Here is a 57,671-nt window from a genome sequence, read left to right on the forward strand (position 1 = left end):
CTTGAATTCGACGGTGCCGCCCGCGGCTGCGGGGTTGACCTTCGCGGTGACGTTGAGAGCCTTGCCGACCTTCGCGTCGGTGACCGGGTTGATTGTGATGGTGGAGTCGGTGACGTCGGGGCCGACCGTGGTGACGGTGACCTCCTGGGTGGTGACCGATCCGTTGACACCGTTACGGCCGGAGAAGGTGGCGGTGATGGTGTGCCTACCGTCGGTTTCGGGAGACCAGATCCAGGCGGCGGTGCCGTCGGCCTCGACATTTGTGGGACCGAGGACGGTGGTGCCGTCCTTGAATTCGACGGTGCCACCCGCTGCCGCGGGAGTGACCTTCGCCTTCAGCTCGTACTCATTGCTGTCGGGTGCCGCGGTGATGGGGTCGAGGGTGGTGGTGGAGGCGACGGTGCCGCTGTCGGCTTTGGCGACGGTGACCTCTTGGGTGGTGGTCGATCCGGTGACGCCGCCCCGGCCGGAGAAGGTGGCCTTGATGGTGACCTTGCCAGCGGTCTTGGGCAGCCACTGCGTGGTGGCGGTGCCGTCCGCCTTGACCGATACGCCGGAGGCGATCGGTTCGGGCTTGCCGCCGTTTGCCACCTGCTCGAACAGGACATCGCCGCCCGCTGCTGCGGGGTTGACCTTCACGGAAATGGTGACAGCCTTACCGGCCTTCGCGCCGGTGACCGGGTTGAGGGCAATGGTGGAGGCGGTGGGGTTGGTCGGTTCGGTCGGCTTGGTCGTCGGGCCGGACGAGCCGGACGAGCCGGACGAGCCGAGTCCCTGCGTTTTCAGCGGGCCGGTTGCCGGTCCCTTCGCCACACGTACGAACTTGAGGGAGTCGGGCAGTTGCAGGCCCTGTCCCTCGGCGGTGTCCTTGACCTCGAGTGCGATGTCGTTGTTGACCGTGTCGATCTTGGTGCCGTTGACGAGGCCGGCCAGCGGTGCGGGGAGCTGCTGGACCCAGCCGTCGAGCTGGCCGAGCATCTCGCGCAGGGCGTTCTCGCTGCGCGACTGGTCCTTGACCTGGTAGCCGGCGGCCTCCACCGCGGTTCGGGCGGCGGCCTTGTCCGGTCCCTCGGCCAGGCCGACCAGCGGGGTGCCGGACTGATCGAGCCAGGCACCGGCGAAGGCGGTGGGGAACTTGCCGCGCAGCGTGTTGGCGAACGCCGTCAGTTCCTGCCCGGTCTTGGCCCGCTCGAGGTACTGGGCGGGAGTGAGTCCGAGATCGCGTTGGATCGCGGCCACCATGTCCGCGGGAAGCGCGGGCGTTTGGGGGGTCGGTTCGGCCTGGGCCACGCATGGCGCGACCAACAGGACTGCCGCGGTGCCGATCATCGCGGCACGGCGGGCGCGAGTACTACGCATGGGGACCCTTCGGTTCGAGCGTTGCCGGCACAACCACAGGCGGCGGGCCGGATCTGTCGCGGGAACTGTAGGGGTGATATGCGCCGACCCGCATAGATAATTGATGGGATGAATATCGGCTCAGCGGCGCGCATCGGCGGCCCGGACCTTCGGGGCAGGGCGTCACCCGGAATGAAAGAAGGGCCTCCGAACGAAAATTCTTGTCCGAGGCCACTTTTCGGGAAACTCTTTAGCCCAGTGGCTCGTCACGGATCGTTCGCGGGTTGGCCCCGTCAAGGCCACACTCGCCTCTTCGGCAAAAGCCGAGGCCAAGTCCACGAGTACTGACGCCGCAGTGCATCTTCAGTTCAGTGTTGCGACGAGCCCTGAAATCCGCCACCTCGCCCGGGGCTCGGACTCGTTTCCGCCGACGCAGCAGTTAGGTTAGGCTCCCCTGCATGCGTTCACTCCTTCGTCTCGGCATCGCCGCCCTCGCCGCCACCACCCTGGTCGGCTGCACCTCCGACACCGCGAGCTCCGACAGCGCCGCGGACGGCGGCGGCGCCTACCCGGTCAGCATCGACAACACCTTCGGCACCACCACCCTCGAGGCGAGGCCGGATCGGCTCGTCACCATGGGCTGGAACGCCCAGGACGTGCTCTACGCGCTCGGCCTCACCCCCGTCGGCCAGCCCAAGTACGTGTACGGGGCCAACCCGAACGGCGTGATGCCCTGGGCCGAGAAGTACTACGACGCGGACAAGACCACGCTGTTCGACGATCCGCAGGCAGGCGAGCCGTCCATCGAGGCGCTGGCCGCGCTGGCCCCCGATGCGATCCTGGCGCCCTACGAGGGATTCGACCAGGCCTACTACGACAAGCTCAGCCGGCTCGCGCCCACCGTCGCGTACCCGGGCAAGGCCTGGCAGACCACCTGGCAGGACCAGACCAGCATCATCGGCGAGGCCGTCGGCAAGCCGGACGAGGCCAGGGGTCTGATCGACGGGCTGGGGAAGACCCTGGCCGACACCGGATCCCAGCACCCCGAATTCGCGGGAAAGACCCTCGCGGTGGTGAACTTCGACACCGGCGCGGGTGAGGCCAACGTCTACCTGCCGACGGATCCGCGGGTCCAGGTCCTCACCGAGCTCGGCTTCGTCAACGCCCCCGGCGTCGAGAAGCTCGCCGCGGCCAACCAGAGCGGCAAGTTCTACCAGGACATCTCGCTGGAGAACGTGCGCGATATCGATGCGGACGTCATCGTGGCCTTCACCGACGGCGCGACAGATCCGCTCGGCAACCCCGCGATCGCCTCGCTCGGGGCGGTTCAGCGCGGTTCGACCGTCCTCCTCAGCGACCAGCAGGTCATCGCCGGACTCAGCAACGTCAACGTGCTCAGCATCCCCTGGGTGCTCGACAAGATCGTCCCGCAGTTGTCGGAGGCCGCGAAGCGCGCGGGCTGACCGGCTCAGCGGCGACTCCCGGGACCGTGTTTATCGACCACACAGCAGTTGCATCGGCGTAGCGTCCACACTGTCCCGGGTGTTGCACGACGCAATGGGGCGTCGACCGCGGGACGCGCTAGGGGTCAGAGATGGCACAGAGCGACACCGCCTTCGGCGGCACCGGGTCTGGCGCGGCGAAGGCGGACGTCGCCCACGCCGTGATGTTCGCGGGGGCGGCCGCACTCGGCGGCTTCCTCTTCGGATACGACACCGCGGTCATCAACGGCGCCGTGGGTGCGATCCGCGACAAGTACGAGATCGGCGCGGCCGGAACGGGACTGTCCGTCTCCCTCACCCTGCTCGGGGCGGCCCTCGGCGCCTGGATCGCGGGAGAGGTCGCCGACCGCCTCGGCCGCATCAGGGTGATGCGGATCGCCGCCGTGCTGTTCATCGTCGGCGCCATCGGGTCCGCATTCCCGTTCAGCATCTACGACCTCACCGCGTGGCGCGTGGTCGGCGGTGTCGCGGTCGGTGTCGCATCGGTGATCGCGCCCGCCTACATCGCGGAGATCTCCCCCGCCGCCATCCGGGGCCGCCTCGGCTCGATGTACCAGCTCGCCATCGTCCTCGGCATCGCCGTCTCCCAACTCGTCAACTACGCGCTGTCCTCGTCGGCGGGCGGCGCGCGGGGCGAACTGGCAGGCATCGAGGCCTGGCAATGGATGCTGGCGCTCGAGGCGGTACCCGCTGCTCTCTACCTGATCATGACGTTCACCATCCCCGAGTCACCGCGGTTCCTGGTGGCCCGCTCGCGCGACGAGGACGCCAGGAAGATCATCTCCAGGCTGGAGGGTGGCGACCACGACGCGGTGACCAGGCGGATGAACGAGATCCGCGACTCGCTGAGCGAACACCGGACCAAGACCACTGTCCGCGAACTGTTCTCGAAACGGCTCGGGGTGGCCCCACTTGTCTGGGTCGGTATCGCGCTCGCCGCGCTGCAGCAGTTCGTCGGGATCAACGTGATCTTCTACTACTCCAGCACGCTGTGGCAGGCGGTCGGATACGGCGAGGACAGGTCCCTGTTCATCAGCGTCGTCAGCGCGCTCGTCAACATACTCGGCACCTTCGTCGCGATCGCGGTCATCGACAGGATCGGCCGAAGGCCGCTACTGCTGGTCGGCTCGGTCGGCATGGCCATCTCGCTGGCCATCACGGCGGCGTGCTTCCACACCGCCACCATCACCACCGACGCCGACGGCGACTCGGTCGCGACGCTCAGCGACACGAACGGCACGATCGCCCTGCTGGCCGCCAACGCCTTCGTGTTCTTCTTCGCGTTCTCCTGGGGGCCGGTGGTCTGGGTGCTGATCAGCGAACTCTTCCCGAACCGGGTCCGCGCGGCCGCGGTCGGCATCGCCACGGCAGCGAACTGGGTCGCGAATTTCCTTGTGTCGTCGACCTTCCCGGCGCTGGCGGACTGGAATCTCTCGTTCACCTACGCCGGGTACGCCGTCATGTCCGCGATCTCGTTCTTCGTGGTCCTGCGATTCGTCAAGGAGACCCGCGGCCGCACCCTCGAGGCAGCCGGCTGATCGCCCTCTCTTGAGGGGACGTCAGATCCGGTCGGTGGCAGTCGTGGCGACGATCCGGAACGCTGCGGGGGCGGCATCGGTGTTGGTCGGGTCGGGACCGGCACCGGGCGTACCGAGCGAGACCTGCGGGATCTGTCGGGGGGCACCGGACAGCGGCGCCATCTCCCGCCAGATCGGTTGCGCCTCCTGGAGTTCGAGGGCGATGGCGATCAGCCCGGCCTCATCCCATGGCCGCCCACCGAGCTGAACACCGAACGGGATGCCCGTCTCGGCCGACCGGCCCGCCGGAATGCAGAGCGCAGGCGCGCCACTGTAATTCGCCCACTCGACATCGCCGACCACATTCTCCGGACGCTTCACACCGTCCAGCTTGGTGCCGGGAAGCAGCACACAGTCGAGCCGGTTGTCCGCGAGCATCCGGTTGTATGCACGCTGATACTCGGCCCGCGAGCGCTGGAAGTCCCAGTACTCGGAGACCGGTGCGGCCAACATTGCGATGGCACCGCCCATCATCGCTGCGGACATCGGCTCGTAATCGGCTGTCCGGTCAGTGAACTGGCGGTGGTAGGCGCCGGCCTCGATGTAGTCCCCTGGGAGCATTCCCTCCGGCAGCGGCGGCATCTCGACGCCGACGATCTCCCCACCGAGCTCGCGCACGAGCCCGATGAATCCCTCGAAGACCGCGGCCAGTGCGCCGGGCAATGCCTCGCCTACTCCGTTCGGAAGACCGAAACGCTTACCCGCCAGAGGATTCCGCCCACCGCGAGCAATGAGAGGGTATCCGTTCTCGGACAGGGCGGGCGCGGTCGCGGTGACCGGGTCCTGCGGGTCGAATCCCGCCATGAAGCCGAGCAGCAGTGCCGCGTCGGCGATGCTGCGGCCGATCGAACCGACGTGATCGCGGCTCCAGATCCCTGGGATCACGCCATAGCTGCTACACAGGCCGTAGGTGGGCTTGATGGCGCTCACCCCACACACCGAAGCGGGCAGGCGAATCGATCCACCGGTATCCGTGCCTGTGGCGAGCGGCGCGAACCGCGCGGCCACCACGGCAGCGCTGCCACCCGAGGAACCACCGACAGATGCTGTTGTGTCCCAGGGATTTCCGACCTGCGGGGTGCACGATCCGATCGCGAACTCGTGGGTGTGCGCGTGACCCATCAGGACCATGCCTGCCTCGCTCAGGCGCTGCCACACGGTGGCGTTGCCCGCGGCGATGTTGCCCTCGAGCACCCGGCTCGACGCCGTCAGCGGCAGGCCCTCCACCGCGAAGAGATCCTTGAGCGCGATGGGCAGGCCACACACCGTGGGCGCCGCGCCGTGGCGCGCGACCTCGGCGGCGGAGAGACGCTGGGCCGCCCGTTCCGCCTGCGCATACGCCAGCTCCGGATAGATCCGAACCCAGGACGAAACCTCGCCGTCCAGAGCTGCACTGCGAGACAGGCACGCATCCAACAACTCTCGGGGATGCAGCTCGCGGGCCTGCAGCAGGCTCGCCGCCTCGACCGCGCTCAGCAGAGCCGGATCAGTCGTGGCGTTCGAACCCGACGTGCCGGTCCGTTCCCCCTTCGCCGACACGACTCCCAGTGTGCTCATCCGTACGTTCTCGCCGTCAGAACCCGGACGAGACAGAGCGGTACCCATGTAGATTTCCCCCCAATTGGTTAGCGAATTGCACCAATCTAACTGATTCGGGGGTCCCGCACTTCCAATTCAGACTTCTCGGGCGCGCCCGGACGCACACCGACGACCCAGCCGGTGATCTGGCGGGCCAGATCCTGAGCGGTGAGGCCGAGTTCCTTGAGGATTTGATCTCGCGAGGCGTGGTCCAGGAACCGTTGCGGCACACCGACATCCCTCGAGGGCGTGTCCACCCCGGCCGCACGAAGGGCGGCCGAGACGCTGGAGCCGATGCCACCGTGCAGTCCGCTGTCCTCGACCGTGACGACCATACGGAAATCCGCAGCGAGCGTGACCAATTCGTCGGAAACCGGCAGCACCCAGCGCGGGTCGACGACCGCGGCACTGATCCCCTGCTGCTCGAGCCGGACAGCCGTCTCGAGTGCCACCTCAGCGAAGGGGCCGACCGCGACGATCAGCACATCACCCGCGCCCGCCTCTGGCATGCGCAGCACGTCCACCGTGCCGCCGAGTCGCTCGATCGCCGGAATATCCTCGGCCACAGCACCCTTCGGGAATCGCAAGGCGGTCGGGCCATCGCTGACCGCGAGCGCCTCCGCGAGTTCCTCTCGCAACGAGGCCGCATCCCTCGGCGCGGCGACGCGAATACCCGGCACGATCCCGAGCAGCGAGAAGTCCCACATGCCGTTGTGGCTGGCGCCGTCAGGACCGGTGATCCCCGCCCGGTCGAGCACGATCGTCACGGGCTGGTCGAGCAGCGCCACATCCATCAGCAACTGGTCGAACGCGCGGTTGAGGAAGGTCGAGTACACCGCGACCACCGGGTGCAGCCCGCCGAGGGCGAGGCCTGCAGCAGAGGTGAGCGCGTGCTGTTCGGCGATACCGACGTCGAACATCCGGTCCGGGAACCGCTCGCCGAAGGCCGCGAGGCCGGTCGGGCCCGGCATGGCCGCGGTGATGGCGACGATGTCCTTACGGCTCTCGGCCTGGGCGACGAGCTCATCGGAGAACACCGAGGTCCAGTCAGCGGCGGGATCGGAGGTCGACCGCCCGGTGACCGGATCGATGACGCCGGTCGAGTGCATCTGATCGGCGACGTGGTTCTCGGCATGGGCATAACCCATGCCCTTGCGCGTCACCGCGTGCACGATCACGGGGCCACCGAAGGATTTCGCGCGTCGCATCGCCGACTCGAGCGCGGCCTCGTCGTGGCCGTCGACCGGGCCCAGGTACTTGATGCCGAGGTCGGTGAACATGACCTGCGGGCTCACCATGTCCTTGATCCCGGCCTTCATGCCGTGCAGGAGCTGGTACGCGGCGCGCCCCACCCACGGCATCTTCTTGACCATCCGCCGACCGTTGTCGAGGACCTTCTCGTAGCCCGGCTGCAGCCGAAGCGCCGCGAGGTGATCTGCGAGCCCACCGATGGTCGGCGCGTAGGAGCGGCCGTTGTCGTTGACGACGATGACGACCGAGCGATTGCGGCCCGCCGCGATGTTGTTGAGTGCCTCCCAACACATTCCGCCGGTCAACGCGCCGTCGCCGACCACGGCGACCACGTGCCGGTCCTGCCCGGTCAGCTCGAAGGCCTTCGCCAGACCGTCCGCGTAGGACAGCGCAGCGGAGGCATGGGAGGACTCGACCCAGTCGTGTTCGCTCTCGGCGCGGCACGGGTAACCGGACAGCCCACCCTGCTTGCGCAGTGAGTCGAACTGGTCCATCCGGCCGGTGACCATCTTGTGCACATAGGCCTGATGGCCGGTGTCGAAGATGATCGGGTCGGACGGCGAGTCGAAGACGCGGTGCAGCGCCAAGGTGAGCTCGACGACGCCCAGGTTCGGCCCGAGGTGGCCGCCGGTGGCGGAGACCTTGTGCACGAGGAATTCACGGATCTCCGTGGCGAGCTCCCGCATCTCGGCGGGGCTCAGCGCGCGCAGATCGGTGGGCGCCTGGATTCGAGAAAGGACACCCAACGAGATCGCTCCCTCCAGAGACACAGCAAGAACTGCGTGAACACGGCGTCGACACCGTGCCGACCGACCCAGTCTACGGAGTCCGCATACGACAACTGCCCGACGACCCGTCCACCCGCGCGGCGCGGCGGTCCTGCCTGCTCATTATGCCGAACTTCGGTGACCGAGGTCACCGCTGTGGTCCTAGGCTGAGCCCCATGCGCAACGTCGTGGACGGCCTCATCGGGGAAGTGTTCGCACGGTGCCGGGAGAACCGCACCGGCGAACTCGCCGACTACATCCCGGAACTCGCCGCCGTCGTGCCCGACTCGTTCTCCCTGTGTATCGCCACCTCCGACGGCTACGTCTACGAGTCCGGCGACTCGCACACCGAGTTCACCATCCAATCCATCTCGAAACCCCTGACCTACGGTCTCGCGCTGGCCGACCGAGGCCTGGGCGCCGTCGCCGAGAAGATCGATGTCGAGCCGTCCGGCGAGCCGTTCAACGAGATCAGCCTCGACCCCGTCACGGAGCGGCCCCGCAACCCCATGATCAACGCGGGCGCGATCGCGGCCGCCTCGCTGATCGACGGGGACGATCCCGAGCATCGATTCGAGCGGCTGCGCCGGTGCTACTCCCGCTACGCGGGCCGCGAGCTCGCACTCAACGAGTCGGTATACCGGTCCGAGGCGCGCACCGGTCACCGCAACCGCGCCATCGGCCACATGCTGCGCTCGTTCGGCATCATCGCGGACGATCCCGATGCGGCCGTCGACCTGTACTTCAGGCAGTGCTCGATCGACGTCACCTGCCGCGACCTCGCACTGATGGGTGCGACGCTGGCCAACAACGGGGTCAACCCGGTCACCCACGAGCGCGCCCTGGCGCCTGACCTCGTCGAACGGGTACTGAGCGTGATGACCACCTGCGGTATGTACGACGCCGCAGGCGACTGGGTGACGCAGGTCGGCCTGCCCGCGAAGAGCGGCGTCGGCGGCGGCGTGCTCGCGGTATTGCCCGGTCAGATCGGGATCGCGGTGTACTCGCCGCGCCTCGACGCCCACGGCAACAGCGTCCGCGGGGTGCAGGCCTGCCGGGAGCTCTCGAGGGAACTCGAACTTCATTTCCTGCACGTGACGCGCGCGGCCAGGTCCGCGGTCAGGTCCAGCTACTCGGTCGCGGAGGCACCGTCGAGGCAGCGGCGCGGGGCCGCCGAACGCGAGTCGCTCGAGAAGTTCGGGCGGCGTGCGCGGATCTACGAGTTGCACGGTGACCTGCTGTTCGCGGGCACGGAGACCGCGGTGCGCGAGATCACCGCGCAGAGCGACGAACTCGAGGCGGTCGTCGTCGACGTCCGGCGGGTGGACGACGTCAGCGGGGTCGCAGGCAGGATGCTGTCGGACCTGTACGACGACCTCGGCGTCAAGGGCTGCCGGCTCGCGCTGGTCGACCCCGAGGGCCGGCTGGGCCACACCACCTCCGGGCTGGTTCCCACCGCGGGCGGCAGGGTCTTCGTCGATCTCGACTCTGCCCTGGAGTGGTGCGAGGACACCCTCCTGGACCTGCACTGCGCGGGTGCCAGGCTGCCGGAGTCGATCACACTCGCCGAACACCCCCTGGTGTCGGCGCTCAGCGCCGAGCAGTTCGACAGGTTCGCGCGCGAGCTGGAGATGCGGACCGTCGCCCAGGGCGAGCTGATCGTGCACCGCGGCGATCCGGCCGAGGGCATCTTCCTGATCCTCGCCGGACGGGTGAGCAACACCCTGCAGGGGACGGACGGGGTCCCCCACCGGATCACCACGCTCGCGCCGGGGATGACGTTCGGGGAGATGCCGACGCTGATCGGGGAACGGTTCCTCGGCGACGTGCACGCCGACACCGATGTTCGATTGGCGGTGTTGCCGCCGGACCGTTTCGCCCGCCTCGGCGCGGAGGCGCCCGGCCTCAAGGTGGCGCTTCTCGAACGGCTGGCGGCGGGGGCATATGCCCAGATGGAGGCCGCGATCCGGTCGCTGGCACCGCGCGGCAGGCTGGGCTGAGCCGCCCGCCACCCGACGATCCAACCCACGCTGTCGCACCCCGCGCCTACGCTCGAAAACTACGTTGCCGTCGACCGCAGGATCGGAGAAGGTACTCACATGACCTTGAACGCAGGACTCGCGATCGAAACCACGGGACTGGTCAAACGGTTCGGATCCAACGTCGCGGTCGACGGTGTCGATCTCGCGGTTCCCTCCGGCGGCGTGTACGGCGTCCTCGGCCCCAACGGGGCGGGCAAGACCACCACCATCCGGATGCTCGCGACCCTCCTCGAGATCGACGGCGGCAGCGCAAGGGTGCTCGGGCACGACGTCGCCAAGGAAGCGGACACGGTCCGCAGCAAGGTCGCCCTGACCGGTCAGTTCGCCTCACTGGACGAGGATCTGTCGGGAACCGAGAACCTGGTGCTGCTGGCCCGGCTGTTCGGCTTCTCGAGGGCGGGCGCCAAGGCCAGGTCCGAACAGCTGCTGACGGCCTTCGACCTCGTCGAGGCGGGGCCGCGCCAGGTGAAGACGTTCTCCGGCGGGATGCGCAGGCGCCTGGACATCGCGGCCAGCATCATCGTCACACCGGAGCTGATCTTCCTCGACGAACCGACCACCGGACTCGATCCACGCAGTCGCAACCAGGTCTGGGAGATCGTCCGGGCCCTCGTCGCGGGCGGCACCACCGTGCTGCTCACCACCCAGTACCTCGACGAGGCCGATCAGCTCGCCGACCGGGTCGCGGTCATCGACCACGGCAAGGTCATCGCGGAGGGCACCACCGGCGAGCTCAAGGCCTCGGTCGGGTCCGGCGCCCTGCACGTGCGCGTCGCGGATCAGACGAAACGGGACGCCGCGGCCGTCCTGCTCGGCGGTGTCCTCGGCGTCGAGATCACGCGGGAATCCGATCCGGCGGCGCTGACCGCGCGGATCGAGGACCCGCAGCGGGTCGCCCGCGCCCTGCCGGCACTCGACGACGCGGGCATCTCGGTGACCACCTTCGCGCTCGGACAGCCCAGCCTCGACGAGGTGTTCCTCGCGCTCACCGGCCGGCCGGCCGAATCGGAAGACGACAAGGAATTCGTGAAGGAGACGGCATCATGACATCGACCTCCGTGCAATCCCCGTCGGTTGCGCCGGCGGTGAGCGACGTGCTGCAGCTCTCGGGGCCGCGGCCGGCACGGCCGAACGCGCTGTCGACGTCGCTGTCCTTCGGGTGGCGGGCGCTGCTGAAGATCAAGCACGTGCCCGAGCAGTTGTTCGACGTGACCATGTTCCCGATCATGTTCACGCTGATGTTCACCTACCTGTTCGGCGGCGCCCTCGCCGTGTCCACCGAGGCGTACGTGCAGTTCCTGATCCCGGGCATCCTGGTCCAGACGGTCGTCATGATCACCATGTACACCGGCCTGACGCTGAACAAGGACATCGAGAAGGGCGTCTTCGACCGCTTCCGGTCGCTGCCGATCTGGCGGCCCGCACCGCTGGTCGGCGCCCTGTTCGGCGATGTGGTCCGCTACACGATCGCCTCGGTGATCGTGATGGTCCTCGGACTGATCATCGGGTTCCGGCCGCAGGGCGGGTTCGTCGGCGTGGTGGCGTCCATCGCGCTGCTGCTGCTGTTCTCGTTCAGCATGTCGTGGGTCTGGACGATGTTCGCGATGCTGATGCGCACCGAGCAGGCGGTGATGGGCGTGTCGATGTTCATCCTGTTCCCGCTCACATTCGCGAGCAACATCTTCGTCGACCCGTCCACCATGCCGAGCTGGCTGCAGGCCTTTGTGAACGTCAATCCGATCAGCAAGCTGGTGACCGCGATCCGCGGGTTGATGGCCGGCACCGTCGAGCTCGGCGATCTCGCCATCGTGCTCGGCTGGTGTGCCGGTTTCATCCTGGTCTTCGGGCCCATCACGATGCGCCTGTACAACCGGAAGTCGTGACCTCGCAGATGAAATCCTCCGTCACCGTCCTCGGCCACGGCTCGGCAGCCGCCTCCCCCGACGTCATGCGGATCACGGTGTCCGTGGAGGCCCGCAGGCCCGAGGTGACCAGTGCATTCGAACGGGCCGGGCAGGCGGCCCATGCGGTGTCCGAGGCGCTCCGCGCGGCGGGGGTCTCCCCCACCGACGTCTCCACCACGGGGCTGTCCGTGCACGCGGACACCGTGTGGCAGGAGAACCAGGGTCAGCAGGTGGTCGGCTACATCGCCAGTACCGCGCTGTCGGTGACGCTGCGCGATCTGTCGGCTCCCGGACGGGTGATCGCCGACTGCGTCGGCGCGGGCGGGGACGACGTCCGGCTCGGCGGTCTCGAGCTGGGGATCGCCGACCAGGCCGGGCTGCTGAGTCAGGCCAGGGACGCGGCCTTCGCCGATGCCCTCGCGAAGGCGAAACAGTACGCGGGCCTGTCGGGGCGTGAGCTCGGCACGGTCGTCGAGGTCTCCGAGGATGTCGACTCGCCGCCGATGCCAAGGCCGATGGTGCGGGCGATGAAGGCGTCCGCCGATGCCATGCCGATCGAACGCGGCGAGACCGAGCTGTCGGCGACGGTGCGGGTGCGCTGGACCCTGATCTGACCCTCACACGCGCGAGCGTGCCGTCCTGCGCCGAAAAGTGCCCGTGACCTGCATCACCTGTGCCGAAGATCTCGTTCCCAGAGTTTGGGAAGGCACGGGTCGGTCGGCGACACTGGTGTCGTGATCCCCTACCTCGTTCTTTCCTCGGTACTGATCGCGCTCGTGGGCGTGGTCGTCATCGGCCGCCGGACCAACGGCGGGCAGGCCTTCAACCTCGAGCAGTTCCGCTCGCAGGCTCCGCTGGCCGGAGTCCTGCCCGCGGACCACCGCCCGCGACGCGAGTACCACGATCTGGTCGCGGCATACATCAATGCCGACGTGTTCCGGGCGGCCTGAGCAGGCCGTCACCTGAGCCACGACACAGTGCGGCCCACCCCTGTCGGGGTGGGCCGCACTGCTGTGTCGGTCCGGCCGATTCAGACCTTCTCGTACTCCAGGTCCGCCTCGGACGGCTTGAGGTCGATGGTGGTCCGCAGCGGCTTGTTCGGCAGGAAGATCACCGCGATGACGGTGACCACCGCGACGGCCGCCGCGATCAGGAAGATCCGACCGGTCGCGTCGCCGTAGGACATCCTGATCACGTCCTGCACGGGAGCGGGCAGCGCCTTCAGGTTCAGGTTGCCACCGCCACCGGGCGTGTGCGTGTCGATGCCGAGCCTGGCGAAGCCCTCCGCGGTGAGGTCGGTGACCCGGGTGGCCAGCACCGAGCCGAGCACCGAGACACCGATCGCGCCGCCGAAGGTCCGGAAGAAGGCGACCACACTGCTGGCGGCACCGATGTTGTGGACGCTCACCGTGTTCTGCACCGCAAGGACGACGTTCTGCATCAGCATGCCGGTGCCGAGGCCGAGCAGGGCGATCATCAGCCCGATCAGCCACATGTGCGTCTCGTGGTCGATCGTGCTCAGCAGCAGGAAGCCGATGAGCTGCAGGATGGAGCCCGCGACGACGAATCCCTTCCACTTGCCGAACTTGGTGATCAGCTGGCCCGAGCCGACGGTGCCGACCAGCATGCCGAACACCATCGGGATCGTCAGTAGGCCGGCCTCGGTCGGGGTGTGCCCGCGCGCGGTCTGGAAGTACTGGCCGAGGAAGGTGGTGGCGCCGAAGAGGCCGACACCGACCGCGACCGAGGAGATGATGGCGAGCGCGGTGGTCCGCTCGGTGACGATCTTGAGCGGGATGATCGGCGAGGTGGCCTTGCTCTCGACGAAGACGGTGGCGATCAGCAGCAGGACGCCGATGCCGACCAGCGCCGCGGACTCGGTGGAGATCCAGTCGTAGTAGGTCGCCTTGCCCGCGAAGGACACCCAGATCAGCAGCACCGAGACGCCCGCCGTCAGCAGGGTCGCGCCGAGCCAGTCGATGGTGACGCCCTCCTTGCGGTCGGTCTCGATGTGCAGCGTCTTCTGCAGCAGGACGAGCGCGATCACGGCGAGCGGGACGCAGACGAAGAAGCACCAGCGCCAGCCGAGCCCGTCGGCGATGACGCCGCCGAGGACCGGGCCGCCTGCCATCGACACCGCCATGACCCCACCCATGTATCCGGAGTACCGGCCGCGATCGCGTGGCGGGATGATGCTTCCGATGATGGCAACGACGAGCGCGGTCAGGCCGCCCATGCCGACACCCTGGATCACGCGGGCACCCAACAGGACCGGCACGTTCGGAGCGAAGCCGGCGATGATCGAGCCGATCACGAAGATCACGATCGCCGACTGGACCAGGACCTTCTTGTTGTAGAGATCGGAGAGCTTGCCCCAGATCGGCGTCGACGCCGCGGTGGCCAGCAGCGCCGTGGTGATGACCCAGGCGAACTGGGTCTGGCTGCCGTTGAGATCACCGATGATCGTGGGCAGGGCCGTCGAGACGATCGTCGAGCTGAGCAGCGCGGTGAACAGCGCCGCGAGCAGCCCCGCGAGAACCTCGAGGATCTCGCGGTGCGTCATGAGCACCTCATCCCCCGGCGGGGCGGCGTGGCGCGGCTTGTTTTCGGTTTCGGTCATAGGTGTGTTCTCCCCTGGTTCTGAGAATCGGCGTCGGACACGGCTCTCCGTACCGGCGGGGTCATGAAGGTGTGCTTGAGTCGACGGAGCGAGGTCACGGCTTCGTGGGCCTCTTCTTCACTCCATTCGCCCAACATGGTGCGTAGGCGTTCGGCCCGGCGTTCTCTGTTCGCCCTCAGCAGCTCTGTCCCGGACTCCGACAGACGAACGAGCGAGACCCGTCCGTCTTCCGGATCGGCGTGCCGCTCGACGAACCCGGCATCCACCAGGTCCGCGATCTGTCGACTCAACGACGACTGACTGACGCACAGGTTGGAGGCGAGCTCCATCTGTCTGCATTGGCCGACGGTGGCGAGCACGTGCAGCACCCCGAGAAGTGCGGGCGGAAGTCCGCTCGTATCGGCGCCGCCGAGAATATTGCGCAACGCCCTCCCGAAGAGAAAGACCTCTTCGACGAGGTCCTCCGCGGTGGCGGTCTGCACGGCCATGGGCTCCCCTGAACAGAGTGATTGATGCTTGCGGTACGCAACTATATATTGGTTGCATTACCCATGCAAGTTATTGGGGGCGGCGATCTCAGTAGAATCGGAAGCGCACACGGTCACGTGCGCGTGGATCACCATCACCTCGAGCGGAGGTGAGACAGACAATGTGGCAAGAAATGATGGACATGTTCATGGCCTGGATGTACCAGATGGGCTGGCAGATGCCCATGATGCCGATGATGCCCATGAAGTGACGCCATCCCCACCCAACGGGCCTCCGGGATGGACAGCGCCGTCCCCGCTACCGCGTCAGCAGTGCGAGGCACTCCACATGATGGGTGAGCGGGAAGGCGTCGAAGGCCCGCACCTCTTCGAGCCGGTACCCCTGCGCGAGGTACAGCCCGACGTCGCGCCCGAATGCGGCCGGATCGCAGCCGATATGGATCACCCGGCCCGGGCCGGCGTGTGCGAGCGCCTCGATGACCTCGCGGCCCGCCCCGGACCGCGGCGGGTCGAGCACCACCGCGCCGACCGGAACCGGCAACTCCCCCACCACCTTCTCCACCCGGGCCGCCCGCAGGTGCACCTGCCGGAGATCCGCCAGCGCGCGCTTGCCGTCGTCGACCGCGCCGCGACCTGACTCGACCGACACCACCTCGCCGTCCGGCCCCACCTGGCCGGCCAGCTCGGCGGCGAACACGCCGACCCCGCCGTACAGATCCCAGGCGATCGAGCCGGGAGCGGCCTCCGCCCACTCCCCGACCACCGTCGAATAGGTCTGTGCCGCACCACGATGCGCCTGCCAGAAGCCGGTCGCGGAAACTTCCCACGCACGCCCACCGACCCGCTCCACGGCGCGGCCGCTGCCCTCCACCAGGTGCTCGCGGCGCGGACCCGCCTGTGCGGCGCGGCGCGCTGTGGCACCGCGCCTGCCCGGACTGCGGCGGCCGGTGCTCGAGACCTTCGCGGGCTCGATCTCCACCACGTGCCTGACTCCGTCGGCGTCGACCGTCACCTGTATCTCGCCGCCCGGCCGCCAATCCCGCTCGGCCAGGCCCTGGTACGTGCCCAGTACCGGCTGCGGGCACAGCAGGTCGGTGATCACCTGGGAGCTGCGGTAGCCGTGGAAACCGGCCCTGCCCTCACGGTCGACCGCGAGCCGGAGCCTGGTTCGCCACCCGGTGCCGTCGCCGGTGCCGGGCAGTTCCTCGACCTCGACTTCCCGTTCGACGCCTGCGATCCTGCGCAGCTGCTCGGTGACCACTGACGACTTCATCTCGCGCTGGGCGTCCAAGGAGGCGTGCGAGAAGTCGCAACAGCCGGCCCCGCCTGGCCCCGAAATCGGGCAGCACGCCGTCACTCGCGCCGGTGAGGCCTCCACGATCTCCACGGCGTCCGCGCGGCAGAACGAGCCGCCGCGATCCTCGGTGATCTCGGCCATCACGAGCTCACCCGGCAACCCGTGCCGGACGAACACCACCCGGCCCTCGTGCCTGGCGACACAGAAACCGCCGTGGCCCGGATTCCCGAGCCTGACCTCGACCCTGCGGCCATACCAGCTCTCGCTCACCGACCGTTGTCCTCCGCGGCATCGAAACCACGCCTGGTGCCGCCTGGCACCGCCTGGATCCGTTCGCGCTTGGCGCGCTCCGAGGAACTGAGCTGCCACGGCACGCTCGTGACCATCACCCCCGGCTGGAACAGCAGGCGACTCTTCAGCCGCAACGCGCTCTGGTTGTGCAGGATCTGCTCCCACCAGTGCCCGACCACGTACTCCGGGATGAACACCGTCACCACCTCGCGAGGTGAATCGCGTCGCACCCGCCTGACGTAGTCGAGGACCGGCTTGGTGATCTCGCGGTAGGGCGATTCGATCACCTTGAGCGGCACGGTGATATCGCTGTTCTGCCATTCACGGACCAGCGTCCTGGTGTCGGCCTCGTCGACGTTCACCGTCACCGCCTCCAGGGTGTCCGGCCGGGTGGCGCGGGCGTAGGCGATGGCGCGCATCGTCGGCATGTGCAGCTTCGACACCAGCACGATCGAATGGGTCCTGCTCGGCAGCACCCCGTCCCATTCCTGCTCGTCCAGTTCCGCCGCGACGCTGTCGTAGTGCCTGCGGATCGACTTCATGACGACGAAGATCGCGACCATGGCCACGATCGCGATCCAGGCGCCTGCCGCGAACTTGGTGATCAACACGATGATCAGAACGGTGGCCGTCATGGCGAGACCGATGGAGTTGATGACGCGTGAGCGCTTCATGCGGCGCCGTGCCGCCGGATCGGTCTCGCTCTTCAGGTGCCGGGTCCAGTGCCTGATCATGCCCGTCTGGCTCAGCACGAACGAGACGAACACGCCGACGATGTAGAGCTGGATCAGCTTGGTGACCTCGGCCCCGAAGAAGACGACGAAGGCGATCGCTGCACCGGACAGGAACAGGATGCCGTTGCTGAAGGCCAACCGGTCTCCGCGCGTGTGCAGCTGCCGGGGCAGGTACCGGTCCTGCGCCAGGATCGAGCCCAGTACCGGGAACCCGTTGAATGCGGTATTCGCCGCGAGCACCAGGATCAGCGCCGTGACGATCGCGATGAAGTAGAAGCCGATCGGGAATCCCGAGAACACGGCCTCCGCGATCTGCGCGATCAGGGTCTTCTGCTGATAGCCCTCCGGCGCTCCGGTGAGTTGCTCGGCGGGGTCGTGCGCGTACACGATCCCGATCTTCTGGGCCAGGGTGATGATGCCCATCAGGAGGACGATCGCGATCGCGCCGAGCAGGAAGAGCGTGGTGGCCGCGTTGCGGGACTTGGGCTTCTGGAATGCGGGCACCCCGTTGCTGATCGCCTCGACACCGGTCAGTGCCGCACAACCCGACGAGAACGCGCGGGCGATCAGGAAGGCGAACGCGATCCCGTAGAGCTGGGTGTTCTCCGCGTGCAGCTCGAAACCCGCCGACTCGGCCTTGACGTCGTCCCCGAGCACGAAGATCCGGAACAGACCCCACCCGAGCATCAGGAACATGCCGATGATGAACGCGTATGTGGGGATGGCGAACGCGGTCCCCGACTCTCGGATGCCGCGCAGATTGATCGCGGTGAGGATCACGATCGCCGCGACCGCGAACAGCACCTTGTGGGTGGCGACGAAGGGAACCGCGGAGCCGATGTTCGAGGCGGCCGAGGAGATCGAGACAGCCACGGTGAGCACGTAATCCACCATCAGCGCGCTGCCGACCGTCAGGCCCGCCGTCGGCCCGAGATTCGTCGTGGCGACCTCGTAGTCGCCGCCGCCGGAGGGGTAGGCGTGCACGTTCTGCCGGTAGCTGGCGACCACCACCGCCATCACCGCACAGACCGCCAACCCGATCCACGGCGTGTACATGTACGCGGAGATCCCCGCAACGGACAGGACTAGGAAGATCTCCTCCGGCGCATAGGCGACCGAGGACATCGCATCGGAGGCGAAGACCGGCAGGGCGATTCGCTTGGGTAGCAGTGTGTGCCCCAGCTTGTCGCTGCGGAACGGTCTACCTACCAGCAGCCGCTTGGCAGCGGTCGAGAGCTTTGACACCGGGAAAGCGTAATCCGTCCGAACCGATCCAGTGCCATCCGCCGCCCAGTTCGCCAAATCGCGATGTGCGCGGACGCCGCCGAACCGGGGACGGTACCGTTCGAATTGATGGTTTCCGCCACCGCGGCGACCGCGACACAGCGTCGGAAACCCGACGAGCGGAGGCGAACGGTGTATGTAGTCGTGATGGGGTGCGGCCGGGTCGGATCGGCCCTCGCGGCCGGCCTGAACCGGATCGGCCACGAGGTCGCGATCATCGACCGCGACCCCGACGCCTTCCGACGCCTCGACCCCGGATTCACCGGGCACCGCGTCGTCGGAATGGGATTCGACCGCGACGTCCTGCTCAAGGCGGGTATCGAACGGGCCGAGGCGTTCGCCGCGGTCTCCTCCGGCGACAACTCGAACATCATCTCCGCCAGGGTGGCCAGGGAGAACTTCGGCGTGAGCCGGGTCGTCGCCCGGATCTACGACGCCAAGCGCGCGGCCGTGTACGAACGCCTCGGCATCCCGACCGTGGCCACGGTGCCGTGGACCACCGACCGCTTCCTGCACCATCTCACCAGGGAGAGTCACACCACCAAGTGGCGCGACCCCTCCGGCACCGTCGCGGTCGCGGAACTCGACCTGCACGAGGACTGGGTCGGCCACCAGGTCACCGAACTCGAGGAACACACCGGGTCCAGGGTCGCCTTCCTCATCCGTTTCGGCACCGGGGTGCTCCCCGACCGTCGCACGATGATCCAGGCCGACGACCAGGTGTACGTCGCCGCGGTCTCCGGGACCGTCGCCGAGGCGGTCGCCCTGGCGGCAACCCCGCCGCCCTCGGACTCCTGATGACCACCGTCCCTCAGGCGTCGCCGACCGCGGCGCACGATTCGATCCAAGACCCGAACGGATGGACCCGATGAGAGTCGCAATCGCCGGAGCAGGCGCGGTCGGCCGATCGATCGCCCGCGAGCTGATCCGAGGCGACCACCACGTGATGCTGCTCGAGCGCAATCTCGAACACGTCGACCCCGAGGCGATCCCGGACGCCGTGTGGGTGCACGCCGATGCCTGTGAGCTCGCCCTGCTGGAGTCCGCCGAGCTCGAGTCCTACGACGTCGTGATCGCCGCGACCGGCGACGACAAGGTCAACATCGTGGTCAGCCTCCTGGCCAAGACCGAGTTCGCCGTGAAACGCGTCGTCGCCCGGGTGAACGACCCCCGCAACGAATGGCTCTTCGACGACTCCTGGGGCGTGGACGTCGCCGTCTCCACCCCACGGATGCTCGCCTCGCTGGTCGAGGAGGCCGTCTCGGTCGGCGACCTGGTCCGCCTGATGACCTTCCGTCAGGGTCAGGCGAACCTGGTGGAGATCACCCTGCCCGACGACACCGAACTGGCAGGCAAGCCGGTCCGCAAGATCCAGTTGCCCCGCGACGCCGCCCTGGTGACCATCCTGCGGGGCGGGCGGGTGATCGTCCCGCAGCAGGACGACCCGATCGAGGGCGGCGACGAGCTGCTCTTCGTCGCCTCCGTCGAGGTCGAGGACGAGCTCCGCGCGGCGGTCGGCGTCAAGCGCTGATCCAGAGGTTCCGAATTGTCACGTAACTGAATTTGATGACCGCATTGTCCGAAATCGGGCAATGCGGTCATCGAATTGAGACGCCTGAATTCGGCGGCCACAATTCACCGAACGTGCGGTACGTCACATACGAAGCGCCGCCGATAATTTCGGTCTGTCCATTGCCTGCGATCTCGGGTGTTCGCTAGGAACGCTCGCCACCCGCACCATTCGGCCCGGCGCCGCGATCATCCGAATCCACCCCTGCCTCGGGCTCGGTCTCCGCGTCTGTCTCCGCCTCCACCACGGCCTCGGCGGCACGGTCGGCGCGCCGGACCAACCAGACCGTCGTCAACAGGACCAGGGCCGTCAGCGGCCAGCCCATCGCAATGCGCGTGACCGCGAGCCACCCGGTGTGATCGGTGTCGTAGAGCTGCGACTGGACCAGATAGCGGGCCCCGAACACCAAGGCCCATGCGGCGGTGGCGAGGTCGTAGGCCCGGACCGCGGCACGACTGCCCCGCCACGAGTTGCCGTGACCGTTGAGGAAGCCCCACAGGACGCCGACCAGCGGCCACCGGACCAGGATCGAGAGCAGGAACACCCCGGCGTAGGCGAGGCTCGTGTAGATCCCGAACAGGAAGTAACCCTTGGCATCCCCGGTCCGGTACGCGATGAATGCGCAGACACCGACGCCGAGGAAGCCCGAGATCGCAGGCTGGATGGCGCCCTTCGTGATCACCCGCCACACCAGCACCGCGGCCGCCACGCCCAGGGCGGCCCAGATGGCCGCGGTGAGGCCCCAGAAGCTGTTGATCGGGACGAAGACCAGAACCGGCAGGGTCGAGTAGACCAGCCCACTGACTCCGCCGAGCTGCTCGAGTACGGACTGCTGCTGCCTGTCGGTCACCCGACGAGACTGCCACATGTACCGGCGATGGCTACGAATCCCCTCGTAGCTCGTAGTACGGGTTGTAGATCACCTTCTGGCCGTTGCGCTCACCGACGCGTCCGCGAACGAGCAATGTCTTGCCCGGCTCGATCCCCGCGATCCGGCGCCTGCCGATCCACACCAGCGTCACGGCCTCGGTTCCGTCGAAGAACTCAGCCTCCATGTTCGCGGTCGAGGCCTTGGGACACGTCTCGACGCTGCGCAGCCGCCCGAGCATGGTGACCTCCTCACCGCGACTACAGTCGCAGGCGCGCTGTGCGCCCGACGCCTGCGACGATTCCACCATTGCCTCGGCATCGAGTTGATCGAGGTCCTCGGTGAGCCGGCGGGTCAGCCGACGAAAATAGCCTGTGGCCGCGAGTGCCATAGCGCGCTCCTGGAGCAGGTGCGGTGCGTCTGTCGCCCCGCTTGTAGGTCTGTGTGATCGCCACTGTAGACCCATCCCGAACCGGGAACCACACCACTGTGAGCAGTGTCCCGGCCAGCGGGCGAATACCCCGCTCGCGGCCCCGACGGCACCCGTGTGACACTCGCCTCATGCCTCGGTGCGACCATCGACGGATGCAGGAGATGACATGGCCGCAGGCAGCGGTGGTGCTGCCGGGAACCGGGTCGGACGCACACTTCGCGGAGAAGGCGTTCTCGGGCGCGTTGACGCAGGTCGGAGTGGAGATCATCGCCGTGGAACCCAACCCGCGGCGGGTGGTCGAGAGCTACCTCGAGGCGATGGATGCGGCCGCGGACCGGTACGGGCGGATCCTCGTCGGCGGCGTGTCGATCGGTGCCGCGGTGGCGGCACAGTGGGCCGCTCGCAACGAGTGCCGCGCGGCCGGGGTGCTCGCGGCGCTGCCCGCCTGGATCGGCGACCCCGCCGAGGCCCCGGCGGCACTGAGCGCGACGATGACCGCGCGCATGCTCCGCGCGGACGGCCTCGACGCGGTGACCAGCGCGATGATCGAGACCAGCCCGGCATGGCTCGGCGGTGAACTCGAGCGGTCCTGGCGATCGCAGTGGCCACACCTGCCCAACGCCCTCGAGGAGGCCGCGGCGTACCACGGCCTCGTCGAGGAACACCTCGCGCGGATCACGGTGCCGGTGGGCATCTGCGCCGCCAGCGACGACCCGGTGCACCCCATCGCCGTGGCCCGGCGATGGGTGACGGTGCTCAGGTCGGCCTCGCTGGCCACCGTCACCCTCGACGAGATCGGCGCCGACGCCGGAATCCTCGGCCGGTCCTGCCTGGCAGCCCTGACCGCGTCCTGATCGACGGCGGCCGGATCAGCGGCGCAGTTGCTGCATCGCCGACCCGGAGCCGCCTGGACGCTCCTCGGGCGGCAGGGTGTGATCCTGGGCGGCGGCAGCGGCGGCCTCGGCAGCGGCAGCGGCCTCGGCGACGGCGGCCTCCTGGACCTCGGCCGTCTCCTGGGCCTGCGCGGCCTGCTGCTGCGCCTGCATCTGCTGCTGCTGGGCCGCGATCAGCTGCTCGGCCAGCATCTGCGGGAGCACGACCGGGAGGGGGGTCCGCACCGGGAACGGCTCGGCGCCGCGGTTGACCACCGTGCCTGCGAGGATCTCCCTGGCGATCGCGGTCAGCGGCGCCTCGAGCCCCGCCGAACCGACCGGTCCCGCCACCACACAACGGATCATCCAGCGCGGTCCGTCGACGCCGATGAAGCGCAGGTCGGCGTTCGGGGTGACCGCGTGCAGCTCGCGACCCCACGGGCCGGTCTGCACGCTGATCTCCGCCTGGTCAGCACGCAGCGACTCGGCGAGGTCACCCGCGACCTCGCGCCACTGCCCCGGCGACTTCGGCGCGGCATACGCAGCGATCGTGACACGGCCGTGCTCGGTGACCAGGTGCACCGCCTGCGGGGTGCCGTCCTGGGCCATCTCCACCTGGATCTGCCCACCCTCGGGCAGCGGGACCTGCACCGACCCGAGGTCGAGCCGCGATTGCGCGGCACCCTCGGGGTCGTCGAGCTCATCCCGGTCGTACGGCCCGCCCTCGGGCCGCTCCTCGACACCGAACTCGTCGACCTCGAACTCCTCGGCCTGCGCGTCGACGTCGTCGCGGAGGTCCTCGAACCGATCGAGGTCCTCGTCCGCGTCCTTCTTCTTACGTCCGAAAATCATCGTGCCCCTTCCTCGGACAGTGCCGACACCGCGTGCAGGCTGGCGTGTCCACCACTGGATCCGTATCCACCCGCGCCGCGCGTTGTCTCGTCGAGCGACTCGACCTCCACGAACGAGACCAACTCCACCCGCTGCACCAACAGCTGAGCGATCCGGTCACCGCGACTGATCGCGATGGGCGTGCGCGGATCGTGATTGATCAGACACACCTTGATCTCACCGCGGTAACCCGCGTCGACCGTGCCCGGCGTGTTCACCACGGACAGACCGGACTTGGCGGCCAGTCCCGACCTGGGATGGATCAGCCCGACGGTGCCGACCGGGAGCGCAACGGCGATTCCGGTCCCCACCAGGGTCCGCTCCCCCGGCTCGATGGTCACGTCGACGGTGGAACAGAGGTCGACGCCCGCGTCGCCCGCGTGGGCACGCTGTGGGATCGGCATGTCGGGATCAAGGCGCAGCAGCTCGATGGCTGGAAGATCGCTCACGCGCACCGAGACTACTCTGGATATGTGCCCGAGAACCCTCAACCTGCCTCGACCGCCGCCACGGGTGGCAAGACCGACCCCACCGCACCGATCTACGCGGAGCGACTGTGGGTACCGCTGTGGTGGTGGGCCGCCGGCCTCGCCGTCGCGGGTCTGCTCGCCGCGGAGGTTCACATGGGCAACCCCGGCCTGCTGGCCTGGTTGCCGTACGTCCTGCTCCTGCCCTTCCCGGTGTGGGTCCTGCTCTGGTTGAGCCGGCTCCGGATCGAGGTCGCCGACGGCCCGGGACGCGGCGAGCTGCGCGTCGGCAGGGCGAACCTGCCGCTGGACGTGATCTCCCGGGTCGCGGTCGTGCCCGCCACCGCCAAGTCGGCAGCGCTCGGCAGGCAGCTGGACCCCGCCGCCTACGTGCAGCACCGGACCTGGATCAAGACCATGGTCCTGATCGTGCTCGACGATCCGGAGGATCCCACGCCGTACTGGCTGGTCAGCACCCGCAAGCCCGCCGAGCTGGCGGCACTGCTGACCCCGTAGCGGGTCCGGGTGACCCGGAAACCACTGTGCCCGGCCTGCGAACAGGCCGGGCACGACTTTTGATACCGGGCCGGGGCACTCGGTGCCCCGGTCGGATCCACTACCTTCAGTAGCGCTGTCAGGCTGCGCAATCCATGCAGATGAGCACGCCACCGGCGTCGCTGGCGAGCCTGCTCCGGTGATGCACCAGGAAGCAGCTCGAACACGTGAACTCATCGGCCTGCTTCGGAACGACCCGGACCGACAGTTCCTCGCCGGACAGATCTGCTCCGGGCAGCTCGAACGACTCCGCGGTGTCCGACTCGTCGACGTCGACGACCGCGGACTGCGCCTCATTGCGCCGGGCCTTCAACTCTTCGAGCGAGTCCTCCGAAACCTCGTCGGATTCCGAACGCCTCGGTGCGTCGTAGTCGGTTGCCATCTCGTCTTCCCCTCGTCTTCTCTCGTCATCGATTCCCCCGGCCACACACCACAGCCGAATACACGAATCAACCCGTGTGGCTGCATAACGCTCGGGGGCGCCGAATAGTGCCCAAAAGTTAGCGCAGGTAATATGATCTGCACCACATTTGGCCCTTCCGTCCGGTCCTCCAAACGCCTGTCGTGTACGACTGCGGCCGCCAGACAATAGCCGAACTCCGGAGAAATGTCGCGGGCCATTCACCACACGTCGGAAACTGTCTGAAAATCGACACAAACGACGGGTCGACCGTGACATTTCCGCGACATTCCGAGCTGTGACCGCGTCGACAACGATCCCGGCGCCGCACTCTAGAGTGGGTGCGCACCGGCGCCACAATGGCGCCGATCAGCGGGCGCGGCGGAGAGGTCGGGACGAATCGTGGTTTCACTGATCACACAGGGTCACTCCACCGATGAGCAGGGCCGTCCGTTCCGCAGGCGGCGCGCCATGCCCATCGTCGCGCTGATCGGCATCCTCGCCCTGCTCGGCTCCGTGCTGTGGGTTCGCATCCTCACCAAGGACGAGGAGGTCTCCGCCGCGGTGACGTGCAACCTTCCGCGGCCCGCCTCGCAGTCCGCCGACCCGAACGAACCCGCGCCGCAGCCGCTCGGCCAGAAGATGGACCCGACGACGCTGATGGACACCGAACCCACCACCCTCGCGGCGACCAGGGTTCGCGTCTTCAATGCCAACGGCGAACGCGGCCAGGCCGCGCAGGTGGCCGCGCAGCTCAGCGAGTACGGCTACGCCAGCGCCCCCGACGTCCAGGTCGGCAACGACCCCGTCTACGTCGACCAGAACATGCAGTGCCACGGCCAGATCCGTTTCGGCACAAACGGTCTCGCCGCCGCCAGTGCCCTGTGGCTGGTCGCGCCGTGCGCGGAGTTGATCGAGGACCAGCGCCAGGACGACACCGTCGACCTGGCACTGGGCACCTACTTCAACGAGCTGCGCCCGAACACCGACGCCGAAGAGGTGCTGGCCGTGTTGAAGGAGCCCGCGCCGGGCGGCATGGCCGCCGCGCCGGTCGACATCAGCCTCCTCAAGGCCGCCCGTACCGCTCGCTGCTGACGGCTCAGTCCGGGATCGGGTCGAACACGCCCGCCTCGGCGAAGACCTCGTCCAACTCGGCCGCGATCCCTGGGGCCGCCGCGACCACCACCTCGCCTGCGGCGCTCATCGAGTGCGGCGCGGGCGTGCGGACCATGGCGCCCGCCTCGCTCGCGATCAGCGCTCCTGCTGCCCAGTCCCACGGACTGAGCCCGTGCTCGAAATGCGCATCGACACGGCCCGAGGCAACCATGCACAGGTCGAGGGCGGCGGAGCCGATCCGGCGGATATCGCGCACCTGGGGCAGCACCCGCCCGATCAATGCGCCCTGAGCCTGCCTGCGGGCCCGCCCGTAACCGAACCCCGTCGCGAGCAGGGCCACCGACACGTCGGACACCGGGTTGCACCGCAACGCGTGCTCGGTGCCGTCCGCCTCGAGCAGCGTCGCGCCGTGGCCGAGGGCCGCCGAATAGACCGCGTCGGCCGGGACGTCCACCACCGCACCCGCCACGGAGACACCATCGATCTGCGCACCGACCGACACCGCGAAGGCGGGGATGCCGTACAAGAAGTTCACCGTCCCGTCGATGGGGTCGACCACCCAGCGCACGCCCCGGATCTGCTCGGCCTGTCCCCCGCCCTCCTCACCGAGGATGGCGTCGTCCGGGCGCAGGCCCGCCAGCAGTCCGCGGATCAGCTCCTCGGTCTCGGTGTCCACGACGGTGACCGGATCGGTCGGGTGACTCTTGGTGGCGACCGAGCTGTCCTCCGCGAGAACGCCCGTCGCGGCGAACACCTCGGGGCGGCGGGCACGCACGTGCCTTGCGGCGGCGATGGCCACCCGGATCGCCACGTCGCGCAGCGTGCGCGGATCGTCGGGGCCGGTGGCTGCATCGGAATCGGACGTTGTCGGGACAGCGGAATGGGACTGCAAAGAAGGCACGCCCCATGGTGCCTCATCACCCGACTTCCGCGCCGGTCTTATTCCAGACGATTAAGGTTTGCCTCATGACTGAAGCGACCCCGGCCCGGCCATCAGCGGACAGCAACGGCAGCGGCCGACGCGGGTTCGGCATCGATGTCGGCGGAAGCGGCGTCAAGGGCGGCCTGGTCGACCTGGAGACCGGCGAGCTGATCGGCGACCGGATCAAGATCGAAACCCCGAAGCCCGCCACCCCCGAGGCCATCGCGGGCACCGTCGCGGAGATCGTCACCAGGGCGGGCTGGGACGGCGCGGTCGGCATCACGCTGCCTGCCGTGGTCACCGGCGGGGTCGCGCGCACCGCGGCGAACATCGACAAGTCCTGGATCGGAACCGACGCGGCGGCCCTGTTCGGACAGGCGCTCGGCGGCCGCCCCGTCACGGTCCTCAACGACGCGGACGCTGCGGGCGTCGCCGAGGACACCTACGGTGCGGGCAAGGATGTCGACGGCGTAGTCGTGCTGCTGACGTTCGGCACCGGGATCGGATCCGCGATCCTGCACCGGGGCGTCCTCCTCCCCAACACCGAGTTCGGGCACATGGAGGTCGGCGGCAAGGAAGCCGAGCACCGCGCCGCGTCCTCGGTCAAGGAGAACAAGGATCTGTCCTACAAACAGTGGGCCGCGGAGGTCTCCCGGGTGCTCGCCACGTTCGAGGATCTGCTGTGGCCCGATCTGTTCATCGCGGGCGGCGGCATCAGCCGCAAGAGCGAGAAATGGATCCCGTTGCTGACCAATCGCACCCCCGTCGTGCCCGCTGCGCTGCTGAACACGGCGGGCATCGTGGGCGCCGCACTCGCCGCGCAGACCAGCATCGCGTCGTAACACCCGTTGCGATAGTTACAATGGACACGTCCGGCCTTCAGCCGGCCGAACTCAACTGACCTCTCCGCCGGAAAATCACTCTGGCGTGACGCCGCACGACACCGTCACGAAAGGGCGTACGTGGCCGCCTCCGATACAAGTCAGACCGCCGAACCGAGCACCGAATCGGCGTCCGCCGCGGCGACCAACGGCACCGCCCCCGCGAAGAAGGCCGCGGCGAAGAAGGCTCCAGCCAAGAAGGCCGCTGCTAAGAAGGCCCCTGCCAAGAAGGCCGCGGCCAAGGCCCCTGCCAAGAAGGCCGCAGCGAAGAAGTCCCCCGCCAAGAAGGCGGGCAGCAAGGCCGAGGGCATCGATCTCGAGGACGCGCCCGACGAAGCCGACATGGCCGATCTCGAGGTGCCCGAGGGTGACCTCGCGGCCGACGAGGTCGTCGAGGTCGTCGCCGTCGGCGAGGACGAGGAAGAGGCCGCGGAGCCGTCCGACAAGGACAAGGCCTCCGGAGACTTCGTCTGGGACGAGGAGGAGTCCGAGGCGCTCCGGCAGGCCCGCAAGGACGCCGAGCTCACCGCCTCCGCCGACTCGGTCCGCGCCTACCTCAAGCAGATCGGCAAGGTCGCCCTCCTCAACGCCGAGGAGGAGGTCGAGCTGGCCAAGCGCATCGAGGCCGGCCTCTACGCCACCCAGTTGATGGCCGAGCACGCCGAGAAGGGCGAGAAGCTCCCCGTCGCGCAGCGCCGCGACATGAACTGGATCTGCCGCGACGGCAACCGCGCGAAGAACCACCTGCTCGAGGCCAACCTGCGACTGGTCGTCTCGCTGGCCAAGCGCTACACCGGTCGTGGCATGGCGTTCCTCGACCTGATCCAGGAGGGCAACCTCGGCCTGATCCGCGCGGTCGAGAAGTTCGACTACACCAAGGGCTACAAGTTCTCCACGTACGCCACCTGGTGGATCCGCCAGGCCATCACCCGCGCGATGGCCGACCAGGCCCGCACCATCCGCATCCCGGTGCACATGGTCGAGGTCATCAACAAGCTCGGTCGCATCCAGCGCGAACTGCTCCAGGACCTGGGCCGCGAGCCCACGCCGGAAGAGCTCGCCAAGGAAATGGACATCACGCCGGAGAAGGTGCTGGAGATCCAGCAGTACGCGCGTGAGCCCATCTCCCTCGACCAGACGATCGGCGACGAGGGCGACAGCCAGCTCGGCGACTTCATCGAGGACTCCGAGGCCGTGGTTGCCGTCGACGCGGTGTCGTTCACCCTGCTGCAGGATCAGCTGCAGTCGGTGCTCGAGACGCTGTCCGAGCGCGAGGCGGGCGTGGTCCGGCTGCGCTTCGGCCTGACCGACGGCCAGCCCCGCACCCTCGACGAGATCGGCCAGGTCTACGGCGTCACGCGTGAGCGGATCCGTCAGATCGAATCCAAGACGATGTCGAAGCTGCGGCACCCGTCGCGGTCCCAGGTGCTGCGCGACTACCTGGACTAGTCGGTCCCGACCAGACGACGAATGCCCCGTCACCTCGAAGGTGGCGGGGCATTCGTGTGTCCGATGGTCTCCTGCCACCGACAGTTCACCCTGCGCACGTCGGGCCGTCATCGGATCCCCACCGCGCACGCCCCGCGGTGGTCGAGACTTGCCGGATGAGTGACCAGCCCCCAATCGCCCCCACCTCCCCGCGCGGCCCCTCCCGCCGCGCGTTCCTGCGCGGCTCCGCCCTCGCGGGCGGTCTCGCGGTGGCTGGTCTCCGACACGCCCCCTCCGCGACCGCCGCGGCGCCGTCCGCCGATCCCGCCCGTCCCGTCGACTACCCCACGTGTTGCCCCGGACCGTTCGCCAACGGCGTCGCCAGCGGTGACCCCTTGCCCGACCGCGTCATCCTCTGGACTCGTCTCATGCCCGAGCGCGTGACCGGCGCCCCCGGACCCGTGCGGTGGGAGGTGGCCACCGACCCCGGCATGACGGCCCTCGTCCGCTCCGGCGCGCAGACCCCGGTGGCGGAGCACGACTTCACGGTGAAGGTCGACGTCACCGGCCTGGCCCCGGCCGCGACGTACTTCTACCGCTTCACGCACTCCGGCGCCCACTCGATCACGGGGCGAACGCGCACAGCGCCTGCCCCCGGTGCCGCCGTCGACCGGGTGCGCATCGCCACGATGTCGTGCAGCTCCTACTGGTCCTCGTTCTGGAGCGGGTTCGAGCACATCGCCGCCAGGGACGACCTCGATCTCGTGCTGCACGTGGGCGACTACATCTACGACTTCCCGGACAAGGACGAGCTGGTGCGCTCGCGCGTCGGCTTCGCCGACATGGACCACCCGGACAACCGGGACTGGCTCGACCTCGCCGAGGTGCGCAGGCGGTACGCGCTGTGGCGCTCGGACCCCCAGTTCGTCCGGGCCCACCAGCAGCACCCGTGGATGATCGTGTGGGACAACCACGACATCGACGTCGCCTACGGCACCGAGGTGAACGCCCCCGGGATCGACCCGGCGTCGGCGACCACGACCCTCGCCGACACGGTGCGCGCGTTCCACGAGTGGACACCGACCCGGCCCGTGCGCGCCGACGGCAGCGGCGAGTTCGTGCTCGTCGACGACGGCTCCTACCCCGCACCGGAGGACCCGCTGCTCGTCTACCGGGCGCTGCGTTACGGCGACCTCGTCGACGTCGTCGGGATCGACGCCGAGTCGCACGCCGTGCACACCGCCGATTCCTCGCACCTGCCGCCGGGGCAGCCGAGCCTCCTCGGTCGGCGGCAGTACGAGTGGCTCACCGCCACGCTCACCGACTCGTCGCACCGGGGGACCCGGTGGCGGGTCATCGGCAACCAGGCGTGGTTCGCTCCGACCGACATCCCGGAGGTCGTGCAGGGGGTGAAGATGCCGAAGCTCGGCATCGGCCGCTGGGGCCGGTACACCGCCGAGCGCGACGCGATCGTCGACCACCTCCGGGGCGCACGCGGGGAGCGGATCCGGCGGAACGTCATGGTGACCGGCGACGCGCACGGGAATTTCGCGTCCGACGTCATCTCCACGGCGTACCTCGGCGACGGGTATGCCTCGGGGATCCCCGGCCGCAACACCCGTAGCGGTGCCGAACCGCAGAACCACGGGGCCGGGGCGCTGCGGGTGAGCACCGGCAACGGCGGCCCGGTGCCCACAGTCGTCGACGACCCCGCGGACGTCCGAGGCCTGTCCGTCGGTGTCGAGTTCGCCCCCACCTCGATGGGGCGCGGTGGCGCCGACGACATGATCCGCGGCGCCACCGGCCTCGGGCCTGCGGAGTCCACCGAGATCGCGCGCGCCGCCGAAGCTGCGATCCTCACGCTCAACCGCAACGCCCAGTTCGTCGAGTGGGTCGACCACGGCTACGGGATCATCGACCTCGACCGCGACCGGGCCGTGTTCGAGTTCTGGTGGCAGGACAAGCGCGTGCCCCGCTCGCCGGACGTCCTCGGCCACCAGATGGTGGCGTTCGCAGAGGAGGACCGATCGGCGGTGCCGCCGCGGTTCCGGGATCAGATCGATGCCGTCGAGCTGCACGGGCTGCCATTCGGGCCGACCTCCGGGGCGCCGCACGGCCCGCAGGCGCCGTGGTTCCCGCCGGAGGCCTAATCGGATCTGCTCGGCGCTCGCGATCGGAAACTAGACTGGAAGCTCCGACGTGACAGCAGTGATGTCCCCCTTCGCCGGTGTATGGCGACGGGGGTCGTCGCCTTATCGCGAGGTGACCCGAGATGACGACCGAAGACCGGCGGCACGACCACCAGGACACGGTGGTGTTCGGCAACACCCGGGAGATCGCCGATCGCATCATGGCGTTGCCCGATCGTGTGGTGCGGGCGCTCACGGTCGCGAAGGATCGCTGTGCGCACGGCATCGTGAGGCTGCAGATCTTCCACAACCTCTACAACCCCGAACTCGGCATCGGCCGCTACCTGTTCGTCCCAGGCGACGGCACCGAGCCGTACTGGGTGGAGACGCTCGACGGCACCGTGACGCTGCGCTGCCCGTGCTGTCCGGACGAGGTCGCAAAGGTCGGCGACGTCGTCGAGAGATTCCGCAACGCGCGGCACAAGCGGTGAGCCCGGCGGGCGCGATCAGGGCGTGAGGTAGGGGTCGCTCGGCTCCCCTGACGGCTTCTGCGGCCGCCGCAGGGCACCGACCAACGGTTCGACCACGCGTGCCGCAACCGGGCCGAGGATCGCCATCAGCAGCACGTACGCCGTCGCCAGCGCCGCGAGCTCACCCTCGACCGCGCCCGCCGCCACCGCGAGCCCCGCGATGACGATCGAGAACTCGCCGCGGGCGACCAGGGCCGCGCCCGCGCGCGCCCGGCCCATCACGGCGACCCCCTGCCTGCGGGCCGCCCACCATCCCGTCGCGATCTTGGTCGCGGTCGTCGCCACCGCCAGCAGGACCGCCCAGCCGAGCACCGGCGGAATGGTGCCCGGATCGGTGTTCAGGCCGAACACCACGAAGAACATCGCCGCGAACAGGTCACGGAGGGGCTCGAGTACCTTCGCCGCGTTGCGGGCGGTGGACCCGGAGATCGCGATGCCGAGCAGGAACGCGCCGACCGCCGCCGACACCTGCATCGCCGAGGCGATACCGGCGACCAACAGCGCCGCGCCCAGCAGCTTGAGGAGGAAGACCTCCTTGTCCTTGCTGTCGACGATCGCCGACACGTAGTGGCCGTAGCGCAGCGCGATCACCAGCACCAAGGTGACCACGCACAACGAGATCGCCAGCGCCTGCAGGCCGCCGAAGAAGCCGACCCCGGCCAGGATCGCCGTCAGGATCGGCAGGTAGACGGCCATGGTCAGGTCCTCGAACACGAGGATCGCCAGCACCACAGGGGTTTCGCGGTTGCCGAGCCGGCCGAGGTCGCTGAGGACCTTGGCGATGATGCCCGAGGACGAGATGTAGGTGACGCCACCCATCACGAGGGCACCGACCGGCCCCCACCCGAGCATGAATGCGACGATCACCCCCGGTGCGGCGTTGAGCACGATGTCCACCGCACCCGCCATCCACGACTTGCGCAGCCCGGTGACCAGCTCACTCGCGGTGTACTCGAGGCCGAGCAGCAGGAGCAGCAGGACCACGCCGATCTCCCCGGCCAGGTGCCCGAAGTCGCCGATACCGTCGAGCGTGAAGAACCCACCCTCGCCGAAGCAGAGGCCGCCGACCAGGTACAGCGGGATCGGCGACATGCCGACCCGGCCCGCCAGCCGACCGAGGACACCGAGCGCGAAGAACACCGCGCCGAGCTGGATCAGCGAAAGCGCGGTGCTAGTCATGCCGCCGCCCCGGGTTTTTCCCGGAACTCATCCGTGGTGCAGGATCTTGGCCGCGCCGTCGAGCCCGTCCGAGGTACCCACGGCGACCAAGAGGTCTCCCTCGGTGAGGTTGAAGTCCGGATTCGGCGACGGGTACACCTGTCCGGCCCGCATCACCGCCACCACCGAGACCCCGGTCCTGGTTCGCATCGCGGTCTCCCCCAGCGTCCGGCCGTCGAAGGGCGAGTCCTCGGCGATCGGCAGTTGCCGGGTGTTGATCCCCGGCAGGTCACGGTGTTCCTCCCGCAACTGCGAGACCAACTGCGGGGCGCCGAGCAGATTGCCCAGGACAGCGGCCTCCTCGTCGGTCAGCGGCACCGATGCGGCACAGGCGTCGGGATCGTCCTTCTTCGAAACGATGAGGTCCGTCCCACCGTCCCGATGGGTGACCACGCCGATGCGCCTACCGGTCGACAGCTCGAAATCCTTCCGGATGCCGATTCCGGGAAGGGGAGTCACTTCCACGTTCATGACTCAACGGTAGCGCCGCGCGCGGGATCGGTCCCGCGACGCGCGATATTCGCCGATGATCAGCGGAAGAAGAGCTCGACGGCGGCATCGCGGGCGAGCAGAAATCCCGCGATGCCGAGCACCCAGCCCAGCGCGCTGTCCGCATGTCTGGACAGGAAGCCGTCCGCGCGTACCAGCCAGGGTTCGACCCGCGCGTGCGCCACCGTCCTGGCGAGGATCAGCAGGCAGGCGGGGAGCACCATCACGACGCAATAGCCGGCCAGCAGGACCGGTGAGACCGCAGGGGACAGCCCGCTCGAGACCAACAACCCGATCGCCGCGAGGTACGGCAGCATCGTGACCAGTTCGAGGGCGCCCGCGCTCATCGCCAGGACCGCGACCCCGGATCCGGAGGACTGAGCATCCAGAGCCCTTGCCCGCCACCGGATCACCCGACCGCCGCCGCCACCGGTCTTCGCCCTGGAGTCGAATCGCCAACTGAGTGCGAACAGGCCGACACCGAGCGCCAACTGCACACTGAGCCCGACGGGTCCGCGCAGCACGGACCCTGCCGCGGCGATTCCGGTCGACGCGGTCAGCAGGACCAGTACCCCCACCACGAAATAGAAGCCGGCGATCGCGCCCAGGTACGCGACCATCCGGCGCACCGGCGGCCGCTCCGGGGACATCAACAGCCACAGCGGTATCACCAGCGTCCCCAGGCTGGTGCTGTCGACCAGAGCGAGCCCGACGAGCCCGAGCACGAGCGCCATCTCCATGCCGACGATCATCACCGGCGCGACCCTGCCGCGACATCGCCCGTCCGCCGGATCCGACGTCCTCCCTTGGGAGGACGTCACGGGGTTCTCGGTGTGCTGTGATGGTGGCGTGTCACGCTGGACCGCACTCCCCTCACTCGCGCAGAGTGCGCTGATCGCGCTCCTCGCGTTCGCCACCGGCACCGTGCTCTACTCGACCACCCTGTACTCGCTCGCGCCGTTCTCCGCCGGGGTCCCCGTACCGGCCAGGCTGGTACTGCTGGCCGCGATCTGCGGTGTCGCCGTGTTCCGTCGGGACCGCCCGGTGCTGGCGATCTGGCTCGCCACCATCCCCTTCGGCATCGATTTCGCGCTCGGGCCCACCCTGCCGATCTGGCTGGTCTTTTCCGACCTCGTGTACGCGGTCGCGCTGTACGGCACCGCCAGGCAGTCCCGTGCCATGGTCGGCGTCGCGGCGGCGGGCACCACCGTGTGCCTCGCCCTCGTGCTGGTCCTCACCAGGAGCTGGCAACCACTGGTGATCACCACGATCGCGGCCTTCGCCTTCGTCGGCACCCCGCTGTGGTGGGGGCGCGCGGTGCGGCTGCACAAGGACGTCGCCGACTCCGAGCGTGCCCGAGCCGAGGCGCTGACCACCATCGCGGCCCTTGACCGGCAGGCGGCGATCGCGGACGAACGGAATCGGATGGCCCGGGATCTGCACGACGTCGTCGCGGGCCACCTGTCCGCGATCGCCATCCAGTCCGAGGCCGCGCTCGGCATCACCGGCCCGGAGTCCGACGAGCGCCTGCACCGGATCCTGAAATCCGTGCGCGGCAACAGCATCGACGCGCTCGAGGAAATGCGCTCGATGATCGGCCTGCTCCGCACGGAGATCGTCGACGACGCGGCGGCGCCCGGCCGTCTCCGCCAGCTCGCCAAGCTGGTCGACTCCGCACAGGCCGCGGGCACCGAGGTCGCGGTGCACGACGACCTCGCACCAGGCGAGCTGCCCACCGCCGTGGACCACACCGCCTATCGGATCGCCCAGGAGGCCCTCACCAATGCCATCAAGCACGCACCGGGCCGTCCGGTCGAGCTCACCCTCCGGTCGCAGTCAGGGCAGTTGCTGATGACGGTCTGCAATCCGCTTCCGCCGCGAGGATTCCCGTCGGATCCGCCACGCCAACGCACCGGGCTCACGAACATGCGCGAGCGCACCGAACTGCTCGGTGGCCGGTTCAGCGCGGGACCGGCCCCCGACGGCTGGCGGGTCGCGGTGTCCATCCCCGTCGACGGACCGGCGGCGGGCGCATGATCCGGGTGGTGGTCGCCGACGACCACGCCGCGATCCGGTCGGGGTTGTCGATGATCCTCGGGTCCGCCGACGACATCGAGGTGATCGGCGAGGCCGCCGACGGCGAGGTGGCGCTCGGCCAGGCCCGTGCGTTGCGGCCCGATGTGGTGCTGATGGACATCCGGATGCCCGGCACCGACGGCATCGCGGCGACCAGGGAGATCACCGCGGCGGGCCTGGCCCACGTGCTGGTGCTGACCACCTTCGACATCGACGAGTACGTGTTCGGGGCGCTGCAGGCAGGCGCCTCCGGGTTCCTGCTGAAATCGGCGACGGCCGCGGAGTTGACGGCTGCCGTGCGCGCGGTCGCCGCGGGGGACGGCGTGCTGGCCCCACAGGTCACCCGCACCCTGATCGACGCCTTCGCGGCGGCACCGCCGACTCCGGTGCGGCAGCCCGCTGGCCTCGGCGACCTCACCGACCGCGAGCGGGAGGTGCTCGATTGTCTCGGCGACGGTCTGACGAATCAGCAGATCGCCGGACGCCTGTTCATCGGGGAGACCACCGTCAAGACCCATGTGTCCCGGGTGCTCACCAAGCTCGGCGTCAGCTCACGCGTTCAGGCCGCGATCATCGCCAGGGAACTCCCCGCGTCCTGAGTCCTCCGGGGTCCCGAACCTGCCGTCTGGACCGGGTCGATACGCGCGCACCCCGGTGACCGCCGCCACCGGGAGCGGCCCGTACAGGTGCGGGAACCGCATCGACTCCGGGTCCGTCGGCACGCCCGGCTCCCAGCGGACCTCGGCTCCGAGCCGCTCCCGGTCCAGGTACAACAGCACGAGATCGGAGCGACCGGCGAACAGCCGGTTCGCAGGCAGGTGCACCTGCCCGGTGCTCGACAGGTGAACGAACCCGTCGGCGTCGTAGGTCTCGGGCAGCCGCTCCCCCGCCCGCTGCGCATGCCGCCACTGCTCGGCGGTGCAGATGTGTACGAGGGTGCTGTCCGGATGAGTCACCCCCGCAGGCTATCCGGTGCGCCCCCACAGTGATCTCCGTCACGTGCGGGGCCCGTGTTCGTTGTTAGTGAAACCACAAAGAAACGCCGACGGGAACAACTCCTGAAGCCCAAACGTCTGACAGAGTGGATTCACCGCGCCACCCCGGTGCGGCGGACCAGGCCCCAGGCACCCGGCTTCGGCCGAACGCCAGTACGGAGGAGTCATGCCCGGAACACTGACCAGCCCCCCATTGACCGCTGCCGACCGGTGCGACCGGTGTGGTGCGGGAGCCCGCGTGCGCGCGGTCCTCTCGACTGGTGGAGAGCTTCTCTTCTGCCAGCACCACGCCAACGAGCACGAGGATCGACTCCGCGCGATGAACGCCACCATCGTCTCCGATGCCGTACTCGATGAGGCGACGATCTAGGCCGTCAGCCAAACCGGGCGCCCGTTCGGGGCACCCCAGTCAGCACAGAGCCCGCACCTGAAGGTGCGGGCTCTGTCTGGTTTCACCACTGCCCGTCTCACCACTGCCGGAGCATCGCGATCCGTTCGGTGAGCTGCTCGACCGTGGCGATCGCGGTCGGCGGGCCGCCGCAGACCCGGCGCAACTCACCGTGGATCCACCCGTGCGGCTTGCCGGTTCGGTGGTGCTGCATCGCGACGAGCCCGTTGAGCTCCTTGCGCAGTTCCGCGAGCTTGCTCGCGGACGAGACCCGGTCGGCCACCGCGGCGGGCGCCTGGACGGGTGCGGGCTCCCTGGCCCCCTTGTCCAGCTGACCGGCCTGACGCTCACGCAGCAGGGCCCGCATCTGGTCCGCGTCGAGCAGCCCCGGCAGGCCCAGGTAGTCCGCCTCCTCGTCGCTGCCGGCGAAGGTCGCCGTCCCGAACGAGGATCCGTCGTAGATCACCTGGTCGAGCTCCGCGTCGGCGCCGAGCGAGGTGAACGCCTTCTCCTCCTCGCCCGGCTCGTCCTTCTGCTTGTTGGCGTCGACCAGCAGTTCGTCGTCGAGGCCGTCCTTCTCCCGATGCGGCTTGCCGAGCACGTGGTCGCGCTGCAGCTCGAGCTGGCTGGCGAGGTCGAGCAGCACCGGCACGGAGGGCACGAAGACGCTCGCCGTCTCGCCCTTGGCCCTCATGCGCACGAACCGGCCGATGGCCTGCGCGAAGAACAGTGGGGTGGAGGAGCTGGTGGCGTAGACGCCGACGGCCAGGCGCGGCACGTCGACACCCTCGGACACCATCCGCACCGCCACCATCCACGGCTCGGAGCTCTCGCTGAACTCGGCGATCTTCTTCGAGGCGGTCGGGTCGTCGGACAGCACGACGGTCGGCGCCCGTCCGGTGCCTGCCTCGAGGATCTTCGCGTACGCCCGCGCCACCGTCTGGTCCGTCGCGATGACCAGCCCGCCCGCGTCGGGCATGCCGCCCGCGCGCAGCTGCTGCAGCCGTGTGTTGGCGGCGGTGAGCACCGACGGGATCCAGTCGCCGTTCGGGTCGAGGGCGGTCCGCCACGCGCGCGCGGTCTGCTCGGCGGACAGCGGCTCGCCGAGCCTGGCCGCGAACTCCTCACCGGCGTTGTTGCGCCAGCGCGCCTCCCCCGAGTACGCGAGGAAGACCACCGGGCGCACCACGCCGTCGGCGAGGGCGTCCGAGTAGCCGTAGGAATGGTCGGCCTTCGACCGCATCAGACCCTCGCGGTCCGGTTCGTACTGCACGAACGGGATCGCGCTGTCGTCGCTGCGGAACGGGGTACCGGTCAGGGCCAGCCGCCGGGTGGCGGGCTCGTACGCTTCCCGGATCGCGTCGCCCCAGCTCTTGGCATCGCCGCCGTGGTGGATCTCGTCGAGGATCACCAGGGTCCGCCGGTTCTCGGTGCGCACCCGATGCTTGGTCGGATGCGATGCGACCTGGGCGTAGGTGACGACCACGCCGTGGTACTCGGCGGACGTCTGCCCGGTCGAGTTGGTGAAGTTCGAGTCCAGCGCGATGCCCATCCTGGCCGCGGCCCCGGACCACTGGTGCTTGAGGTGCTCGGTGGGCGCGACGACGGTCACCTGGTCGATGGTGCGGTCGCGCAGCAGCTCCGAGGCGACCCGGAGCGCGAAGGTCGTCTTGCCTGCGCCGGGGGTCGCCACCGCGAGGAAGTCGCGGGGCCCGGTGGCCAGGTACTTGGTCAGCGCGCGACGCTGCCACGCTCGGAGGGTGGCGACGGGTGCGGGTGGTGTCGATTCGGTACTACCCGTGAGCACTGTCGCTGCCGCTCCTTCTGCACTGTGTCCGTGATGCGATCGGTCGCCGTGATTCGATCCTGGAGGAGCCTAACGCCGACCACCGACGTTCCCCGCATCACCGGCGACCGCGCGTCGCGGCGTGGTCGCGGACCGGCCGCGATCTCTGGTAGCGGGCAGATTTCTCCCGACACGGGGGGCCTCAATGCGCGGCGACGTGGCCACGTCGGGAATGCTGGAACCATCATGGACGAGCCGAGCAACGGAGAGCCGGGCGGCGACCAGCCTGCCGGGCGCGCCGATGCGCGCTCAGGATTCCATCCGCTCCACCGCGCCTGGCAGGTCATCGCGAGAACCGCGACGAAGGCCTGGGGCGACTCGATCTTCGGCAAGGCCGCGACGGCCGCCTTCTGGCAGACCCTGTCGCTTCCTCCCCTGCTGCTCGGACTGCTCGGCAGCATCGGCTACGTCGGCGGCTGGTTCGGCCCCGACACGGTCGAGATCATCGAGTCGAAGATCATCACCTTCAGCCGTACCGCTTTCAGCGAGAGCGTCGTCGACCAGCTCATCAGCCCGACGGTGAACGACGTCCTCGGCCAGGGCCGACCCGAGATCGTCTCGGCCGGTTTCCTGCTGTCGCTGTGGGCGGGATCGTCGGCGATCTCGACGTTCGTCGACTCCATCGTCGAGGCGCACGGGCAGAAGGACGTGAGGCATCCCGTCTGGCAACGGATCTTCGCGCTGCTGCTCTATGTGATGTTTCTCATCGTCGCGGTCTTCGTGCTGCCGCTCGTCGCGCTGGGACCCACCCTGATCGGAGAGGTGCTACCGCGGTCCTGGTACTCGTTCGGGACAGAGGCGGTCGATGCCTTCTACTACCCGGCCGTCGGCCTGCTCCTGATCATCGGCCTGACCACCCTGTACAAGGTGGCGCTGGCCAAGTCCCTGCCCTGGCACCGGCTACTCGGCGGATCGCTGCTCGCGGGGGTGTTCTTCATGGGCGCGAGCACCGTCCTGCGCTGGTATCTCTCCTGGATCACCCAGACCGGCTACACCTACGGCGCGCTGGCGGCGCCGATCGCCTTCCTGCTGTTCACGTTCTTCCTGGGCTTCGCGGTGGTCCTCGGCGCCGAGTTCAACGCGACCATCCAGGAGTTCTGGCCGGCAAGGGCCACCCGGATGGAGCAGATGCGGGAGTGGCTCGCGGCGCAGGCCGCGGCGGCCGCGAGGGCGCCCGACGGCGCGTCCGTCGGGCCCGTCACGAATCTCACCAGGCGGCTCGCAGGCGGCCCGATGCGGATCACCGGACCGGACCGGGGCAAGCACGAGGCCGCCGAGGACGCGCCAACCGACGAGGCGGCCGACGAGGCGGCCGACGACACCGACGGCGGCCGCTGTCCGGTCGTGGCGGCTCAGTCGCCCGCGCGCAACCCGTCGTAGATCTTCTTGCATTCGGGGCACACCGGCGAGCCGGGCTTGGCCGATTTGGTCACCGGGAAGACCTCCCCGCACAACGCGACGACGTGGGTACCCATCACCGCGCTCTCGGCGATCTTGTTCTTCTTCACATAGTGGAAGAACTTGGGGCGGTCGTCATCGGTGGACTCGTCGGTGGTGGTGTCGGGACGTTCCTTGGTCTGAGTGCTCACCCGTCCATGATGACGCACTCCCGCGCGGCGGGCGAGCCCCCGGTAGTGCATTCGACTGCGGAGAGTGGGAAGGTGGACAGATGGCATCGAGTTCGGATTTCGACCGCGCGAAGGGCAACGACGACGCGTCGGGAAACCCGGTTCTCATCACCGATGCGGCCCAGTCGTTCTATGACGAACAGCGCGTCCGGGTCCGCAAGTACACGATCCTGATGGCGATCCGGATCCCGGCACTGGTGTTGGCCGCGCTTGCCTACAGCGAGTGGGCCAACCCATGGATCAGCCTGGCCATCATCGGCATCTCCGTCCCGTTGCCGTGGATCGCGGTGCTGGTCGCGAACGACCGCCCGCCGCGCAAGGCCGACGAGCCGCGCCGCTACGACCACCAGGCCCCGACCCCGCCCGCGATCGAATCGGACAAGCACCCCACGATCGAGGGCTGACGTTTCGGCATCGACCGCCGACCCTGCCGCCACGAGCTGACAAACTGTGGCGGTGAACCGAGAACTGCTCTCCGCCTGCGCTCCGCTCCGCGAGGCCCTGCACCGCACCGAGTACACCGCCGACGCCCTGCTGGAGATGCTCGGCTCCGACGCCCACGATGCGCTCGGCCGCAGCGAGCCCGTTCCGGTGCGGCTTGCCAGCCGCACCGCGGGCGATCTCGGGGTGCTGACGAGGCTCTTCCTGCTGGCCGATCCCTGCCCGGCGGCGGAGGTCGCGCATGCGCTGCGGCCGCTCGATCTGGACCGGGCCGTCGCCGTGGGGCTGCTCGAGCGCTCGGGAGACGAGGTCAGGGCGGCACTCGACCTGCGGCCGCTCGACCTCGGCGCGGGCAACCGATGGGTGCTCTCCGACCTGGACGGCAGCATGGGTCCGCGGACCACGGCGCCCGACCACGTGCTCGGCGTCGGGCACGCGTCCCTGTCGTTGCTCCGCGCCACCCCGACCACCCCGACCGGGTCGGTGCTGGACCTGGGCACCGGCTGTGGCATCCAGGCGCTGCACGCCGCCGGGTACGCGCGGTCCGTCACGGCCACCGACATCAACCTGCGCGCGCTCGACCTGTCGGCCGCGACGTTCGCGCTCAACGAGATCGACGTCGAGTTGCTCGGCGGTCCGTGGTTCGAGCCGGTCGACGGCCGCCGCTTCGACCGGGTGGTCGCCAACCCGCCGTTCGTGGTCGGCCGCGGCCGGGTCGAGCACACCTACCGCGATTCGGGACTCGATCTCGACGGAGCCAGCGAGCTGATGGTCTCGAACGTGCTCGACCACCTCGAGCCGGGCGGTACCGCCTCCATGCTGGCGTCCTGGGTGCATGTGCGCGGCGAGGACTGGCGGTCGCGGATCGCGTCCTGGCTGCCCGCGCACGGCGTCGACGCCTGGATCGTGCAGCGTGACGTCGCCGACCCCGCGCTGTACGTGGGCACGTGGATGCGCGACGGCGGCCTCGATCCGCGTGACCCGGCGACCGCGGCGCAGGCCGAGGCCTGGCTGGCCCATTTCGAGGCCGCCGACGTCGAGGGCATCGGCTTCGGCTTCGTCTACCTGCGGCGCACGGACGAGCCGAGCGACGTGCTCGCCGAGGACCTGCGGCACGGCTTCACCGATCCGCTCGGCGGCGAGGCGCTCGGCTATTTCGACCGGCTGGCCTGGTTGCGCGAGCGTGACGTGCTCGAACAGCGCTTCAGGCTCGAGCCCACGACCGCCCTCGAGCGGGTGTCGCTGCCTGGTGAGGAGGGCTGGCAGCAGGTCGTGGCGCGGGTACACCGCGGCAGCGGGCCGAACTGGCAGCACGAGGTGGACGACCTGACCGCCGCGCTGCTCGGGGGAATGCGGCCGGACTCGCTGGCGTTGAACGAGCTGCTCGAACTGCTGGCGGCCGCGAACGGCGAGGATCCCGACGAGCTCGCCGCCGCCGCCATCCCGCTGGTGCACTCGCTGATTCGGCACGGGCTGGTGCTGCCCGCGGAGTTCCCGGGGTAGTTCCCCCGGCTCATCTTCTCAGCAACTTCTCAGGACGCCCGCCGCGAAAACGCAGGTCAGCGGCGATTCCGTGGATCACACCTGGGAACTTTGCACGGTGTCGCGGCGTTGAGCTTTATGAGACACCACCGATGAGGAGGCAGGTCATGACGAGCCCCACCACCACCCGCTTGCGGCCCAGCGCCGAGGATCTGGACGCCCAGAGCCCCGCCGCGGACCTCGTTCGCGTCTATCTGAACGGGATCGGCCGCACCGCGCTGCTGACCGCAGCGGATGAGGTCGAGCTGGCCAAGCGGATCGAGGCGGGTCTGTACGCCGCACACGTGCTCGAGACCGGCAAGAGGCTGACCGCCGCCAAGAAGCGTGACCTCGCCACCATCGTCCGCGAGGGCCAGTCGGCGCGCAGTCACCTGCTCGAGGCGAACCTGCGGCTCGTGGTGTCACTGGCCAAGAGGTACACCGGGCGCGGAATGCCGCTGCTGGACCTGATCCAGGAGGGCAACCTGGGACTGATCCGCGCGATGGAGAAGTTCGACTACGCCAAGGGCTTCAAGTTCTCCACCTATGCGACCTGGTGGATCCGCCAGGCCATTACCCGTGGCATGGCCGATCAGAGCCGCACGATCCGGCTGCCAGTGCACCTGGTGGAGCAGGTCAACAAGCTGGCCAGGATCAAGCGTGAGCTGCATCAGCAGCTCGGCCGCGAGGCCACCGACGAGGAGCTCTCGAGCGAATCGGGCATCGCGGTCGCCAAGATCGCGGACCTGCTCGACCACAGCCGGGACCCGGTCAGCCTCGACATGCCGGTCGGCAGCGACGAGGAGGCGCCGCTCGGCGACTTCATCGAGGACGCCGAGGCAACCTCGGCCGAGAACGCGGTGATCGCGGGGCTGCTGCACAGCGACATCCGGTCCGTCCTCGCCACCCTCGACGAGCGCGAGCAGCAGGTCATCCGGTTCCGGTACGGTCTCGACGACGGCCAGCCCCGCACCCTCGATCAGATCGGCAAGATCTTCGGGCTCTCCCGTGAGCGCGTCCGCCAGATCGAGCGCGAGGTGATGGGCAAGCTCCGCGAGGGCGACCGCGCCGAGCGGCTGCGCTCCTACGCGAGCTGATCTCCACCCGGGCTCGCACCCCGGCGAGCCGGGAATGCCACACAGTCCGGTGCGCTGACCATCCCCCTGAGTGTCAGCGCACCCCGCGCCGGTCGATCCGACCCGCTCCTCCCCCTCGGAGCGCAAGGATCGGCCGGCGCGACTACGTTGCGGGGTGCTAGCGCAGTCGGCGCGGACCGAGGTCGGCCCGGCTCGGCTCGTGGCCGATCCGGACCCGGGTGTCGGTGATCTCAGCTCCCATCGCACTGGCCAGCACCGGCTCGCAGACGAGCTCCCGCACCTCGGGCAGGTCGTCGGCGAGCGCGGAGACCCGCTGAACCAGATCCACCAGGGCGCTCTTGTCGACCGGCGCCGCGTTCCGGTAGCCGGACAGCAGCGGCGCTGCCTTCGGGGCGTCGATCAGCTCGGTCGCCTCGTCCTCCGTCAGTGGCAGCACCCGGTAGGCGCGGTCACCGAGCAGATCCGAGATCACCCCCGCGAGCCCGAACGAGATCAGCGAACCGAAGGACGGGTCGTCCTGCACCCCGACGACGCAGCCGATTCCCTTGTTCGCCATCTTCTGCACGTGCAGAAGCGGTTCCGCCGACGCCACCGAGAGCGCGCGGTAGGCGTCGCGCACCGCGTCAGGGGTGCTGACGTCCAACCGCACCCCGCTGAGGTCGGGGCGGTGCCGCCACCCCTCACGGGTCGCCTTGATCGCGACGGGGAAGCCGAGCGCCTGCGCCGCGGCGACCGCCTCGTCCTCGGACCGCGCCAGTGTGAAATCCACCACCCGCAGGCCGTAGCAGGCCAGCAACTCCGACGCCTCGAAATCCGTCAGCCAGCGCCCGTCGCCCGCGCCGAGCCACGACTGCACCAGCACCTCCGCACGATCGGAGTCGATACCGCTCGGGCGGACCACCTTCGAGGCAGGCCGCGACTTCCACTGGGCGTAACGCCAGGCGCGTGACAGCGCCAGGGCGGCACGCTCCGGCCCCGGATACGACGGGACCGAACCCCGGATGGGATGGCCGTCCTCCCCCCGGACCGCCAGCACGTCCGGGATACCTTCCGCGGCAAGAAATGTCGTCACGATCGGCTTGCTGCTGTCCCGGGCCGCATCGCGCAGCGCCTTGGCGTACGGCTCGACGTCCACGCTCACCGGCGGCACGAACACCGCGAAGACCGCATCCACCTCAACCGACTCCAACGCGGCGCTCACCGCACCGGCGAACTCCGCGGGCGTTGACTGCGCGGCCAGGTCGACGGGCTTCGCCGGCTCGAGCCCCTCGCTGCGGGCCGCCCCCGCGGCCAGCACGCCGAGCGCGGACGAGTTGCCGACCACCGCGACCCTCGGTCCCGCGGGCAGCGGCTGGTAGCCGAGCAGCACGGCGCAGTCGAAGAGCTGAGCGATCGAACCGACCTGGATGACACCCGCCTGCTCGAACAGTGCCGACACCACGGAGTCGTCGATCTCGACCCCGTTCGCTGCGAGCGCCTCGGGCACGGCGTGCCTGCCGGACTTCACGGCCACGATCGGCTTGTTCCTGCCGACCCGGCGCGCGATCCGGGAGAACTTGCGCGGGTTGCCGAAGCTCTCCAGGTACAGCAGCACCACCTCGGTCTCGGGGTCCGAGTCCCAGTACTGCAGTAGATCGTTGCCGGAGACGTCGGCGCGGTTGCCCGCCGAGACGAAGGTCGACAGGCCGAGCTGACGGCGCGCTGCCTCGTCGAGGATCGCGATGCCGAGCGCGCCGGACTGGCAGAAGAACCCGACCCGGCCCGGCGGCGGCAGCTCGGGCGCGAGGGTGGCGTTGAGCCGAACGGCCGCGCTGGTGTTCGCGACGCCGAGCGCGTTGGGACCGACCAGCCGCATCCCGTGCGCTCGTGCGGCATGCACCAGCCGTCGCTCGGACTGGCGTCCATCCGGTCCCGCGTCGCTGAACCCCCCGGACACCACGACCAGCGCCTTGACGCCCTTCGCCAGGCAGTCGTCGAGGACCGAGTCGATGGCCTCCGCAGGAACCGCAACGACCGCGAGGTCGACGTCGTCGGGAATGTCGTGCACGGTCGGGTAGGCCCGGACTCCCCGCACGGAGCGGTTCTCGGCGTTGACCGGGTAGACCGGCCCGGTGAACCCGGCCCCGAGCAGGTTGCGCAGTACCGCGTTGCCCACCTTCGCGGCGTCGGTCGACGCACCGATCAGGGCGACCGACTGCGGGCTGAGCAGGTTGCGGACGCTCCTGGCCTCCGTGGCCCGCTCGCGAGAATTACGAACCGTGACAAGGGTTTCGGTCGGATCGATGGCGAACTCGAGCCGCAGCACTCCCCCCTCGTAGGTCCGGCTGACCTGATACCCGGCCTCCCGGAACACGGTGACCATGTTCCGGTTCTCGGCGAGCACCTCGGCCACGAACATGGTCAGGCCGTTCTCGGCGGCGGCCGCGGCCAGGTGCTCGAGCAGGATCGGTCCCAGCCCGCGTCCCTGGTGCGCGTCGGCGACCACGAATGCGACCTCTGCGGACCTGCCGTCACCGACGTCCAGCAGCCGCTCGTACCGGCCGACCGCGATGATCTCGTCGCCGAGCACGGCCACGAACGCAACCCGGTCCTTGTGGTCGACGGTGGTGAACCGCTTGAGGTCGCGCTGCGACATCGTCGGGTACGGCCCGAAGTAGCGCAGGTAGCGGGTGCGCTCGGACAACTTGGCGTGGAAGGCGATCAGCCGGTCCGCGTCATCCGGCGAGATCGGCCGCAGTGCCGCGACGCCGCCGTCGGTGAGCAGCACGTCCGCCAGCCAGTGCTTGGGGAACGGCGCACGCGGTTCGGCGTCGGTACCCCCGGTCGCGGGCTCAGTCACGGGGATCCTCCGGGTCGAGGCCGAGCAACGGGAAGGCCGCGCGACGAGTGGCGGCGATCGCCGAATCCACCCGGACCAGAGCGCGATCCATCGATTCGACGCCGGTCTCCGGGGTGCCGCCTGGCCCGTCCCAGGACAGGTAGGTCGCCTCGCCGCCGTCACCCATGGTCTCCGGCAGCTCGACGCTCGGCGCCAGCGTCGAAACCCGGTCACGCCAGGACTGCGGCACCGCGAGCGCGGGATCGATGTCGCGGTCGAGCGCCGCGGCGATCAGGTGCGTCCACGCGCGCGGGACCACCCGCACCAGCCCGTAGCCGCCGCCGCCGACGGCCAGCCAGCGACCCTCCGCGTACCGGTCCGCGAGCTGACGCATCGCCAGGAACGCAGCCCGCTGACCGTCGACCGTCAGCGAGAGGTCCGCCAGCGGGTCCTCCCTGTGGCTGTCCACGCCACACTGGCTGATCACGATCTGCGGCTTGAAGGCCGCCATCGCCGCCGGGACCACGGCATGAAAACCTCTCAGCCACACCGAGTCCACGGTTCCCGGCAGCACCGGCAGGTTGATCGTCGCGCCCTCGGCAGCACCCGATCCGACCTCGCTCGACCATCCGGTGTTCGGCCACAGCGTCGCCGGGTGCTGATGGATGGACACGGTCAGGACCCTGGGGTCACCGAGGAAGGCATGCTGGACGCCGTCCCCGTGATGGGCGTCCACGTCGATATAGGCGATGCGATCGAAACCGTTGTCGAGCAACCAGGAGATCGCGATCGCGGCGTCGTTGTAGACACAGAAGCCGGAGGCCCAGTCGGACATCGCGTGGTGCATCCCACCACCGATGCTGACGGCCCGGCGGGCCCGGCCCGACGCGATCTCCTTCGCCGCGGCGAGCGTTCCACCTGCGAGAATCGCGCTCGCCTCGTGCATCCTGGGGAAGATCGGATTGTCCTCGGTGCCGAGTCCGTGCGGCGCGACATCACCGTCCGCGCGGGCATCGGCGAGTCCCTGCAGCGGCCCCGCGCCCGCCGCCTTGACCGCGGCGACGTAGGCGGGGGTGTGGATCCGCAGCAGGTCCGCGTCGGTGGCGGCGGTGGGGCGCACCAGCTCGGCACCCTCGATCAGACCGAGGCTCCGCGCGAGGTTCATCGTCAGCTCGAGCCGGGTCGGGTTCATCGGGTGGTCGGCGCTCCACCGGTAACTGAGATAGTCCGGACTCCAGACGACGGCCCGGTCCGATTTCGGGTGCGCATGCCCCACCGGGGGGCTGGAGGTCGCGGCCATACGATCCACGCTACTTGCGCTCCGCGGGAAGAGGCGAGGGGCGGGTGGCGTTGCGTCAGAGTGAGTGCAACGCCGATTCCCGCACGCATGCCGGTAGAATCGGCCACAGACGAAGGGGCGTGCAGGTGAAGGATCTTGTCGACACGACGGAGATGTACCTCCGTACCATCTACGACCTTGAAGAGGAAGGCGTGGTGCCGCTGCGGGCACGGATTGCCGAGCGGCTCGAGCAGAGCGGTCCGACGGTGAGCCAGACGGTCGCCAGGATGGAACGCGACGGGCTCCTACTGGTGGCCGGTGACCGCCATCTCGAGTTGACCGACAAGGGTCGTGGACTCGCGATCGCCGTGATGCGCAAGCACCGACTGGCCGAGCGACTGCTCGTCGATGTGATCGGGCTCGACTGGGACCAGGTGCACGCCGAGGCCTGTCGCTGGGAGCACGTGATGAGCGAGGAGGTCGAGCGCCGTCTGGTCGAGGTGCTCGACAACCCCACCACCTCGCCGTATGGCAACCCGATCCCCGGTCTGGCCGAGCTCGGACTGAACCGGCCCGCCGACAACGGCGAAACCCTGATCCGCATGACCGACGTGCCGTCCGGGCAGCCAACCGCCGTGGTGGTGCGCAGGCTCGCCGAGCACGTGCAGTCCGATCCGGAGGTCATCAGCCGGCTCCGCGAGGCGGGCGTCGTCCCCGACGCACGCGTGACGGTGGAGACCAAGCCGGGTTCGGTGACGATCACCGTTCCGGGACACGAGGGCTTCGACCTGTCCGAGGAGATGGCGCACGCGGTCCAGGTCAAGCAGGTCTAGCGGCGTGCGACTCCTGGTCACCGGCGGTGCCGGCTATGTCGGCAGCGTGTGTGCCACCGTCCTGCTCGAACGCGGCCACGAGGTGGTCGTCGTCGACGATCTGTCCACCGGGAACGCGGACGCGGTGCCGACGGGCGCAGAGTTCGTCGAGGGCGACGTCGCCGAGGTCGCCTCGTCCGTTCTCGGCGACGGGTCGACCGAGCCCCGATTCGACGGCGTACTGCACTTCGCGGCGCAGTCGCTCGTCGGCGAATCGGTCGTCGCGCCCGAAAAGTACTGGCGCGGAAACGTCGTCGCCACGATCGAGCTCCTCGAGGCGATGCGGGTCTCCCGCACGCCGAAGCTGGTCTTCTCCTCCACGGCCGCGACGTACGGCGAGCCGGAGCGCTCCCCGATCACCGAGACGGATCCGACGAGGCCGACCAACCCCTACGGGGCCACGAAGCTGGCGATCGACCACGCGATCACCTCGTATGCCAATGCGTACGGGCTGGCCGCCACCAGCCTGCGCTACTTCAATGTCGCGGGCGCGTACCGCGGCGCCGGCGAAAACCGGGTCGTGGAAACACATCTCATCCCGCTCGTGTTGCAGGTTGCCCTCGGTCAGCGGGACAAGATCTCGGTCTTCGGCACCGACTGGCCGACCCAGGACGGCACCGCGGTCCGCGATTACATCCACGTCCTGGACCTCGCGGAGGCGCACCTGCTGGCGCTGGGGGCCGCGACCCCTGGCGCACACAGCATCTACAACCTCGGCAGTGGGGCCGGTTTCAGTGTCCGCGAGGTGATCTCGGCCTGTCGGCGCGTCACCGGGCTGCCAATCGCCGTGGAGGACGCCCCGCGCCGCGCGGGCGATCCCGCGGTCCTCATCGCCTCCAGCGAGCGGGCCATCGCCGAACTCGGCTGGCGGCCGCAGCACACCGACCTCGACGAGATCGTCGCGGATGCCTGGGAGTTCCTGCAGGAGTTGGGCGACCGGTCGCACGCCACGCATCGCGGCTGACCCCAACCGTTCACCCGTTAGACACCAAATAGCCACTTTTTGCACCATCGACGGTGTCGGCGTGGCACGCTGCCACGATGAATTTCTCCGTCGACAGGCGCGGGTTCGCGCGCGCCCTGGTGATTCTCACGATCGCGACCGTGGTGCTGCCCGCCCCGCTCGCGTCCGCGACGACCGGGTCCGACGCCGGGTCCACCTCCGGGTCGCTGGAATCGAGCGGACTGGCCGACGCCGTCAACCCGGACTGGATGGCCGGACTGCCCGACGGGGCCGGGCTCGCGGAGCTGTCGCTGCCCGGCACCCACGACACGATGGCTTCCGGTGCCTCCGTGTTCGCACTCACCCAGGACGCCGACCTGCCGACCCAGCTGAGGGCCGGGGTCCGCGCCGTCGACATCCGCACCCGGCATTTCCGGAACGAGTTCCCCATTCATCACGGGATCGAGTACCTGAACTCGAGCTTCACCGACGTGGTGGTCGCGCTCACCGATTTCCTGCGCGCCCATCCCACCGAGGCGATCGTCATGCGGCTCAAAGAGGAGCACACGCCCGCCGAGAACACCCGCAGCTACGAGGACACGCTGAACTGGTACATCAACGAGAACCCGGAGACCGGGGACCGGCTCCGAGAACACCTGTGGCGCCCGTCCGTCGGATACGACGGCGGACTCCCCAGCCTCGGTGAGGCCCGCGGCAAACTCGTGGTGCTCCGGAACTTCGACGCGGTGGCCTGGCCCGGGCCGCGGTTCGGCGACGCGAGCATGGCGATCCAGGACACCTACGAGCTGACCGGCCTGGCCGACATCGGCCGCAAGTGGGACCTGATCCGCGCACAGTTCGAGCGAGCCAGCACCGGGTCTCCCGACACCCTGTTCATCAACCATCTCAGCGCCACCGGGAACCCCGCCGCCATGGTGACCGGCACGGTCCCGGTCACCGTCGCGCGCGGTGTCCCCGGCGTCGTCGGGATCCTCCCCCGCACCCAGGACCATCTGGAGGCCGGCGGCCCCGGCCGGCTGGGCATGGTGATGGCCGACTTCCCGACCGCGGAGCTGGTGACGGAGATCATCGCGCACAACTTCCCATGACCCGCCATCCGCTCAACCGCCGTCGACCGGTGGCGGCATCCGCACCCCGAGCCTCTCGGCCTCGTCGAACCCGGTGACGGCGAGCCCCGAGACGGTCTCCGGCCGCATGCCGGACTGCAGCGCGGCGTCGAGCATGCCTGCCAGCCGGTGCCGCGGGTTCGCCTCCAGCGCCGCGACGAGGGCCACCCCCGCCATCGGCCCGTCCCCGCGGACATACGCGCTGTAGCCGAGCAGGGCCGCGGGCTCGGCCCGCTCCGGATCGGGCAGCGCCCGGGCCAGCAGGATCCACAGCTGCTCGGCCGCATCCGCCTCGGCGGTCACCGCGAGCGACAGCAGCGCGTCGCGCACCCGCGGGTTCGACAACGCCCTGGTCAGGTCCACGAGGTCGTGGAGGTGTGGCGCCTGCCCGGAGGCCAGCTCCGCGATCCGGGTGAGTACCAGCCGCAGCTCGTCCCGCGGGCGCGAACGGCGCGCGGGCCGGTCGCGCAGCAGCTCCGCGAGACGGGCGCGCTCCCGCTCCGGGTGCGGGGCCACGACCGCCTCCAGTTCCTCGCGCGAGGAACGGATCGCGCGCCCGCCGACCACCTGGGCGAGGGCGACGCCGGACGCCGCCGGGTCCGGGAGCCGTCCGCGACGGGGATCGCCGCACAGCCCTCGCCACGGCCGCCCCGCCACGATCTCGGTGACCACCAGCGCTCCCACCAGAACGACGCCGCGACCGCTCAGGTGCAGGTCGAGTTCACCGACCACGGCACGGTGCATGCCTGCCGCCCGTTGCGCGTCGACGATCACCGCGATGACCGCGCCGATGTCCTCGCGTGCGCAGACGAGGGACATCCGTTCGATGGCCTCCCGATCGAGCGGGCCGACCGTGCCGTCCGGCAGGTCGTGCCGCATCACCGCCCGCACCCGGGCAGGGCAGTCGCCGCCGTCGAGACAGACGAGGACCAGTGAATGTGCGGGCCGAAACCCCAGCATCGCGGGGATCGCCGCGATCAGGTCACCGGGGTCGCCGATGCGGACCGGACCGCCGGACATCAGCGTCGGATTGCCGGGTCGCTCCGGCTGGTCGGGATGCATGGTTGTCATGGCCAGGACCATGCCGCCCTGCACCGACCGGGCCGCGGCCTCGACCAGCGGCTTCGCCGGACCTGTGGAGGGAACCCGGACTATCCACAGGTGCTGCCGGTCAGGCCGCGTTGACCCGCTGCACAGCCTCCGTGAACACCTGGTCCAGCACCACCGTGTCCGGCTTTCCGTCCCCGAACGACATGTAGGTCGCCGAAACCCGCACGTCATCGATCTGCGCGACCAGCGTGAGCATCGACTGGGTCACCTTCCCCGCACCCTTGCCGGAGGTCACCGTCTGTCGCATGGCGATGGTGTCGTCCGCATTCAGCGGCGGCGCAGGCAGGATCTCGGTCCGCACGACCGCCTCGGCGCCGTCCTTGGTGGTGGTCACCTCCAGGCACCGCTCGATCTCTCCGATGCGCTTGTCGAGCGGCAGATCCGACCGCATCAGCTCCACCGAGATGGTGGACCTGTTCGCGTTGTCGGTGCCGACGATCATCGCGGTGCCGTCCGGGCCGTAGTCCTGGGCGGGCGGTTTACAGCCGGCCGGGTCGACCTTGGCGCCCGGCGGGATCCCGTCCAGGTCCGCTGCGGCCTGCGAGACGGCATGTGGCGGCAGCACGATGGCCTGGTAGGGCGCCGGAAAATCGGTGGGGGTCAACAGCATCGACTCCAGGGTCGCGTCAACCCGGCCGTCCTCGCCTGTCCCGTCGGCGGCCGCCGACGACGAGGGGCCTGCGGCGGCCACCGGGCTCGCCATCCCGTCCACGCTGGACGAACACCCGGCGACACCAAGGCATGCGCCCATGGCGAGGCCCGCGAACAGGATGCGGCGCTTCAACGGAAAGTCCTCCAGTACTCGCGGGACACTGCCCCACCACTGTGCCACCTCCGCAGGCCGGGCCGCCGCAGGCGGGCTGCGGTGTCGTCGAACGACCGTTCGCTGTCAGCACAAAAACGCCGGTTCCGGGAATGAATGTGACGCCGCGGCACGTTTTTCCGATATCGGGTGTGGGTGCTCGCAGCCGGGTGGGGGACACTGAGAGTGAACGAAACGCGAAGGGATCACTGATGGACGATCAGTCGAGGATGTACGAGCTGGAATTCCCGGCACCCCAGGTGTCCGCGGGCGACGGCCGAGGGCCGGTGCTGGTGCATGGTCTCGAGGGATTCTCCGACGCGGGACACGCGGTGAAGATCGCCACCACCCACCTCCGCGAGAGCCTGGAGACCGAACTCGTCGCGTCGTTCTCCGTGGATGAGCTGATCGACTACCGATCGCGTCGACCCACGATGACCTTCAAGGCGGACCACTTCTCCGACTACGACGAGCCGGAGCTCAACCTCTATGCGCTCCGCGACACCGCCGGAACGCCGTTTCTGCTGCTCGCGGGCCTGGAGCCCGACCTGAAGTGGGAACGCTTCACGACAGCGGTGCGGCTGCTCGCCGAGCAGCTCGGGGTGCGGCGCACCATCTCCCTCGGTGCGATTCCGATGGCGATCCCGCACACCCGCCCGCTCGGGGTGACGGCCCACTCGACGAACAAGGACCTGATCGGCGAGAACCAGAGCTGGTCAGGGGAACTGCAGATCCCGGGCAGCGCCTCCGCGCTGCTGGAGCTGCGGATGGCCCAGCACGGTCACGAGTCGATGGGTTACTCGGTGCACGTGCCGCACTACCTGGCACAGACGGACTATCCGGCGGCCGCGGAGACGCTGCTGGAGAACCTCGGCGAGATCGCGGACCTGGAGCTGCCGCTGGCCGCCCTCGGCGAGGCGGCCGCCCGCGTCCGCGAGCAGGTCGACGCGCAGATCACCGGCAACGACGAGGTCCAGTCCGTCGTCGCCGCACTGGAACGCCAGTACGACTCGTTCGTCGCGGCGCAGGAGCGCCAGTCCACCCTGCTCGCCGGGGAGGCCGACCTGCCCAGCGGCGACGAACTCGGCGCGGAATTCGAGAAATTCCTCGCTGAGCAGGCCGGACTGGACGAGAAGACCGACCGAGACGAGCCCGATCTGTGACTCGGTTACACAGTTACCCGGCGGGCCGACCCCCCGAACTATACGATCGCCCAAGTCAGTGACTTAGGGGTCGGCACAGCCGGCGACAGAGGAGGCGACATGAGTGAACGCAAAGGCCGCGCGTTGCGGCCGGTTCCGGACACCGAACCGCGCCTCGTCTTCCGGACCGTGCACGGGTACCGGCGGGCCTTCCGGATGGCAGGCGAGGGTCCGCCGCTCCTGCTGATCCACGGCATCGGCGACAACTCGTCGACCTGGAACGACATCATCCCGCACCTCGCCAAGCACTTCACGGTGATCGCGCCCGACCTGCTCGGCCACGGCCGTTCGGACAAGCCGCGTGCCGACTACTCCATCGCGGCCTACGCGAACGGGATGCGGGATCTGCTCACGGTGCTCGGCTACGACCGCGTCACGGTCATCGGCCATTCGCTGGGCGGCGGCGTCGCGCTGCAGTTCGCGTACCAGTTCCCGCAGATGGTCGAACGCCTCGTGGTGGTCTCGACCGGGGGCGTGACCAAGGACGTCAACCCGGCGCTGCGGTTCGCCTCGCTACCGATCGCGAACCAGTCGCTGCGCCTGCTGCAGATCCCCGGCACCATCTCCGCCCTCGGGGTGCTCGGCAAGATCGCCGACCAGCTGTACCGGGGGCCCTTCAAGGCGGTGCGGGTCTTCCACGACGCGCCCGACCTGGTGCGGGTGCTCAGCGACCTGCCCGATCCCACCGCACGGGAGGCCTTCCTGCGCACGCTGCGGGCGGCCGTGGACTGGCGTGGCCAGGCGATCACCATGTTGGACCGCTGTTACCTGACAGCCGAGTTGCCTGTCCAGATCATCTGGGGCGATGTCGACTCGGTGATCCCGGTCAGCCACGCCCACCTGGCGCACTCCGCGATGCCGGGCTCACGCCTGGAGATCTTCCGCGGCAGCGGCCATTTCCCGTTCCACGACGACCCCATCCGCTTCTTGCAGGTGGTCGAGGACTTCATCGCGAGCACCGCGCCGCTGGAGTTCGACCCCGCACGGTGGCGGCAGATGCTCATCGACGGCGTCGGCGAATCGCAGATCACCGGCACCGATTCCACCCGCGAGGCCGTGCTGGAGGCGATGGGATCGGACGAGCGCAGCGCGACCTGACCCCGGCCAGGCCGTAACCTGGGTCGGTGCTGCTCTCCGACCTGGTCCCCGCGAGTCCCGATGCCGACTCGCTCTTCGACGCCTTCTCACGGTGGACGGCCGAACAGGGCCTGACCCTGTATCCGGCGCAGGAGGAGTCGCTGATCGAGGTGGTCTCGGGCGCAAACGTCATCCTGTCCACCCCGACGGGGTCCGGCAAGTCGATGGTGGCGATCGGCGCCCACTTCGCGGCGCTCGCCGAGGGCAGGCGCACCTACTACACGGCACCGATCAAGGCGCTGGTGAGCGAGAAGTTCTTCGCCCTCTGCGAGGTGTTCGGCGCCGAGAACGTCGGCATGATGACCGGCGACGCCTCGGTCAACGCCGGCGCGCCGATCATCTGCGCCACCGCGGAGATCGTGGCGAACCTCGCGCTGCGGCAGGGCGCCGACTCCGACATCGGCCAGGTCGTGATGGACGAGTTCCATTACTACTCCGAGCCGGACCGCGGATGGGCCTGGCAGGTCCCCCTGATCGAACTCCCGCACGCCCAGTTCCTGCTGATGTCCGCGACACTCGGTGACGTCTCGTTCTTCCAGGAGGACCTGACCCGCCGGACCGGACGCCCGACGACGCTGGTCGGCGGCACCGAACGGCCGGTGCCGCTGTCCTTCTCGTATGCCCGCACGCCCATCGGCGAGACCATCGAGGAACTGGCCACAACGAACCAGGCACCCGTGTACGTGGTGCACTTCACCCAGGCCGCGGCGCTCGAACGGGCGCAGGCGTTGACCAGTGTCAACATGAGCAGCCGGGAGGAAAAGGACGCCATCGCGGAGGCGATCGGGAGCTTCCGGTTCAGCACCGGCTTCGGGAAGACGTTGTCCCGCTTGGTCCGGCACGGCATCGGCGTGCACCACGCGGGAATGCTGCCCAAGTACCGCAGGCTCATCGAGAAGCTCGCGCAAGACGGACTGCTCAAGGTCATCTGCGGAACCGACACCCTCGGCGTCGGCATCAACGTGCCGATCCGGACCGTGCTGCTGACCGGGCTCACCAAGTACGACGGCACCAGGACCCGGCACCTGCGCGCCCGCGAGTTCCATCAGATCGCGGGCCGGGCGGGCCGCGCCGGCTACGACACCATGGGCACCGTGGTGGTGCAGGCCCCGGAGTACGAGATCGAGAACCACCGGCTCGTGGCGAGGGCGGGCGACGACCCGAAGAAGCTCAAGAAGATTCAGCGCAAGAAGCCGCCGGAGGGCTTCGTGTCATGGGGGGAACCGACGTTCGAGCGCCTCGTCTCCGCTTCCCCCGAGCAGCTCACGTCCCGGTTCCGGGTCTCGAACTCGATGCTGCTCAACGTGATCGCCCGCCCTGGCAACTGCTTCGACGCGATGCGTCACCTCCTCGAGGACAGCCACGAGACCCGCCCCCAGCAGCGCAAGCACATCCTCAGGGCGATCGCGCTGTACCGCGGACTGGTCCAGGCAGGCATCGTCGAGCAACTCGACGCCCCGGACCCGGACGGGTCGTGGGCCAGGCTGACGGTGGACCTGCAGCGCGACTTCGCACTCAACCAGCCGCTGTCGCCGTTCGCGCTGGCGGCGATCGAACTGCTCGACCAGGAGTCGGTGACCTACGCCCTCGACGTGGTCTCGGTGATCGAGTCCACCCTGGACGACCCCCGCCAGATCCTGATGGGCCAGCAGCACCATGCCCGCGGCGAGGCGGTGGCGCAGATGAAGGCCGACGGCATCGAGTACGACGAGCGGATGGAGCTGCTCGAGGAGATCACCTGGCCGAAACCGTTGGAGGAACTGCTCTATCCCGCGTTCGAGATGTACCGCGGCGGGCACCCCTGGGTCTCCGAGTTCGCCCTCTCCCCCAAGTCGGTGGTGCGGGACATGGTGGAGAACGTGATGACGTTCGCCGAGCTGGTCAGCCACTACGGGCTGGCCCGCTCCGAGGGCCTGGTACTGCGCTACCTCGCCGATGCCTACCGGGCGCTGCGTCAGACCGTGCCCGACTCGGCCCGCACCGAGGAGCTCGAGGACATCACCGAGTGGCTGGGCGAGCTGATCCGCCAGGTCGACTCGTCGCTGCTGGACGAGTGGGAGCAGCTCACCAATCCGGGCGTGGAGTCCGACGACCAGCAGATCGCGTTCGGCGCCGACATCCCGCGCCCGGTCTCCGCGAACACCAGGGCCTTCAAGGTGATGATCCGCAACGCGATGTTCAAGCGGATCGAGCTGGCCTCGCGCAAGCGCTGGGACGCGCTCGCCGAACTCGGCGACGGACTGGAATCGGACGACTGGTCCGATCTGATGGAGCTGTACTTCGACGAGTACGACGAGATCGGCACCGGCCCCGATGCCAGGGGACCGCAACTGTTCTCGGTCCAGGTGGAACCGGAGCTGTGGCGGGTGCGCCAGACCATCGCCGATCCGCAGGGCGATCACGGCTGGGCGCTGGTCGGCGAGGTGAACCTGGCGGAGTCGGACGCGGCGGGCGAGGTGGTGTTCGACGAGTTCGAGGTCGTCGAGGGGTGAGCGCGATGCTGCTGCGGGGGGCACGGTTGGCTCCGGGCGAGGCGCCGACGGATCTGATGGTCACCGGCGACCGGATCGGAGGCGACGGCCACGCCGCGTCGGACGTCGTGGATGTCGGTGGGCGGCTGGTGCTCCCGGGCCTGTGGGACGCGCACGTACACCTCGACCAGTGGGCGCTCTCGCGCGCCACACTCGACCTGTCGGCGGCGACCTCGGCCGCGCACGCCGTTCGGTTGATCGCGGAGCATCTGCCGACGGCCGACACCGATGTCGTCGTCGCGCACGGGTTCCGGGACGGCCTGTGGCCGGACTCCCCCACCGCCGCACTGCTGGACGCGGCCACCGCGGACCGGCCGGTCGTCGCGATGAGTGGCGACCTGCACAGCGGCTGGTTCAACACCGCGGCGCTGCGGCGCTTCTCGCTCGCGCCGCACCCGAGCGGGCTGCTCACCGAG

The 57,671-nt window shown here is 69.1% G+C and carries 52 protein-coding genes and 1 pseudogene (2 of these 53 cut by a window edge); 30 read left to right on the forward strand and 23 right to left on the reverse strand.

Features of this window, described 5'->3' with window-relative positions; all coding sequences use genetic code 11:
- A protein-coding gene (locus ACWFRB_RS07795; RefSeq protein ID WP_452640012.1) for an Ig-like domain repeat protein crosses the window boundary here: on the reverse strand, positions 1-1,359 show its 5' portion. 783 nt of this gene lie to the left of the window's left edge; 1,359 of the gene's 2,142 nt are visible here — the first part of the coding sequence; its start codon is at positions 1,357-1,359; the stop codon falls past the left edge of the window.
- 437 nt (positions 1,360-1,796) lie between these two features.
- On the opposite strand from ACWFRB_RS07795, the gene ACWFRB_RS07800 reads away from it, so the two are divergent.
- Both ACWFRB_RS07800 and ACWFRB_RS07805 read left to right on the forward strand, forming a co-directional pair.
- Positions 1,797-2,801 carry an iron-siderophore ABC transporter substrate-binding protein gene (locus ACWFRB_RS07800; protein ID WP_452640013.1) on the forward strand — a complete coding sequence of 335 codons (1,005 nt, stop codon included), beginning with the start codon at positions 1,797-1,799 and terminating at the stop codon, positions 2,799-2,801.
- A 131-nt stretch (positions 2,802-2,932) separates the two neighbouring features.
- Positions 2,933-4,378: a sugar porter family MFS transporter gene (locus ACWFRB_RS07805; protein WP_452640015.1), complete on the forward strand. Its 1,446-nt coding sequence runs from the start codon at positions 2,933-2,935 to the stop codon at positions 4,376-4,378.
- Between the two features lie 21 nt (positions 4,379-4,399).
- Here the strand turns inward: ACWFRB_RS07805 and ACWFRB_RS07810 are convergent, their stop codons facing one another.
- Positions 4,400-5,974 carry an amidase gene (locus tag ACWFRB_RS07810; protein ID WP_452640017.1) on the reverse strand — a complete coding sequence of 525 codons (1,575 nt, stop codon included), beginning with the start codon at positions 5,972-5,974 and terminating at the stop codon, positions 4,400-4,402.
- An 86-nt stretch (positions 5,975-6,060) separates the two neighbouring features.
- Complete coding sequence (gene dxs / locus ACWFRB_RS07815; protein WP_452640084.1) at positions 6,061-7,992, reverse strand: 1-deoxy-D-xylulose-5-phosphate synthase; 1,932 nt, start codon at positions 7,990-7,992, stop codon at positions 6,061-6,063.
- A 197-nt stretch (positions 7,993-8,189) separates the two neighbouring features.
- Between dxs and glsA the strand changes: the two genes are divergently transcribed.
- From glsA to ACWFRB_RS07840, 5 genes are all read left to right on the forward strand, one after another.
- Positions 8,190-10,013, forward strand: a complete 1,824-nt coding sequence (glsA, locus tag ACWFRB_RS07820; RefSeq protein ID WP_452640018.1) for a glutaminase A — start codon at positions 8,190-8,192, stop codon at positions 10,011-10,013.
- Positions 10,014-10,112: 99 nt separating this feature from the next.
- Positions 10,113-11,102, forward strand: a complete 990-nt coding sequence (locus ACWFRB_RS07825) for an ATP-binding cassette domain-containing protein (protein WP_452640020.1) — start codon at positions 10,113-10,115, stop codon at positions 11,100-11,102.
- On the forward strand, positions 11,099-11,938 hold the full coding sequence (locus ACWFRB_RS07830) for an ABC transporter permease (RefSeq protein ID WP_452640022.1): 840 nt from the start codon (positions 11,099-11,101) through the stop codon (positions 11,936-11,938). The genes ACWFRB_RS07825 and ACWFRB_RS07830 overlap by 4 nt, the downstream gene beginning before the upstream one ends.
- Complete coding sequence (locus tag ACWFRB_RS07835; RefSeq protein ID WP_452640023.1) at positions 11,935-12,573, forward strand: SIMPL domain-containing protein; 639 nt, start codon at positions 11,935-11,937, stop codon at positions 12,571-12,573. The genes ACWFRB_RS07830 and ACWFRB_RS07835 overlap by 4 nt, the downstream gene beginning before the upstream one ends.
- Before the next feature lie 120 nt (positions 12,574-12,693).
- Positions 12,694-12,909, forward strand: coding sequence for a hypothetical protein (locus tag ACWFRB_RS07840; RefSeq protein WP_452640025.1), 216 nt, complete (start codon positions 12,694-12,696; stop codon positions 12,907-12,909).
- Between the two features lie 80 nt (positions 12,910-12,989).
- On the opposite strand, the gene ACWFRB_RS07845 is transcribed toward ACWFRB_RS07840, so the two are convergent.
- The 4 genes from ACWFRB_RS07845 to ACWFRB_RS07860 all read right to left on the reverse strand — a co-directional run bounded on the left by ACWFRB_RS07845 (position 12,990) and on the right by ACWFRB_RS07860 (position 18,634).
- Positions 12,990-14,579, reverse strand: coding sequence for an MDR family MFS transporter (locus ACWFRB_RS07845; RefSeq protein ID WP_452640026.1), 1,590 nt, complete (start codon positions 14,577-14,579; stop codon positions 12,990-12,992).
- On the reverse strand, positions 14,576-15,067 hold the full coding sequence (locus tag ACWFRB_RS07850; protein ID WP_452640027.1) for a MarR family winged helix-turn-helix transcriptional regulator: 492 nt from the start codon (positions 15,065-15,067) through the stop codon (positions 14,576-14,578). Before ACWFRB_RS07850 ends, ACWFRB_RS07845 begins: the two co-directional genes overlap by 4 nt.
- 298 nt (positions 15,068-15,365) lie before the next feature.
- The gene (locus ACWFRB_RS07855) at positions 15,366-16,634 is read right to left on the reverse strand and encodes a class I SAM-dependent RNA methyltransferase (RefSeq protein WP_452640028.1); all 1,269 of its coding nucleotides are present in this window, start codon (positions 16,632-16,634) and stop codon (positions 15,366-15,368) included.
- A complete protein-coding gene (locus ACWFRB_RS07860) occupies positions 16,631-18,634 on the reverse strand; it encodes an APC family permease (protein ID WP_452640029.1) in 2,004 nt (667 codons plus the stop codon). The genes ACWFRB_RS07855 and ACWFRB_RS07860 overlap by 4 nt, the downstream gene beginning before the upstream one ends.
- A gap of 171 nt (positions 18,635-18,805) precedes the next feature.
- Here ACWFRB_RS07860 and ACWFRB_RS07865 point away from each other — a divergent pair, with 171 nt between their 5' ends.
- Both ACWFRB_RS07865 and ACWFRB_RS07870 read left to right on the forward strand, forming a co-directional pair.
- Complete coding sequence (locus tag ACWFRB_RS07865; protein ID WP_452640030.1) at positions 18,806-19,471, forward strand: potassium channel family protein; 666 nt, start codon at positions 18,806-18,808, stop codon at positions 19,469-19,471.
- A gap of 70 nt (positions 19,472-19,541) precedes the next feature.
- Positions 19,542-20,204, forward strand: coding sequence for a potassium channel family protein (locus tag ACWFRB_RS07870; protein WP_452640031.1), 663 nt, complete (start codon positions 19,542-19,544; stop codon positions 20,202-20,204).
- 184 nt (positions 20,205-20,388) lie between these two features.
- Here ACWFRB_RS07870 and ACWFRB_RS07875 read toward each other — a convergent pair whose 3' ends face one another.
- Together ACWFRB_RS07875 and ACWFRB_RS07880 are read right to left on the reverse strand one after the other, a co-directional pair.
- Positions 20,389-21,093: a DUF3159 domain-containing protein gene (locus ACWFRB_RS07875; RefSeq protein WP_452640032.1), complete on the reverse strand. Its 705-nt coding sequence runs from the start codon at positions 21,091-21,093 to the stop codon at positions 20,389-20,391.
- Between the two features lie 31 nt (positions 21,094-21,124).
- Complete coding sequence (locus ACWFRB_RS07880; RefSeq protein WP_077041421.1) at positions 21,125-21,502, reverse strand: OB-fold nucleic acid binding domain-containing protein; 378 nt, start codon at positions 21,500-21,502, stop codon at positions 21,125-21,127.
- Positions 21,503-21,696: 194 nt separating this feature from the next.
- On the opposite strand from ACWFRB_RS07880, the gene ACWFRB_RS07885 reads away from it, so the two are divergent.
- Positions 21,697-22,398 (forward strand): alpha/beta hydrolase, encoded by a 702-nt coding sequence (locus ACWFRB_RS07885; protein WP_452640033.1) that lies wholly within the window; start codon positions 21,697-21,699, stop codon positions 22,396-22,398.
- Between the two features lie 15 nt (positions 22,399-22,413).
- Here the strand turns inward: ACWFRB_RS07885 and ACWFRB_RS07890 are convergent, their stop codons facing one another.
- A complete protein-coding gene (locus ACWFRB_RS07890) occupies positions 22,414-23,265 on the reverse strand; it encodes a DUF3710 domain-containing protein (RefSeq protein WP_452640086.1) in 852 nt (283 codons plus the stop codon).
- On the reverse strand, positions 23,265-23,756 hold the full coding sequence (gene dut / locus ACWFRB_RS07895; protein ID WP_452640034.1) for a dUTP diphosphatase: 492 nt from the start codon (positions 23,754-23,756) through the stop codon (positions 23,265-23,267). Before dut ends, ACWFRB_RS07890 begins: the two co-directional genes overlap by 1 nt.
- Before the next feature lie 90 nt (positions 23,757-23,846).
- On the opposite strand from dut, the gene ACWFRB_RS07900 reads away from it, so the two are divergent.
- A complete protein-coding gene (locus ACWFRB_RS07900) occupies positions 23,847-24,290 on the forward strand; it encodes a DUF3093 domain-containing protein (RefSeq protein WP_452640088.1) in 444 nt (147 codons plus the stop codon).
- 118 nt (positions 24,291-24,408) lie between these two features.
- On the opposite strand, the gene ACWFRB_RS07905 is transcribed toward ACWFRB_RS07900, so the two are convergent.
- Positions 24,409-24,711, reverse strand: a complete 303-nt coding sequence (locus ACWFRB_RS07905; protein WP_027499550.1) for a DUF4193 domain-containing protein — start codon at positions 24,709-24,711, stop codon at positions 24,409-24,411.
- Between the two features lie 420 nt (positions 24,712-25,131).
- Between ACWFRB_RS07905 and cei the strand changes: the two genes are divergently transcribed.
- The gene (gene cei / locus ACWFRB_RS07910; protein ID WP_452640036.1) at positions 25,132-25,824 is read left to right on the forward strand and encodes an envelope integrity protein Cei; all 693 of its coding nucleotides are present in this window, start codon (positions 25,132-25,134) and stop codon (positions 25,822-25,824) included.
- Between the two features lie 4 nt (positions 25,825-25,828).
- On the opposite strand, the gene ACWFRB_RS07915 is transcribed toward cei, so the two are convergent.
- A complete protein-coding gene (locus ACWFRB_RS07915) occupies positions 25,829-26,737 on the reverse strand; it encodes an inositol monophosphatase family protein (RefSeq protein WP_452640090.1) in 909 nt (302 codons plus the stop codon).
- 74 nt (positions 26,738-26,811) lie between these two features.
- Between ACWFRB_RS07915 and ppgK the strand changes: the two genes are divergently transcribed.
- From ppgK to ACWFRB_RS07935, 4 genes and pseudogenes are all read left to right on the forward strand, one after another.
- Complete coding sequence (ppgK, locus tag ACWFRB_RS07920) at positions 26,812-27,609, forward strand: polyphosphate--glucose phosphotransferase (RefSeq protein ID WP_452640038.1); 798 nt, start codon at positions 26,812-26,814, stop codon at positions 27,607-27,609.
- A gap of 72 nt (positions 27,610-27,681) precedes the next feature.
- Positions 27,682-29,097: pseudogene (locus tag ACWFRB_RS07925) on the forward strand (RNA polymerase sigma factor); the annotation flags it as partial.
- Positions 29,098-29,252: 155 nt separating this feature from the next.
- On the forward strand, positions 29,253-31,226 hold the full coding sequence (locus ACWFRB_RS07930; RefSeq protein WP_452640040.1) for an alkaline phosphatase D family protein: 1,974 nt from the start codon (positions 29,253-29,255) through the stop codon (positions 31,224-31,226).
- Between the two features lie 122 nt (positions 31,227-31,348).
- On the forward strand, positions 31,349-31,696 hold the full coding sequence (locus ACWFRB_RS07935; protein WP_452640042.1) for a hypothetical protein: 348 nt from the start codon (positions 31,349-31,351) through the stop codon (positions 31,694-31,696).
- Positions 31,697-31,711: 15 nt separating this feature from the next.
- On the opposite strand, the gene ACWFRB_RS07940 is transcribed toward ACWFRB_RS07935, so the two are convergent.
- From ACWFRB_RS07940 to ACWFRB_RS07950, 3 genes are read right to left on the reverse strand one after another with little or no spacing between them, the layout of a single operon-like run.
- Positions 31,712-32,914 (reverse strand): cation:proton antiporter, encoded by a 1,203-nt coding sequence (locus ACWFRB_RS07940; RefSeq protein WP_452640043.1) that lies wholly within the window; start codon positions 32,912-32,914, stop codon positions 31,712-31,714.
- 27 nt (positions 32,915-32,941) lie between these two features.
- A complete protein-coding gene (locus ACWFRB_RS07945) occupies positions 32,942-33,424 on the reverse strand; it encodes a cation:proton antiporter regulatory subunit (protein ID WP_452640045.1) in 483 nt (160 codons plus the stop codon).
- 59 nt (positions 33,425-33,483) lie between these two features.
- Complete coding sequence (locus tag ACWFRB_RS07950) at positions 33,484-34,194, reverse strand: GAP family protein (RefSeq protein ID WP_452640092.1); 711 nt, start codon at positions 34,192-34,194, stop codon at positions 33,484-33,486.
- A gap of 97 nt (positions 34,195-34,291) precedes the next feature.
- On the opposite strand from ACWFRB_RS07950, the gene ACWFRB_RS07955 reads away from it, so the two are divergent.
- Both ACWFRB_RS07955 and ACWFRB_RS07960 read left to right on the forward strand, forming a co-directional pair.
- Positions 34,292-35,479 (forward strand): sensor histidine kinase, encoded by a 1,188-nt coding sequence (locus ACWFRB_RS07955; protein ID WP_452640047.1) that lies wholly within the window; start codon positions 34,292-34,294, stop codon positions 35,477-35,479.
- Positions 35,476-36,117 carry a response regulator gene (locus tag ACWFRB_RS07960; protein WP_452640048.1) on the forward strand — a complete coding sequence of 214 codons (642 nt, stop codon included), beginning with the start codon at positions 35,476-35,478 and terminating at the stop codon, positions 36,115-36,117. The genes ACWFRB_RS07955 and ACWFRB_RS07960 overlap by 4 nt, the downstream gene beginning before the upstream one ends.
- On the opposite strand, the gene ACWFRB_RS07965 is transcribed toward ACWFRB_RS07960, so the two are convergent.
- The gene (locus ACWFRB_RS07965) at positions 36,070-36,474 is read right to left on the reverse strand and encodes a DUF952 domain-containing protein (RefSeq protein ID WP_452640049.1); all 405 of its coding nucleotides are present in this window, start codon (positions 36,472-36,474) and stop codon (positions 36,070-36,072) included. The genes ACWFRB_RS07960 and ACWFRB_RS07965 overlap by 48 nt on opposite strands.
- Positions 36,475-36,679: 205 nt before the next feature.
- On the opposite strand from ACWFRB_RS07965, the gene ACWFRB_RS07970 reads away from it, so the two are divergent.
- Positions 36,680-36,883: a DUF7455 domain-containing protein gene (locus ACWFRB_RS07970; protein WP_097211258.1), complete on the forward strand. Its 204-nt coding sequence runs from the start codon at positions 36,680-36,682 to the stop codon at positions 36,881-36,883.
- A gap of 97 nt (positions 36,884-36,980) precedes the next feature.
- Here ACWFRB_RS07970 and ACWFRB_RS07975 read toward each other — a convergent pair whose 3' ends face one another.
- Positions 36,981-38,708 (reverse strand): DEAD/DEAH box helicase, encoded by a 1,728-nt coding sequence (locus ACWFRB_RS07975; RefSeq protein WP_452640050.1) that lies wholly within the window; start codon positions 38,706-38,708, stop codon positions 36,981-36,983.
- A gap of 225 nt (positions 38,709-38,933) precedes the next feature.
- On the opposite strand from ACWFRB_RS07975, the gene ACWFRB_RS07980 reads away from it, so the two are divergent.
- The gene (locus ACWFRB_RS07980) at positions 38,934-40,127 is read left to right on the forward strand and encodes a YihY/virulence factor BrkB family protein (RefSeq protein WP_452640051.1); all 1,194 of its coding nucleotides are present in this window, start codon (positions 38,934-38,936) and stop codon (positions 40,125-40,127) included.
- Here ACWFRB_RS07980 and ACWFRB_RS07985 read toward each other — a convergent pair.
- A complete protein-coding gene (locus ACWFRB_RS07985) occupies positions 40,100-40,336 on the reverse strand; it encodes a DUF3039 domain-containing protein (RefSeq protein ID WP_077041408.1) in 237 nt (78 codons plus the stop codon). The genes ACWFRB_RS07980 and ACWFRB_RS07985 overlap by 28 nt on opposite strands.
- Positions 40,337-40,416: 80 nt before the next feature.
- On the opposite strand from ACWFRB_RS07985, the gene ACWFRB_RS07990 reads away from it, so the two are divergent.
- The 3 genes from ACWFRB_RS07990 (at position 40,417) to ACWFRB_RS08000 (ending at position 43,434) form a co-directional block, all read left to right on the forward strand.
- Positions 40,417-40,779 carry a DUF3099 domain-containing protein gene (locus tag ACWFRB_RS07990; RefSeq protein ID WP_452640052.1) on the forward strand — a complete coding sequence of 121 codons (363 nt, stop codon included), beginning with the start codon at positions 40,417-40,419 and terminating at the stop codon, positions 40,777-40,779.
- Between the two features lie 52 nt (positions 40,780-40,831).
- A complete protein-coding gene (locus tag ACWFRB_RS07995) occupies positions 40,832-42,319 on the forward strand; it encodes a DUF7782 domain-containing protein (protein ID WP_452640054.1) in 1,488 nt (495 codons plus the stop codon).
- A gap of 146 nt (positions 42,320-42,465) precedes the next feature.
- Complete coding sequence (locus ACWFRB_RS08000; RefSeq protein WP_452640055.1) at positions 42,466-43,434, forward strand: sigma-70 family RNA polymerase sigma factor; 969 nt, start codon at positions 42,466-42,468, stop codon at positions 43,432-43,434.
- 157 nt (positions 43,435-43,591) lie between these two features.
- Here the strand turns inward: ACWFRB_RS08000 and ACWFRB_RS08005 are convergent, their stop codons facing one another.
- A complete protein-coding gene (locus ACWFRB_RS08005; RefSeq protein WP_452640057.1) occupies positions 43,592-46,273 on the reverse strand; it encodes a bifunctional acetate--CoA ligase family protein/GNAT family N-acetyltransferase in 2,682 nt (893 codons plus the stop codon).
- A complete protein-coding gene (locus ACWFRB_RS08010; RefSeq protein ID WP_452640059.1) occupies positions 46,266-47,552 on the reverse strand; it encodes an acetoin utilization protein AcuC in 1,287 nt (428 codons plus the stop codon). The genes ACWFRB_RS08005 and ACWFRB_RS08010 overlap by 8 nt, the downstream gene beginning before the upstream one ends.
- A 125-nt stretch (positions 47,553-47,677) precedes the next feature.
- Here ACWFRB_RS08010 and ACWFRB_RS08015 point away from each other — a divergent pair, with 125 nt between their 5' ends.
- The 3 genes from ACWFRB_RS08015 (at position 47,678) to ACWFRB_RS08025 (ending at position 50,455) form a co-directional block, all read left to right on the forward strand.
- Entirely contained in the window at positions 47,678-48,364 is a 687-nt protein-coding gene (locus ACWFRB_RS08015; RefSeq protein ID WP_452640061.1) for an iron dependent repressor, metal binding and dimerization domain protein, read from the forward strand.
- 4 nt (positions 48,365-48,368) lie between these two features.
- Entirely contained in the window at positions 48,369-49,367 is a 999-nt protein-coding gene (gene galE / locus ACWFRB_RS08020) for a UDP-glucose 4-epimerase GalE (RefSeq protein WP_452640062.1), read from the forward strand.
- Between the two features lie 77 nt (positions 49,368-49,444).
- Positions 49,445-50,455 (forward strand): phosphatidylinositol-specific phospholipase C, encoded by a 1,011-nt coding sequence (locus ACWFRB_RS08025; protein WP_452640064.1) that lies wholly within the window; start codon positions 49,445-49,447, stop codon positions 50,453-50,455.
- A 12-nt stretch (positions 50,456-50,467) separates the two neighbouring features.
- Here the strand turns inward: ACWFRB_RS08025 and ACWFRB_RS08030 are convergent, their stop codons facing one another.
- Both ACWFRB_RS08030 and ACWFRB_RS08035 read right to left on the reverse strand, forming a co-directional pair.
- Complete coding sequence (locus ACWFRB_RS08030) at positions 50,468-51,544, reverse strand: DUF4192 domain-containing protein (RefSeq protein ID WP_452640066.1); 1,077 nt, start codon at positions 51,542-51,544, stop codon at positions 50,468-50,470.
- 100 nt (positions 51,545-51,644) lie between these two features.
- Entirely contained in the window at positions 51,645-52,334 is a 690-nt protein-coding gene (locus ACWFRB_RS08035) for a DUF5642 family protein (RefSeq protein WP_452640094.1), read from the reverse strand.
- A gap of 263 nt (positions 52,335-52,597) precedes the next feature.
- Between ACWFRB_RS08035 and ACWFRB_RS08040 the strand changes: the two genes are divergently transcribed.
- The 4 genes from ACWFRB_RS08040 to ACWFRB_RS08055 form a co-directional block, all read left to right on the forward strand.
- Positions 52,598-53,548, forward strand: coding sequence for a proteasome assembly chaperone family protein (locus ACWFRB_RS08040; protein WP_027499525.1), 951 nt, complete (start codon positions 52,598-52,600; stop codon positions 53,546-53,548).
- Positions 53,549-53,647: 99 nt separating this feature from the next.
- Positions 53,648-54,685 carry an alpha/beta fold hydrolase gene (locus tag ACWFRB_RS08045; RefSeq protein WP_452640068.1) on the forward strand — a complete coding sequence of 346 codons (1,038 nt, stop codon included), beginning with the start codon at positions 53,648-53,650 and terminating at the stop codon, positions 54,683-54,685.
- Positions 54,686-54,711: 26 nt separating this feature from the next.
- Positions 54,712-57,216, forward strand: a complete 2,505-nt coding sequence (locus ACWFRB_RS08050) for a DEAD/DEAH box helicase (protein ID WP_452640070.1) — start codon at positions 54,712-54,714, stop codon at positions 57,214-57,216.
- Between the two features lie 5 nt (positions 57,217-57,221).
- Positions 57,222-57,671: the 5' end (the start) of an amidohydrolase family protein gene (locus ACWFRB_RS08055; RefSeq protein ID WP_452640096.1), read on the forward strand. Its footprint extends 981 nt past the window's final position; only the first 450 of its 1,431 coding nucleotides appear in the window; it begins with the start codon at positions 57,222-57,224; the stop codon falls past the right edge of the window.

The organism is Rhodococcus sp. NPDC055112, assembly GCF_053607505.1.

Excerpts from the sequence above, each read along its gene's own strand:
- ACWFRB_RS07885 (WP_452640033.1), top strand. The coding sequence starts at position 21,697 with ATGCAGGAGATGACATGGCCGCAGGCAGCGGTGGTGCTGCCGGGAACC.
- ACWFRB_RS07830 (WP_452640022.1), top strand. The coding sequence starts at position 11,099 with ATGACATCGACCTCCGTGCAATCCCCGTCGGTTGCGCCGGCGGTGAGC.
- ACWFRB_RS07990 (WP_452640052.1), top strand. The coding sequence starts at position 40,417 with ATGGCATCGAGTTCGGATTTCGACCGCGCGAAGGGCAACGACGACGCG.
- ACWFRB_RS08030 (WP_452640066.1), bottom strand. The coding sequence starts at position 51,544 with ATGACAACCATGCATCCCGACCAGCCGGAGCGACCCGGCAATCCGACG.
- ACWFRB_RS07825 (WP_452640020.1), top strand. The coding sequence starts at position 10,113 with ATGACCTTGAACGCAGGACTCGCGATCGAAACCACGGGACTGGTCAAA.
- ACWFRB_RS07970 (WP_097211258.1), top strand. The coding sequence starts at position 36,680 with ATGCCCGGAACACTGACCAGCCCCCCATTGACCGCTGCCGACCGGTGC.
- ACWFRB_RS07805 (WP_452640015.1), top strand. The coding sequence starts at position 2,933 with ATGGCACAGAGCGACACCGCCTTCGGCGGCACCGGGTCTGGCGCGGCG.
- ACWFRB_RS07810 (WP_452640017.1), bottom strand. The coding sequence starts at position 5,974 with ATGAGCACACTGGGAGTCGTGTCGGCGAAGGGGGAACGGACCGGCACG.
- ACWFRB_RS07935 (WP_452640042.1), top strand. The coding sequence starts at position 31,349 with ATGACGACCGAAGACCGGCGGCACGACCACCAGGACACGGTGGTGTTC.
- ACWFRB_RS07945 (WP_452640045.1), bottom strand. The coding sequence starts at position 33,424 with ATGAACGTGGAAGTGACTCCCCTTCCCGGAATCGGCATCCGGAAGGAT.
- ACWFRB_RS07880 (WP_077041421.1), bottom strand. The coding sequence starts at position 21,502 with ATGGCACTCGCGGCCACAGGCTATTTTCGTCGGCTGACCCGCCGGCTC.
- ACWFRB_RS07850 (WP_452640027.1), bottom strand. The coding sequence starts at position 15,067 with ATGGCCGTGCAGACCGCCACCGCGGAGGACCTCGTCGAAGAGGTCTTT.
- ACWFRB_RS08000 (WP_452640055.1), top strand. The coding sequence starts at position 42,466 with ATGACGAGCCCCACCACCACCCGCTTGCGGCCCAGCGCCGAGGATCTG.
- ACWFRB_RS07870 (WP_452640031.1), top strand. The coding sequence starts at position 19,542 with ATGAGAGTCGCAATCGCCGGAGCAGGCGCGGTCGGCCGATCGATCGCC.
- ACWFRB_RS08035 (WP_452640094.1), bottom strand. The coding sequence starts at position 52,334 with ATGGGCGCATGCCTTGGTGTCGCCGGGTGTTCGTCCAGCGTGGACGGG.
- ACWFRB_RS07845 (WP_452640026.1), bottom strand. The coding sequence starts at position 14,579 with ATGACCGAAACCGAAAACAAGCCGCGCCACGCCGCCCCGCCGGGGGAT.
- ppgK (WP_452640038.1), top strand. The coding sequence starts at position 26,812 with ATGACTGAAGCGACCCCGGCCCGGCCATCAGCGGACAGCAACGGCAGC.
- ACWFRB_RS07800 (WP_452640013.1), top strand. The coding sequence starts at position 1,797 with ATGCGTTCACTCCTTCGTCTCGGCATCGCCGCCCTCGCCGCCACCACC.
- ACWFRB_RS08025 (WP_452640064.1), top strand. The coding sequence starts at position 49,445 with ATGAATTTCTCCGTCGACAGGCGCGGGTTCGCGCGCGCCCTGGTGATT.
- ACWFRB_RS07930 (WP_452640040.1), top strand. The coding sequence starts at position 29,253 with ATGAGTGACCAGCCCCCAATCGCCCCCACCTCCCCGCGCGGCCCCTCC.
- ACWFRB_RS07905 (WP_027499550.1), bottom strand. The coding sequence starts at position 24,711 with ATGGCAACCGACTACGACGCACCGAGGCGTTCGGAATCCGACGAGGTT.
- ACWFRB_RS07940 (WP_452640043.1), bottom strand. The coding sequence starts at position 32,914 with ATGACTAGCACCGCGCTTTCGCTGATCCAGCTCGGCGCGGTGTTCTTC.
- ACWFRB_RS07950 (WP_452640092.1), bottom strand. The coding sequence starts at position 34,194 with ATGATCGTCGGCATGGAGATGGCGCTCGTGCTCGGGCTCGTCGGGCTC.
- ACWFRB_RS08040 (WP_027499525.1), top strand. The coding sequence starts at position 52,598 with ATGGACGATCAGTCGAGGATGTACGAGCTGGAATTCCCGGCACCCCAG.
- ACWFRB_RS07960 (WP_452640048.1), top strand. The coding sequence starts at position 35,476 with ATGATCCGGGTGGTGGTCGCCGACGACCACGCCGCGATCCGGTCGGGG.
- ACWFRB_RS08045 (WP_452640068.1), top strand. The coding sequence starts at position 53,648 with ATGAGTGAACGCAAAGGCCGCGCGTTGCGGCCGGTTCCGGACACCGAA.
- glsA (WP_452640018.1), top strand. The coding sequence starts at position 8,190 with ATGCGCAACGTCGTGGACGGCCTCATCGGGGAAGTGTTCGCACGGTGC.
- ACWFRB_RS08010 (WP_452640059.1), bottom strand. The coding sequence starts at position 47,552 with ATGGCCGCGACCTCCAGCCCCCCGGTGGGGCATGCGCACCCGAAATCG.
- ACWFRB_RS07980 (WP_452640051.1), top strand. The coding sequence starts at position 38,934 with ATGGACGAGCCGAGCAACGGAGAGCCGGGCGGCGACCAGCCTGCCGGG.